This window comes from Methylobacterium sp. GC_Met_3 (genome assembly GCF_026540775.1).
Lineage (GTDB): Bacteria > Pseudomonadota > Alphaproteobacteria > Rhizobiales > Beijerinckiaceae > Methylobacterium.
This window is the reverse complement of sequence record NZ_JALNUL010000026.1, coordinates 1-57,671: the sequence shown is the minus strand read 5'-3', so window position 1 is coordinate 57,671 and position 57,671 is coordinate 1. Positions and strand designations below refer to the sequence as shown.

At 67.5% G+C, this 57,671-nt stretch carries 42 protein-coding genes and 5 pseudogenes; 22 read left to right on the top strand and 25 right to left on the bottom strand.

The window, feature by feature from the left end; translation table 11 throughout:
• Positions 1–47 precede the first annotated feature (47 nt).
• On the bottom strand, positions 48–2,732 hold the full coding sequence (locus tag OXS27_RS22840; RefSeq protein WP_267358807.1) for an excinuclease ABC subunit UvrA: 2,685 nt from the start codon (positions 2,730–2,732) through the stop codon (positions 48–50).
• Between the two features lie 607 nt (positions 2,733–3,339).
• Here OXS27_RS22840 and OXS27_RS22835 point away from each other — a divergent pair.
• The 3 genes from OXS27_RS22835 (at position 3,340) to OXS27_RS22825 (ending at position 6,241) form a co-directional block, all read left to right on the top strand.
• The gene (locus OXS27_RS22835) at positions 3,340–4,047 is read left to right on the top strand and encodes an SRPBCC family protein (RefSeq protein WP_267358805.1); all 708 of its coding nucleotides are present in this window, start codon (positions 3,340–3,342) and stop codon (positions 4,045–4,047) included.
• A gap of 12 nt (positions 4,048–4,059) precedes the next feature.
• On the top strand, positions 4,060–5,229 hold the full coding sequence (locus tag OXS27_RS22830; protein ID WP_243923520.1) for a zinc-dependent alcohol dehydrogenase: 1,170 nt from the start codon (positions 4,060–4,062) through the stop codon (positions 5,227–5,229).
• 172 nt (positions 5,230–5,401) lie between these two features.
• The gene (locus OXS27_RS22825; protein ID WP_267358803.1) at positions 5,402–6,241 is read left to right on the top strand and encodes an aldo/keto reductase; all 840 of its coding nucleotides are present in this window, start codon (positions 5,402–5,404) and stop codon (positions 6,239–6,241) included.
• Between the two features lie 1,225 nt (positions 6,242–7,466).
• On the opposite strand, the gene OXS27_RS22820 is transcribed toward OXS27_RS22825, so the two are convergent.
• The 3 genes from OXS27_RS22820 to OXS27_RS22810 all read right to left on the bottom strand — a co-directional run bounded on the left by OXS27_RS22820 (position 7,467) and on the right by OXS27_RS22810 (position 10,526).
• Positions 7,467–8,498: an aldo/keto reductase gene (locus OXS27_RS22820; protein ID WP_267358800.1), complete on the bottom strand. Its 1,032-nt coding sequence runs from the start codon at positions 8,496–8,498 to the stop codon at positions 7,467–7,469.
• A gap of 97 nt (positions 8,499–8,595) precedes the next feature.
• On the bottom strand, positions 8,596–9,630 hold the full coding sequence (locus OXS27_RS22815; protein ID WP_267358798.1) for an alpha/beta fold hydrolase: 1,035 nt from the start codon (positions 9,628–9,630) through the stop codon (positions 8,596–8,598).
• A complete protein-coding gene (locus OXS27_RS22810) occupies positions 9,627–10,526 on the bottom strand; it encodes a fatty acid desaturase (protein WP_267358796.1) in 900 nt (299 codons plus the stop codon). Before OXS27_RS22810 ends, OXS27_RS22815 begins: the two co-directional genes overlap by 4 nt.
• Positions 10,527–10,681: 155 nt before the next feature.
• On the opposite strand from OXS27_RS22810, the gene OXS27_RS22805 reads away from it, so the two are divergent.
• The 8 genes from OXS27_RS22805 (at position 10,682) to OXS27_RS22770 (ending at position 20,737) form a co-directional block, all read left to right on the top strand.
• Positions 10,682–12,241 carry an ABC transporter substrate-binding protein gene (locus OXS27_RS22805; RefSeq protein ID WP_243923530.1) on the top strand — a complete coding sequence of 520 codons (1,560 nt, stop codon included), beginning with the start codon at positions 10,682–10,684 and terminating at the stop codon, positions 12,239–12,241.
• Positions 12,238–13,821: a GMC family oxidoreductase gene (locus OXS27_RS22800; RefSeq protein ID WP_267358793.1), complete on the top strand. Its 1,584-nt coding sequence runs from the start codon at positions 12,238–12,240 to the stop codon at positions 13,819–13,821. The genes OXS27_RS22805 and OXS27_RS22800 overlap by 4 nt, the downstream gene beginning before the upstream one ends.
• A gap of 312 nt (positions 13,822–14,133) precedes the next feature.
• The gene (locus OXS27_RS22795; protein WP_267358791.1) at positions 14,134–15,753 is read left to right on the top strand and encodes an ABC transporter substrate-binding protein; all 1,620 of its coding nucleotides are present in this window, start codon (positions 14,134–14,136) and stop codon (positions 15,751–15,753) included.
• Positions 15,754–15,757: 4 nt separating this feature from the next.
• The gene (locus OXS27_RS22790) at positions 15,758–16,729 is read left to right on the top strand and encodes an ABC transporter permease (RefSeq protein ID WP_267358789.1); all 972 of its coding nucleotides are present in this window, start codon (positions 15,758–15,760) and stop codon (positions 16,727–16,729) included.
• A gap of 2 nt (positions 16,730–16,731) precedes the next feature.
• Positions 16,732–17,559, top strand: a complete 828-nt coding sequence (locus tag OXS27_RS22785) for an ABC transporter permease (RefSeq protein WP_243923538.1) — start codon at positions 16,732–16,734, stop codon at positions 17,557–17,559.
• Positions 17,556–19,172, top strand: coding sequence for an ABC transporter ATP-binding protein (locus OXS27_RS22780; RefSeq protein ID WP_267358787.1), 1,617 nt, complete (start codon positions 17,556–17,558; stop codon positions 19,170–19,172). The genes OXS27_RS22785 and OXS27_RS22780 overlap by 4 nt, the downstream gene beginning before the upstream one ends.
• Positions 19,169–20,350 carry an amidase gene (locus tag OXS27_RS22775; RefSeq protein ID WP_267358785.1) on the top strand — a complete coding sequence of 394 codons (1,182 nt, stop codon included), beginning with the start codon at positions 19,169–19,171 and terminating at the stop codon, positions 20,348–20,350. Before OXS27_RS22780 ends, OXS27_RS22775 begins: the two co-directional genes overlap by 4 nt.
• Positions 20,351–20,737, top strand: coding sequence for an AtzH-like domain-containing protein (locus OXS27_RS22770; protein ID WP_267358783.1), 387 nt, complete (start codon positions 20,351–20,353; stop codon positions 20,735–20,737). It abuts the gene before it with no gap.
• A 696-nt stretch (positions 20,738–21,433) separates the two neighbouring features.
• On the opposite strand, the pseudogene OXS27_RS22765 reads toward OXS27_RS22770, so the two are convergent.
• Positions 21,434–21,529: pseudogene (locus OXS27_RS22765) on the bottom strand (IS630 family transposase); the annotation flags it as partial.
• Positions 21,530–21,652: 123 nt separating this feature from the next.
• Between OXS27_RS22765 and OXS27_RS22760 the strand changes: the two are divergent.
• The gene (locus OXS27_RS22760) at positions 21,653–22,033 is read left to right on the top strand and encodes a response regulator (protein ID WP_267358781.1); all 381 of its coding nucleotides are present in this window, start codon (positions 21,653–21,655) and stop codon (positions 22,031–22,033) included.
• A gap of 53 nt (positions 22,034–22,086) precedes the next feature.
• Here the strand turns inward: OXS27_RS22760 and OXS27_RS22755 are convergent.
• A pseudogene (locus tag OXS27_RS22755) lies at positions 22,087–25,084 on the bottom strand (PAS domain S-box protein).
• Between the two features lie 195 nt (positions 25,085–25,279).
• A complete protein-coding gene (locus OXS27_RS22750; protein ID WP_267358780.1) occupies positions 25,280–26,284 on the bottom strand; it encodes an HWE histidine kinase domain-containing protein in 1,005 nt (334 codons plus the stop codon).
• A gap of 383 nt (positions 26,285–26,667) precedes the next feature.
• Here OXS27_RS22750 and OXS27_RS22745 point away from each other — a divergent pair, with 383 nt between their 5' ends.
• Positions 26,668–27,723, top strand: a complete 1,056-nt coding sequence (locus OXS27_RS22745; protein WP_346733086.1) for an SDR family oxidoreductase — start codon at positions 26,668–26,670, stop codon at positions 27,721–27,723.
• 218 nt (positions 27,724–27,941) lie between these two features.
• A complete protein-coding gene (locus OXS27_RS22740; RefSeq protein ID WP_267358779.1) occupies positions 27,942–28,148 on the top strand; it encodes a DUF4113 domain-containing protein in 207 nt (68 codons plus the stop codon).
• Positions 28,149–28,279: 131 nt separating this feature from the next.
• Here OXS27_RS22740 and OXS27_RS22735 read toward each other — a convergent pair.
• The 8 genes and pseudogenes from OXS27_RS22735 to OXS27_RS22700 form a co-directional block, all read right to left on the bottom strand.
• Positions 28,280–28,962 (bottom strand): annotated as a pseudogene (locus OXS27_RS22735) (glutaredoxin).
• Between the two features lie 36 nt (positions 28,963–28,998).
• Positions 28,999–32,172, bottom strand: coding sequence for a CusA/CzcA family heavy metal efflux RND transporter (locus OXS27_RS22730; RefSeq protein WP_267358778.1), 3,174 nt, complete (start codon positions 32,170–32,172; stop codon positions 28,999–29,001).
• On the bottom strand, positions 32,169–33,716 hold the full coding sequence (locus tag OXS27_RS22725) for an efflux RND transporter periplasmic adaptor subunit (RefSeq protein WP_267358777.1): 1,548 nt from the start codon (positions 33,714–33,716) through the stop codon (positions 32,169–32,171). The genes OXS27_RS22730 and OXS27_RS22725 overlap by 4 nt, the downstream gene beginning before the upstream one ends.
• Entirely contained in the window at positions 33,713–34,123 is a 411-nt protein-coding gene (locus OXS27_RS22720) for a FixH family protein (RefSeq protein ID WP_267358776.1), read from the bottom strand. Before OXS27_RS22720 ends, OXS27_RS22725 begins: the two co-directional genes overlap by 4 nt.
• Positions 34,124–34,204: 81 nt before the next feature.
• Positions 34,205–34,648, bottom strand: coding sequence for a hypothetical protein (locus OXS27_RS22715; protein WP_267358775.1), 444 nt, complete (start codon positions 34,646–34,648; stop codon positions 34,205–34,207).
• 89 nt (positions 34,649–34,737) lie between these two features.
• A pseudogene (locus OXS27_RS22710) lies at positions 34,738–34,937 on the bottom strand (heavy-metal-associated domain-containing protein).
• Between the two features lie 77 nt (positions 34,938–35,014).
• The gene (locus tag OXS27_RS22705) at positions 35,015–36,130 is read right to left on the bottom strand and encodes a nickel/cobalt efflux transporter (protein ID WP_267358774.1); all 1,116 of its coding nucleotides are present in this window, start codon (positions 36,128–36,130) and stop codon (positions 35,015–35,017) included.
• Between the two features lie 9 nt (positions 36,131–36,139).
• Positions 36,140–36,418, bottom strand: a complete 279-nt coding sequence (locus tag OXS27_RS22700) for a metal/formaldehyde-sensitive transcriptional repressor (RefSeq protein ID WP_053610357.1) — start codon at positions 36,416–36,418, stop codon at positions 36,140–36,142.
• A gap of 47 nt (positions 36,419–36,465) precedes the next feature.
• Between OXS27_RS22700 and OXS27_RS22695 the strand changes: the two genes are divergently transcribed.
• From OXS27_RS22695 to OXS27_RS22675, 5 genes are all read left to right on the top strand, one after another.
• Entirely contained in the window at positions 36,466–36,726 is a 261-nt protein-coding gene (locus OXS27_RS22695) for a DUF1289 domain-containing protein (protein ID WP_346733085.1), read from the top strand.
• A gap of 219 nt (positions 36,727–36,945) precedes the next feature.
• The gene (locus OXS27_RS22690) at positions 36,946–37,956 is read left to right on the top strand and encodes a transporter (RefSeq protein ID WP_267358773.1); all 1,011 of its coding nucleotides are present in this window, start codon (positions 36,946–36,948) and stop codon (positions 37,954–37,956) included.
• A gap of 517 nt (positions 37,957–38,473) precedes the next feature.
• Entirely contained in the window at positions 38,474–38,713 is a 240-nt protein-coding gene (locus OXS27_RS22685; protein ID WP_267358772.1) for a hypothetical protein, read from the top strand.
• Between the two features lie 44 nt (positions 38,714–38,757).
• Entirely contained in the window at positions 38,758–39,174 is a 417-nt protein-coding gene (locus tag OXS27_RS22680; protein WP_267358771.1) for a DUF1236 domain-containing protein, read from the top strand.
• Between the two features lie 284 nt (positions 39,175–39,458).
• On the top strand, positions 39,459–41,444 hold the full coding sequence (locus OXS27_RS22675) for an AI-2E family transporter (RefSeq protein ID WP_267358770.1): 1,986 nt from the start codon (positions 39,459–39,461) through the stop codon (positions 41,442–41,444).
• Positions 41,445–41,811: 367 nt separating this feature from the next.
• Here OXS27_RS22675 and OXS27_RS22670 read toward each other — a convergent pair whose 3' ends face one another.
• Positions 41,812–42,510 carry a sigma-70 family RNA polymerase sigma factor gene (locus OXS27_RS22670; protein ID WP_267358769.1) on the bottom strand — a complete coding sequence of 233 codons (699 nt, stop codon included), beginning with the start codon at positions 42,508–42,510 and terminating at the stop codon, positions 41,812–41,814.
• Between the two features lie 673 nt (positions 42,511–43,183).
• Positions 43,184–44,142 (bottom strand): annotated as a pseudogene (locus OXS27_RS22665) (IS481 family transposase); the annotation flags it as partial.
• A 481-nt stretch (positions 44,143–44,623) separates the two neighbouring features.
• Between OXS27_RS22665 and OXS27_RS22660 the strand changes: the two are divergent.
• Entirely contained in the window at positions 44,624–45,079 is a 456-nt protein-coding gene (locus OXS27_RS22660; RefSeq protein ID WP_267358768.1) for a helix-turn-helix transcriptional regulator, read from the top strand.
• 498 nt (positions 45,080–45,577) lie between these two features.
• Here the strand turns inward: OXS27_RS22660 and chrA are convergent, their stop codons facing one another.
• From chrA to OXS27_RS22620, 8 genes are all read right to left on the bottom strand, one after another.
• Positions 45,578–46,987, bottom strand: coding sequence for a chromate efflux transporter (gene chrA, locus OXS27_RS22655; protein ID WP_267358766.1), 1,410 nt, complete (start codon positions 46,985–46,987; stop codon positions 45,578–45,580).
• Between the two features lie 2 nt (positions 46,988–46,989).
• Positions 46,990–47,820 (bottom strand): sulfurtransferase/chromate resistance protein, encoded by an 831-nt coding sequence (locus tag OXS27_RS22650; protein WP_267358814.1) that lies wholly within the window; start codon positions 47,818–47,820, stop codon positions 46,990–46,992.
• Between the two features lie 581 nt (positions 47,821–48,401).
• On the bottom strand, positions 48,402–49,397 hold the full coding sequence (locus tag OXS27_RS22645; RefSeq protein ID WP_243922424.1) for an ABC transporter substrate-binding protein: 996 nt from the start codon (positions 49,395–49,397) through the stop codon (positions 48,402–48,404).
• 85 nt (positions 49,398–49,482) lie between these two features.
• The gene (locus OXS27_RS22640) at positions 49,483–50,745 is read right to left on the bottom strand and encodes an amidohydrolase/deacetylase family metallohydrolase (protein ID WP_267358765.1); all 1,263 of its coding nucleotides are present in this window, start codon (positions 50,743–50,745) and stop codon (positions 49,483–49,485) included.
• 730 nt (positions 50,746–51,475) lie between these two features.
• Positions 51,476–52,072, bottom strand: coding sequence for an SAM-dependent methyltransferase (locus tag OXS27_RS22635; protein ID WP_267358764.1), 597 nt, complete (start codon positions 52,070–52,072; stop codon positions 51,476–51,478).
• Positions 52,069–53,211: an acyl-CoA dehydrogenase family protein gene (locus OXS27_RS22630; RefSeq protein ID WP_243922417.1), complete on the bottom strand. Its 1,143-nt coding sequence runs from the start codon at positions 53,209–53,211 to the stop codon at positions 52,069–52,071. The genes OXS27_RS22635 and OXS27_RS22630 overlap by 4 nt, the downstream gene beginning before the upstream one ends.
• A gap of 14 nt (positions 53,212–53,225) precedes the next feature.
• Entirely contained in the window at positions 53,226–53,729 is a 504-nt protein-coding gene (locus OXS27_RS22625; RefSeq protein ID WP_346733007.1) for a DNA polymerase ligase N-terminal domain-containing protein, read from the bottom strand.
• Positions 53,722–54,930: a glycosyltransferase gene (locus OXS27_RS22620; protein WP_267358763.1), complete on the bottom strand. Its 1,209-nt coding sequence runs from the start codon at positions 54,928–54,930 to the stop codon at positions 53,722–53,724. Before OXS27_RS22620 ends, OXS27_RS22625 begins: the two co-directional genes overlap by 8 nt.
• Before the next feature lie 118 nt (positions 54,931–55,048).
• Here OXS27_RS22620 and OXS27_RS22615 point away from each other — a divergent pair, with 118 nt between their 5' ends.
• Complete coding sequence (locus OXS27_RS22615; protein ID WP_267358762.1) at positions 55,049–56,257, top strand: MFS transporter; 1,209 nt, start codon at positions 55,049–55,051, stop codon at positions 56,255–56,257.
• An 18-nt stretch (positions 56,258–56,275) separates the two neighbouring features.
• Positions 56,276–57,490, top strand: a complete 1,215-nt coding sequence (locus OXS27_RS22610; protein ID WP_267358761.1) for an MFS transporter — start codon at positions 56,276–56,278, stop codon at positions 57,488–57,490.
• Positions 57,491–57,671: the final 181 nt, after the last annotated feature.

The window sequence follows — 57,671 nt, the reverse complement described above, 5'->3', positions numbered from 1 at the left end:
CGCTGCTGATCGAGCGGAGAATCCGGGTCGATGGTCCATCAGCGATGTCAGGGTTGCCAGCCCCCATTGCCGTGGGCCTCAAGCTCCTCCCGCAGATAGGGTGCCGTGCGGCTCGCCCGCGCCCGGGCCACGAACTCGGGACGGCCGGCCGATACGACGGTGCCACCCAGGTTTCCGGCGCCGGGCCCCACATCAATGACGTGATCGGCCCCCGCGACGACGCGCATGTCGTGCTCGACCATCACGACCGTGTTGCCCGCATCGACCAAGCCGTTGAGCTGGAGCATGAGGCGATCCACGTCGGTTGGGTGCAACCCGGTCGTCGGCTCATCGAGGACGTAGAGCGTGCCCCCGCGCTGCCCCCTCTGCAATTCGGTCGCGAGCTTGATGCGCTGGGCTTCCCCGCCGGAGAGCTCGGTCGCCGGCTGGCCCAGGCGCAGGTAGCCGAGGCCGAGATCCCGTAGCACGAGGAGCGGTCGCAGCACGGAGGGCTCGTCCGCGAAGGCCTCGCAGGCGCGCTCGACGGTCAACCCGAGCACGTCCGCAATGGTCAGCCCGTTCCAGGCCACCGCCAACGTCTCTGGCGCGTAGCGAGATCCGTGGCAGGTCGGGCAGGGAGCGTAGACGCTCGGCATGAACAGGAGTTCGACACTGACGAAACCCTCGCCCTCGCAGGCCGGGCATCGGCCCTTCGCGACGTTGAAGGAAAAGCGGCCGGCGTCGTAGCGGCGTCGGCGTGCCTCGGGCGTGGCGGCGAACAGCTTGCGGACGCCGTCGAACAGGCCGGTATAGGTCGCGAGGTTCGAGCGGGGCGTGCGCCCGATCGGCTTCTGATCGACTTGGACCAGACGCCGGACCCCCTCCAGGCCGCCGACGATGCGCCCCTCCGTCCGACCAGGCGCCTCGTCGAGGGGATCCTCCGGCTCGTCGTCGGTTTCGATCGGCCTGCCGAGACGGTCGCCCACGAGGTCCAGCAGGGCCTGGCTGACGAGGCTCGACTTGCCGGAGCCCGAGATGCCCGTAACCGCGGTGAGACATCCGAGTGGAACCGAGACCGAGACGCCGCGCAGGTTGTTGCGGACGATCCCCTCCAGGCGCAGCCATACCGAGGGCTCGCGCCGCGGGCGCCGCGGCGGCTCGGCGAGTCCGAACAGGTGCAGGCGCGTGCGCGACGCCTCCACCGCGCGCAGCCCCTCCGGCGGGCCGCTGTACAGCACGGTGCCCCCGTGCTCGCCCGCCGCCGGGCCGACATCGACCAGCCAGTCGGCGCGGCGCATCGTGCCGATGTCGTGCTCGACGACGAACAGCGAATTGCCCGAGGCGAGCAGCCCGGCCAGCGCGTCGTGCAGGGCATCGCCGTCGGCGGGGTGCAAGCCCGCGGTGGGCTCATCGAGCACGTAGGCGACGCCGAAGAGCTGCGAGCGGAGCTGGGTGGCGAGGCGCAGGCGCTGCAACTCGCCCGACGACAGGGTCGTGGTCACCCGGTCCAGCGACAGGTAGCCGAGGCCCAGCTCCGTGAGCGTCCCGATCCGTTCGATGAGATCGGTGGCGAGGCGCTGGGCGGCGAGCCGCTTCTCGATCGAGAGGTTCGGCGTCGCGCGCACGTCCGGCGCACCGGCATGGGCCGATCCCCCGGAGGCGGCGCGCCGAGCCCGATCCCGCCGGCCGGCTTCGCGATCGAGCGTCCCGGGGTCGGCGGCGGTGTCGTCATCGCGCAGCCGGTCCTCGGCGACCGGCCGCATCACCGCGGCGAGGTCGGCGAGCGGCATGCGGGACAGGTCCCCGATATCGAGCCCGGCGAAGGTGACCGAGAGCGCCTCGGGCTTCAGGCGCTTGCCCTGGCAGGCGGGGCAGTCCTCGCTGACGAGGTAGCGCGCCGCCCGTCGGCGCATGAGCGCGCTCTGCGACTTGGTGAAGGTCCCCAGCACGTGGCGGCGGGCGCTCGTGAAGGTGCCCCTATAGCTCGGCTCCAAGCGGCGCTGGCGGGCGCGCCGCGTCTGCTCCGGGGAGAGGCCGGCATAGACCGGCTCCTGCGGCTGGTCGTCCGTGAACAGGATCCAGTCCCGGAGCGCCCGCGGCAGGTCCTTCCAGGGCGTATCGACATCAACCCCCCGGCTCACCAGGATATCCCGCAGGTTCTGTCCGCCCCAGGCTTGCGGCCAGGCCGCGACGGCGCGCTCGCGGATCGTCAGCGAAGGGTCTGGCACCATGGAGGCTTCCGTGGCCCGGTAGATCCGCCCGAGCCCACCGCAGGACGGGCAGGCGCCCTGGGGTGTGTTGGGCGAGAAGTCCTCGGCGTAGAGCATCGGCTGGCCCAGCGGATAGCTGCCGGCGCGCGAGTACATCATCCGCACCAGGCTCGACAGGGTGGTGACGCTGCCGACCGAGGACCGGGCGCTCGGTGTGCCGCGCTGCTGCTGGAGGGCGACCGCAGGGGGAAGTCCCTCGATGGCGTCGACGTCCGGCACGCCGACTTGGTCGATCAAGCGCCGCGCGTAGGGGGCGACCGACTCGAAGTAACGACGCTGGGCCTCCGCATAGAGCGTACCAAAGGCCAGCGAGGACTTGCCGGAGCCGGAGACGCCCGTGAACACCACGAGGGCATCGCGGGGCAACTCCACGTCGACGTCGCGCAGGTTGTGCTCCCGGGCACCCTTCACCGTGACGAAGCCCGGCCGTCCCGCGCCGGATCGGGCGATCCTGACCGGTTCTTTGGGCGTCGGTTGGTCCATCACATCGCCCTCTCGGTGAGTGCTCTCCCGTACGACAGCAAACGCCGCTGCGCCGAGGGGAAATCAAGCGGCGCAGGAACTACCCTCCGCGCGCTCGTCCGTGGATCGCTTCCCTGGACAAAACCCGATGAGGCGCGGCGTGAGCGGGAGGGCCCAGATCCGCGCCACCCGCCAAGCCTCTTGCTCGGGCGCGTGGCAAACCCGGCAGATGGTGTCGGTCAGCAAGCGTGGCACCTGGATGCATCCTAAGGGAGATGCCGGCCGGGCCACCGCTCGAAGCTTTGCCTCAAGAACACGCCTGATCGTTGCCGGCGGTGCAACAGCCATTCCTGAAGAGCACGATTCCCACGCGATCGGCGCACGACGCATGGGGGCTTGGCAGAACAACCTCGGTGGATCGCCGAAGCTTGCCGGCTCGCGCAACCAACGAGATCATCCTTAGGGAAATCCCGTATCAAACCAGGGCGCCGCAGCCGACGTTTGTCTTCCAAGAGCAGGGGTCGAGACATGGTGGGACCGGTTCGGAGCCGCTCGCTCCGCGTCCCCTACGCCACCGGACCCTGACACGAGTCCGCCCGTCGCAGCACTCTGACCAAGGGAGTGACCCATGGCTGATCGATCCGGCAACGGCAGACTAGGCGACCACAGGGAGACTTTTCGCGCTTCGGCCGGCTCGCGCGAGTATTCCGGGCCCGGCTTCGGCAGCGTCGGATGGGCACTCGCCGGTGCAGCGGGAGTAGCCGCTCTCGCCGTCCTCGGCGCGCAACGGCTTGATTCGCCGAAACGAAGGCCCGCGCGCGAGACCGACCCTGCGAACGGCTTGAGCGATGAGCCCGAGGTCGAATACTCCATCACCATCGAGCGCCCTGCGGATGTACTCTATCGGATCTGGCGGGATCCAGAGACCCTCCCGCGCATAGTGGCATTTCTGGCTGAGATCCGCCCGAGCGGAGAGGGGCGAAGCGAGTGGCGCGCCGACGGACCACTCGGCCAAAGCCATACCTGGATCATGCAGATCACCGAAGAGCGGCCCGGCGAACTCATCCGTGCGAACGCTGACGGCGACGGCGGCCTCGTTACCGAGTGTGAAATTCGCTTCCGCTCAGCGTCGGGCGATCGCGGCACGGTCGCCACGCTGCGCATCCGCTTCGATCCGCCCGGGGGCATGCTCGGCGACGTGGCGGCGCGCTTCTTCAAGGGCGTCGTACCGAAAGAGATGGCGTCGAAAGCGCTGCACGCCTTCAAGAGCCTCGTCCTGACTGGCGAGATCCCCACCACCGATCGTCAGCCGGCAGCCCGGCGCGATCCCCGCTGAGGAGCTTAGGCCATGCGCGCGTTGTATTGGAATGGCGTCAACGACTTGCGTGTCGGAACCGTCAAGGATCCCGAGATCGTCAACCCTCACGATGCCATCTTGAAGGTCAAGTTATCGACCACCTGCGGTTCCGACCTGCACTTCATCGACGGCTACATCCCGACCATGAAGGCCGGTGACGTCATCGGCCACGAGTTTATGGGCGAAGTCGTCGAGGTCGGGCCGAAGGTGCGGCGGGTGAAGAAGGGCGATCGGGTTGTCGTCCCCTCGTTCATCGCCTGCGGCGAATGCTGGTATTGCCAAGAAAAACTTTTCTCGCTCTGCGACTGCACGCACCCGAAGCCGGAATTGCAGGAGCCTCTCCTCGGATACCCGACCGCCGGCATCTACGGGTATACGCACGCCTTCGGGGGTTATGCGGGATCCCACGCCGAGTACATCCGCGTGCCTCATGCCGACGTGGACTGCTTCAAGGTGCCCGAGGGCGTCGCGGACGAGACGGCTTTGTTCCTCTCCGATGCCGCGCCGACAGGCTACATGGGCGCCGATTTCTGCGGCATCAGGCCGGGCGACACGGTTGCGGTCTGGGGCTGCGGTGGTGTGGGCCTGATGGCCCAGCAGAGCGCGCGGCTGATGGGTGCTGAGCGGGTGATCGCCATCGACCGCTTTCCCGAGCGGCTCAAGATGGCACGGGAACACGCCGGCTCCGAGACGCTCGACTACACGCAGGTCCACAGCGTCCTGGAAGCCTTGAAGGAGATGACGGGCGGGCGCGGGCCGGATGCCTGCATCGACGCCGTCGGCATGGAGGCGCACGGCACCGGGTCCCAATACGCTTACGACCGCGTAAAGCAGGCGCTGCGCCTGGAGACCGACCGCGGCCAGGCGCTCCGCGAGGCCATCATGGCCTGCCGCAAGGGCGGCACGCTGTCGGTCCTCGGCGTCTACGGGATGATCGACAAGTTCCCGATGGGCGTCATCATGAACAAGGGGATGACCGTGCGCACCGCCCAGCAGCATGGCCAGGCCTACATGGACCGGCTGCTCGCGCATGCCGCGAAGGGCGAGCTCAACCCGGCCTACCTCGCCACCCACCGCTTCAGCCTCGAGGACGGACCGCGCGGCTACGACATGTTCAAGCATAAGACGGATGGCTGCGTGCGCGCAGTATTCGCACCGTAGACGTGGCCCCCGCGGAGGTGCTTCGCTCCAGCGGCGCATCCCGGCCTTCGCGTCGGCGGTGATCAGCGGTCCGCCGGCACTCGGTGGCGATCGTCCTACGGCGGCCGAGCATGATCTGCGGACCCAACCGGCGCTGCCGGGGGCATGGGCTCTTCACAGGGAGAATTCGCCAATGGAGCAGCGCCCGTTTGGGCCGGTGCCGCGCGAGGTTGCCGCGATCGGCCAGGGAACTTGGTACATCGACGACGCGCACCGGCCCACCGCTGTCGCTGCCCTGCGCCGTGGTCTCGATCTCGGTATGACCCATGTCGACACCGCCGAGATGTACGGCGACGCCGAGGCCGTGGTCGGTGAGGCGATCACCGGACGGCGCGACGAAGTCTTCCTCGTCTCCAAGGTCCTGCCGAGCAACGCCTCGCTTGCCGGGACCGTAGCGGCCTGCGAGCGCTCGCTCGCGCGCCTCCGCACCGACCGGCTGGACTGCTACCTCCTGCATTGGCCTGGCGCGCACCCGCTCGTAGACACCTTCGCCGCCTTCGAGCGGCTTCGCGAGCAGGGCAAGATCCTGTCCTGGGGTGTGAGCAACTTCGACGTGCCCGATCTCGATGCCGCCTGGAAAGCCGGGGGCGAGGGCCGGATGGCCTGCAACCAAGTGCTCTACCATCTGGAGGAGCGCGCGATCGAGCACGCCGTGCAGCCCTGGTGCGAGGCGCACGGCGTCGCCGTCGTCGCCTACAGCCCCTTCGGTCATGACAGCTTTCCCAGCCCGCTCACACCGGGTGGCCACCTATTGGAGGAGATCGCAGCGAACCACGACGCGACCGCACGCCAAGTCGCGCTCAGGTTCCTGGTGCGGCGGCCGTCCACTTTCGCGATCCCCAAAGCGTCCAGCCCCGAGCACGCCGCTGACAACGCGGGCGCGGGCGCGCTTTCGCTGACGGATGCCGAACTCGCCCGACTCGATACGGCGTTCCCGCTCGGGCCGCGGCCGCGTCGGCTGCCCATGCTGTAGGCCCGTGATGCCCGCGTGCCCGGACCAGGCGTTGGTGCGTGGCTCGTCTTGGTCGTTGGGCTGGACGCTTTCGTCGAGAGGGAGGGAATCCGTCAGAAAATCACAATTCTTGCGAATTCCGTGCAGCTGCAAGGGGCAAATTGTAATCGTTTCTCAAAAAATGTCTTCGGGTCGCCGCTCTTCCTGAATTCAACGGAGCAACGTGACGGTACTGTGTCGCGCTACGCGTCTGCTTTTCTACCTTTAAATACAGAAAGCGGAACGGCAGTTTTCGGCCAGACTACGCCACTCGGGATTTCCGCCGCGTGCAAGACCGGACATTCAGCTTCGCGTCCAATGCGGTCATCACGCTGACCGTGACAACGCCTCGTAAGCGGACGCTTCAGAAACGCATGTCGTCAATCCCCGCAGTCATGGATTTTCGGCATCGCCAAATCAGTGATGTCGCGGCACGGCTGGCTATGTAGCGGCGCCAGCCGCCGCACCGCGTGATGTCGACCACCGCGGCGACGGCCGCCGCCCCTACCAGGAAACCCTTCGGTGCAGTTCCGTCGGCGAGTCGCAGAATGCCAATCGCAGGCGGTTCTGGGATGGCGGCCACGAAGGACCCGAAGGCAGCCGGCGCCAGGGCCCAGACCTCCCTCTTGATCGCGCCCTGTCGTCACCGGCCATCCGGAGCAGTCCGGGACGCTGCGTCAGGCCTCGCGGCAGGGCGTAGAGGAAGTCTTGTGGTCGAGTCGGCGGGGATTGCCGGTGGCTGTGCCCAACAGGCGGCCGCCCGCGATGCGTGGTGACCGTGGAGTTGGGCCGGTAGCATCTGGCGCAAGTCGCTAAAGGTCGAGCTCGCCACGTCGCGTCGCCGTGGCAGGTCGACCGGATGGATCGCCTCGATCCGGCCGTGGCCGGGCGAGATCATCACGTTGCGGCCGGCCAGGAAGATCGCCTCATCGATAGCTGAAGGTGACGAACAGGATCGTCAGCCCGGTGCGGGACCAGAGATGGAGCAGTTCGTCTTGCAGGCGCTCGCGCGTCATGGCGTCGAGAGCCCGACGGTCTCTCGTCCATCAGTACCACTTCAGCCTCGTTGGCGAGCATCCGGGTGATGGCGACGCGCTGCTTTATCCCCCCGTACCGCCCGAGGGCGGCTGACAGCGCCATCTGCCGGCACGCCCCGCTGGAGTGGACCCCGATCGATGCGACGCGCGCGGACGCTGTCAGCGCACCCCTACCAAGTCGTCGGCTTCGGGTTGCGCTCGTCGAAACCCTTCTGGTGCCAGTAAGGATAGATTGGTGTCTCCTGGCTCGCCGCGTCGAGGCGCGCAACCTGCTCGGGCGCCAGCGTCCAGCCGAGGGCACCGAGGTTCTGCTTCAGCTGCTCCTCCGTGCGTGCGCCGACCACGATATTGCAGACGGTCGGACGGGTCAGGAGCCAGTTGAGCGCCACCTGCGCCACGGTCTTGCCGGTCTCGCCCGCCACGGCGTCGAGGGCATCCACGACACCAAAGAGATACTCATCGGAGACCGGCGGCCCGCCCTCGGCGCCACCGGCCGCGATGCGGCCGCTCTGGTTCGGCTGACCGCGGCGGATCTTGCCGGTGAGACGGCCCCATCCAAGCGGGCTCCAAACCATCAGACCGACGCCCTGATCGATCCCGAGCGGCATCAGCTCCCACTCGTAGTGCCGGCCGATGAGAGAATAGTAGCCCTGATAGGCGACGTAGCGGGCGAGCCCGTAGCGCTCCGAGGTCGCGAGCGCCTTCATGAGCTGCCAGCCCGAGAAGTTCGAGGCGCCGATATAGCCGATCTTGCCCGAGCGGGTGAGATCGTCGAGGGCCTGCAGCGTCTCCTCGACAGGCGTGAGCGCGTCGAAGCCGTGCATGAAGTAGACGTCGATATGGTCGGTGCCGAGCCGCTTCAGGCTGGCCTCGCAGGCGCGGGTCAGGTGATAGCGCGAGGACCCGACCTTGTTCAGCTCGTCGTTGAAGCGGAACGTCGCTTTGGTCGAGATCAGAGCCCGCTGGCGCTTCCCCTTGAGGGCCTGACCCAGGATCTCCTCCGAGGCGCCCGCCGAATAGATATCGGCCGTGTCGAAGATGCTGACGCCGGAATCGAGACACAGATCGACCATGTGGGTCGCCTCGGATACGTCCGTCTGCCCCCAGCGCTGGAAGAACTCGTTCGTCCCCCCGAACGTACCGGTGCCGAAGCTCAGCACCGGCACGGTGAGGCCGGAGCGTCCGAATTGCCTGTAGTCCATGAGATCCTCTGTACGATCGCGCGACGCGCGGTGCGCTCGACCGTCTAACACGCGCACCCAGGTCCGCTTTCCCCGCGATGGAGGATGGGCCCGGTGGTCAAGCCGCGCTCGCCTCGGCTGAGGCCAGAAAAGCCCGCACGGTGTCGCGGAGGTAGGCGGCATCGGCCGGGTTGGTTGACGGATTGCCGGCGCGGTGGCCCCAGATGCTCGGGATCGGCTGCAGGACGGCATCGCGCAGGTGCGGCAGTTCGGCGGCGTTGTCGGCGACGCGGAAGTAGAGATCCGTCTCGCCCGGCATCAGCAGCAGCCGGGCCGCGATCGCGTTGAGCGCTTGGGCGAGGTCGCCGCCGTAGCGCGGATCACGGCTGATGTCGCCCGCCTCCCAGGTGCGGAGCTGCGCGTAGAGATCGGCCGCAGGGCGTTTGGCGAAGCGCTCCTCCCAGTCGGTGCGCAGGAAGGAGTCGAGGTCCGGCGCGCCGAGCGCGGTGCGGTGGAGGTCGGCCCGATAGAAGTCCTGGCTGAGCGCCCAGCCCGCATAGATGCGCCCGAAGGCCCGGAGGGCGGCGTCCGGCTCGGCCGAGAAGCGGCCCCCGCCGCAATGCTCCGGCGCCGCCTCCAGCACCGCCATGAGACCCTTCAGGAACACGCGGTTGTGGGTGGCGGTGCGGGCGCTGCCGCAGTTGATCACCGCGCGGGCGACGTGGTCGGGGAACAGGGCTGCCCAATGATAGGCCTGCTGCGCCGCCATGGACCAACCGTAGACGGCATGTAGGCGCTCGATCCCCCACACCTCGGCGAGCAGACGGCGCTGGGCGTGCACGTTGTCCCAGGCGGTGACGAGGCCGGGCCAGTCGGATGTGTTCGACGGGCTCGACGACAGCCCGTTGCCGAACATGTCGGGGATGACAATGAACCAGCGGCCGGGATCCAGCACCCCGTCGGGGCCGATCAACCATTCGAGGTCCGGATGCTGGGCCCCGTAGCTCGTCGGGTAGAGCACGACATTGTCGCGCCCGGGTGACAGGGTGCCGTGAGTCTTCCAGCGCAACTGCGCGCCCGGTAGCACCGCCCCCGACTGAAGCGTCAGGTCGCCGAGTTCGAAGGTTCCGGTGGCCGTCGTCCAGCCGCTCACGGGCGCAGCGTCCGCACGAACCCGACATGCCAGCGGGCGTAGCCCCGCTGCAGCACGCCGAGCCGCGCGCGCAACGCGGTATGGGCGTCCGGAAGGCGATGGAACGGGATCGACGGGTAAAGATGGTGCTCGGTGTGGAAGGGCATGTTCCAAATCAGGAGCCGCATGAGGCCGTTGGTCAAGGTCGCGCGCGTATTGGTCAGGCCGTTGTCGTCCATCGTGCAGAGCGTGTGCTTCGTGAGGAGGTAGAGCCGAAGGAACGGCTGCCCGAGGAGCTGCGGCCCGATCCACAAGATCAGGGGCGCCCACCAGCCGACCAGAACCACGGCGAGCGCTGCCCCGGCGAGCAGGAACGCACACATCGACCGGATCGAGCGGATGATGCGGGGCGCGGCGCGATCGGTGACGAACGGGTAGGCGGATAGATCGCCGCGCAGGCCGGCTGAGGCCACCTGTAGGCGGGTTCGCCAGTAGGGCGGCGCCAGCACGCGCCAGACATAGGCGTCCAGGGTGGAGGGCGGCATCAGTGCGAGTTCCGGATCCCGCTCGGGATCCTGGGTGTGGCCATGGTGGGCGAGATGGAAGGCCGTATAGAAGTGCCAATTCAGCAGCGACGGACAGGCCACCAGCCAGCCGACGATTGCATTGGCCCTACGCGAGCGGAAAGCGGTCAGATGGACGGTCTCGGGGATGGGCGCGAACAGGGCCGATTGCGCGATGCCCAGCAACAGCATGGCGGGCAGCAGCGTCCAGGGCCCCGATTGCCAGACCAGCCAGCCGGCCCCGGCCAGCATCAGGAGATGCGCGCCGAGGCGGATGGCACCGCGCCGATCCGAACGCTGCGACAGCACCTTCACCTCGGCACCTGTGAGAACCCGTCCACTTGCGGAGGCCATTCGTTTCCCTGGACCGTTTGAGCGCCTCGGAGACGCATGGGCTTTGCAGCATCCATGCCGGTGTCTCGGCTCTAGCCCCAGGCGCGTGCGATCGGCTTGGTGTCCCGTTTGGTATCCCGTTTGCCTAACGGGGCCGGGCAAAGGGTGAATGCGAAATGAGACGATTCTGGTTTTCCGGACTGCTCGCGGCCGCGGCGCTGCTTGCGCCGATCTCCGGCCGCGCGGAAACGACGGTGAAGGCGGTGCTGGAGGCCGAGATCGTCACCCTCGACCCCTACTTCACCACGGCCTACATCACGCGGACCTTCGGCTATATGGTCTACGACACGCTGTTCGCGCCGGACGCGACGGGCGTGTTCCGGCCGCAGATGGTCGACACGTGGTCGGTGTCGGATGACCGTCTAACCTGGCGCTTCACCCTGCGCGACGGGTTGCGCTTCCACGACGGCGCGCCGGTCCGGGCCGCCGACTGCGTCGCCGCGCTGCGGCGCTGGGCAGCCCGCAGCGCGCTGGGCGGCCGGCTCATGGACGTGACCGCCGGCCTCGAGGCCGTGGACGACGGGACCTTCGTGCTCACACTCCGGGAGCCCTACGGCCTTGTCCTCGACACGCTCGGCACGACGTCGAGCCCCGCGCCCTTCATCATGCCGGCGCGGCTCGCCGCGACGCCCCCGACGACGCAGCTCGCTGAGGTCGTGGGATCCGGTCCGTTCGTGTACGACCGCGCCGCGCACATCCCCGGCGACCACATGCTGCTGCGCCGGAACCCCGATTATCGGCCGCGTCCCGAGCCAGCCGACTTCCTGGCCGGCGGCAAGGTCGTGAAGGTCGACGCCCTCGATATCCGCGTCATCCCCGACGGGGCGACGGCGACGGGCGCCCTCGGCGCGGGCGAGATCGACTACATGCAATACGCGCCCTTCGATCTGATCGGTCAGATCGAGGCCAACAAAAACTTGGCGGTGATGAACTTCACCGGGCCGCACAGGTTCACGGGCCACTATCGCATCAACACGGCGTCCAAGCCCTTTGACGATCCGGCGATCCGGCGTGTCCTGCTGCGGCTCGTCGATCAGCGCGAGGTTCTGGACGGGTTCGGCCTTGATCCGCGCTTCTCGCAGACCTGCGACGCCTTCTTCATCTGCGGCTCGCCCTATGAGACCCATGTGGGGACGGCGCTCCTGCACGACCCCTCGGTGGCGGCGGCCGGGGCTGCCCTGAAGGCGACCGCCTACAAGGGCGAGCCGGTGACCGTGATGGTGGCCAACGATCTCGAGGCGGCGCGCGTGTCCTCGACCATCCTGGCCGACCGGCTGAAGCAGGCCGGCTTCACCGTGGATCTGCAGGTCATGGATTGGGCTGCTCTGCTCGCCCGGCGCACCAAGAAGGTCGGCTGGAGCGTTTTCGGCATCCATGCACTCGGGCTCGATCTCAGCTCGCCGCTGACGAACTCCGCGATCAACTTCAACTGCAAGGACGCTGCGAGTTCCGGGTTCATGTGCGACCCGCGCATGGTCGCCCTGTTCGATCGTTTCGCCCGCGAGCCTGATCTGGACACGCGGCGCACCATCGCGGGCGAGATCCAGGCGATCGTCTACGGCGAGGGGCTGGTCGTCCCGTTCGGCCAGTTCGCGCAGCCCGCGGCCTACCGGACCTCACTCACCGGTCTGATCCCCTCCGCCATCCCGCTCTTCTGGAACGTCGCGAAGCCATGAGCACAGCCCCGTACGATGTCGTCGTGGTCGGTGCCGGCTCCGCCGGAGCGGCTCTGGCGGCCCGCCTCTCGGAGGATCCGCGCCGCCGGGTGCTCCTGCTGGAAGCCGGTCGCGAGTGGCGCTCCGCCGATGCGCCGCCGGCGCTGCGCTCGGCCAACATCATCCCGTTCATGTATGACCCGGGCCATCAAGCGGACTGGCAGTGGCCGGGACTGATGAGCCGGCGGACCCGTGTGCAGGAGCCCCGCTTCTATTGGCGCGGTCGCGCGCTTGGCGGCAGTTCGACGGTCAACGCGCAGATCGCGATCCGCGGCGTGCCCGCGGCCTTCGACGCCTGGGCGGAGCAGGGCTGCACCGGCTGGTCGGCCGCGGCTGTGCTGCCCCTCTTCGACCGGATCGAGGACGATGCCGATTTCGGCGTGGAGGATGGCTGCCGGCGCGGCGGTCCGCTCCCGGTCTACCGCGCGAAGCCAGAGGCCTGGGGCGCGGTGGATCTGGGGCTCCGCACAGCTGCGCTCGCGGCTGGCCATCCCTGGAAAGCGGACCTCAATGCGCCGACGGGCGAGGGCGTCTCATGCAACCCGATCAACAGCCGCGACGGTCACCGCGTCACCACCAATGACGGCTATCTGGAACCGGCGCGCGACCGGCCAAATCTCGAGATCCGCTGCGAGGCCCTGGTCGACCGCGTCCTGTTCGAGGGACGACGGGCGGTCGGCCTGCGCGTGCGCTTCGGTGCGGAGCCCTGGACCGACATCCAGGGCCGTGAGATCGTTCTGTGCGCCGGCGCCATCCACTCCCCGGCCATCCTGATGCGTTCCGGGATCGGACCGGCCGAGCCGCTCCGCACCCTTGGCATCCCCGTCCGACAAGCGCACGACGCGGTCGGCCGCAACTTCATGGACCACCCGATCCTGCGGGCGACCATCGATCTCAAGCCGGAACACCGGGCCCTCGGTCCGGATGCGCGCCACACCAATTGCTGCGTCACCTATTCGAGCGGCCTCGCGGGCGGCGGGGAGCGCGACATGATCTTCGTCGCCTACAACCACCGGACGTTGACCGGGCCGGCACCGACGCCGCAGGGCGCGATCGGCGTCGGCCTCTACGACGTGTTCTCGCGCGGGACGCTGCACCTCACCGCGGCCGATCCAGAAGCCAACCCGATCATCGACGAGAACATGCTCGATGACCCGCGCGATCGCCTGCGGATGCGCGACGCGGTGCGCCGCCTTGCGGGCCTGTCGGAGAACCCGGCCCTGGCCGGTCTCGCAACGGCGATCCGGTTCGGCGAGAGCCCGCTCGCGATCGGCGACGCCGCATGCCTCCCGGACGACGAACTCGATGCGCTGATGCTCGCCGAGGCCGGGGACATCCAGCACGCGGCCGGCACATGCCGCATGACCGGCTGGCAGGACGCATCCGGTGTCGTCGATCCCGATCTCAAGGTCCGAGGACTCGACGGGCTGCGGGTTTGCGATGCCTCGATCATGCCGAGCGATTGCCGGGCCAACCTGCACTTTACCTGCGTGATGATCGGCGAGAACCTTGCGCGGCGGATGCGTGAGGAGAGGACTTGATCGTCGTGAAGGCGTGGCGATGGCGTTTCCCCGGTTCCTAGGCATGCGCCCGTCTCGCATTCCGATGCGCACCGCCTGATCGTCGTGAAGCTGTCGTGATGGCGCTGTGCCGGCCTGCCACTGATCGGTCGAGCTGGCCATCAAGACGCCCGTATCGGGCAAAGTCGGCACGATTATGTGCCTGATCTTTCAGCGCAAGCGACTGTTGCGCGAAATAATACTCTCACTCTTGCGGCGTAATCGATCCATCTACGTCGCATCTGCATGGCACGGGTGTTGCGAAAGGGCTGGACGCTTCAGGAGTCTTCCGGCTTGTCTCGCACGTCCGACGTGACCAATCTTTCCCGCCGCACGGTTCTGGCGCTTCCTCTCGGCCTCGCGGCCGCCGCGAGCGGCGCGCGCGCCGCCGAGCCGAAGCGCGGGGGCACGATGGTCATGATCGTCCATCCCGAGCCCTCGACCCTGGCCCATTACGCGGTATCGGCGGGCAACATCCCGCCGATCGCCACGCAGGTCTACGAGGGGCTGTGCACCTACGACTGGGACCAGAACCCACAGCCGAACCTCGCGAAGTCGTGGGAGGTCGAACCCGACGGCAAGACGATCACGTTCAAGCTTCAGGACGGCGTGACCTTTCACAACGGCAAGCCGTTCACCAGCGCCGACGTGCAGTATTCCTTCATGGAGATCTTGAAGAAGTACAATCCGATCGCGCCGGTCATGCTTGCGGAGCTGGTCGCTGTCGATACGCCGGACCCGATGACCGCAATCCTGCGGCTCGCCAATCCGGCGCCCTACCTCATGAAGGCGCTCTCCGGGCGCGACCTGCCGATCCTGTCCCGCTCGGTCTTCGAGGGCACGGACGTCCTCCAGAACCCGAGCGCCAACAAGCCGATCGGGACCGGCCCGTTCAAGTTCACGAGCTGGGAGCGCGGTCAGTTCGTCCGCCTCGATCGCAACGAGACGTACTGGAAGCCCGGCCTGCCGTATCTCAACCGGATCGTCGCCCGATTCATTCCGGACGCCGCTACCCGCTCGGCCGCCATGGAGGCAGGGGAGGCGCATTTCGCCGGGTACAGCGCGGTGAACTACGCTGACCTGGCGCGGATGAAGACCAACCCGATCCTCGATCTGACGACCAAAGGCTACGAGATGACGCCGGCCCAGAGCGTCCTTGAGCTGAACGGCCGTCACCCGCAGCTCCAGAAGAAAGAAGTGCGCCAGGCGATCGCCTACGCCATCGACCGCAAGGTCATCCTCAAGGACGTGATGTTCGGCTACGGCCTGCCCGCCACCGGACCGCTCAGCCGCAAGTTCAAGACCGCCGGCCTCTACACCGACGATGTGCGCCAGTACGACGTGCCGGACCGGCTGGACATCGCCAACAAGCTGCTAGACGAGGCCGGCGCCCCGCGCGGCGCGGACGGGACCCGCTTCGCCCTGCATCTGGAGGTCAATTCCTTCGGTGAGCAGTGGCTGCGGCAGGCCGAGTACCTGAAGCAGGCGCTGGCCGGCGTGGGCATCGCCGTGACGCTGCGCTCGGAGGACACCGCGACCTGGCTGAGGCGCGTCTACACCAACTACGATTACGACCTGAACGAGCCGTTCCTCAGCCAAGGCGTCGACCCGGTCTATGGGCTGAACAAGCAGTTCCTCACCAGCCAGATCCGCAAGGGCGTGACCTTCGTCAACGACACCTTCTATTCGAATCCCGAGGTCGACCGCATGCTGCGCGAGGGCGCGCGCGAGCTGGACGCGGAGAAGCGCGCCGCGCTCTACAAGAAGGTCCAGCAGGTCCTGGCGGAGGACAGCCCGATGATCTGGCTCATCGACGTGCAGTACGTCAGCGTCTCCAACCGACGCCTCAAGGACCACACGACCGGCCCCCTCGGAACCCAGCAAGCCTTCGAACGGGCCTGGATGGACACGTAGTCCCGTGCGACTCACGCGTTTCCTCGGTTACCGGCTGCTGCTGGCAATCCCGGTGGTGCTCGGCATCGTCGTGCTCAACTTCTTCCTGATCCACCTCGCCCCCGGCGACGCGGCCTCAGTGCTGGCGGGCGAGAGCGGCGCGGCGAGCCCTGAATACATGGAGCAGCTGCGCCACAAGTTCGGCCTCGACCAGCCGCTTGCCACGCAGTTCGGCGTCTACCTGCTGAACATGCTCCACCTCGATCTCGGCTACTCGTTCCGCAATGACAGCCCGGTGGGAAGCCTGATCGTCGACCGGCTCTGGCCGACCGGGCTGCTGATGCTGACTGCATTCGCGGCCGCGTTGCTGATCGGCACGCTGCTGGGCCTCGTGGCGGCGACCGGGCGCAATTCATGGCGCGACGCGGTCATCTCCCTGGTCAGCCTCGTGGCCTACGCGACTCCGGGCTTCTGGCTCGGGCTGATGATGATCGTCGTCTTCGCGATCCGCCTCGGCTGGCTGCCCACCAGCGGCTACGACACGGTCGGCGCCGACAACGAGGGCTGGGACGAGGTCTGGGATGTCGGCCGCCACCTCGTCATGCCAGCCGTCGCGCTCGCGCTGTTCTACCTCGCGGTCTACGCGCGGGTGATGCGCGCCTCCGTGCTGGAGCAGGTTGGCATGGACTACGTCACCACCGCCCGCGCCAAGGGCCAGACTGAGGCGCGGGTGATGACGGGGCACGTCCTGCGCAACGCGCTGCTCCCGGTGGTCACCATGGCGGGCGTTCAGGCCGGCAACCTGATCGGCGGCTCCATCGTGGTCGAGACGGTCTTCGGCTGGCCCGGGGTCGGCACGCTGGCCTTCAACGCGCTCCAGTCGCGCGACCTCAACCTGCTCCTCGGCATCTTCTTCGTCTCGGCCTGCCTCGTGGTCGTGATCAATCTCGCGGTCGACCTCGTCTATGTCTGCCTCGATCCGCGGTTGGAGCTCTAGCGATGCGCACGGGCTTGGCGCGGTTCGCGCGCAACCGCCTCGCGCTGGCGGGCGCGGCGGTGCTCCTCGGGCTGGTCGCCCTCGTGGCGCTCACGCCGCTGCTCTATCCGGGCGATCCGTTCCGGCTCGTGGGCCCCGCCCTCCAGCCGCCGGGCGGCCCGTTTCTGCTCGGCACCGACACGCTGGGCCGGGACGTGGGCGCCGAGATCGCGTACGGCGCCCGCACCTCTCTGATCATCGGCCTCAGCGCGACCGGGGCGGCGATCCTGTTCGGGACGCTGATCGGCGGGCTGGCCGGCTACTACCGGGGCAGCGTCGAGGTCGCGCTGATGCGGATCACGGAGTTCTTCCAGACGATCCCCGCCTTCGTGCTGGCAATCCTGATCGTGGCGATCCTGTCTCCGTCGCTGTTCAGCGAGGTCGTGGCCATCGTGGCCGTCTCCTGGCCCGGCATTGCCCGGCTCGTCCGGGGCGAGTTCGTGGCGCTCGGCAGCCGCGAGTTCGTGCTGGCCTGCGACGGCCTGGGGGCGGGTGACGCTCGCATCGTCTTCCGCCACATGCTGCCGAACTGCACCGCGGCTATCATCGCGGTCGGGACACTCCTGATCGGCACGGCGATCCTCATTGAGGCGGGGCTCGCCTTCCTCGGCCTCGGCGATCCCAACGTCATGAGCTGGGGCCTGATCATCAGCTCGGGCCGCGCGGTCCTCCGGTCGGCCTGGTGGATCTGCACGTTCCCCGGGCTGGCGATCCTGCTGACCGTCCTCGCCATCAATCTCGTTGGGGACGGCCTGAACGAGGTCCTAAACCCGAGGCTCCGTGAGCGATGAGCGACGCCGTCCTCGAGATCGAGAAGCTGACGATCACGCTGCCGCTTGGCGCGGACCGGCCGAATGCCGTCTCCGACCTCGACCTCGTCCTGCGGCCCGGCGCGGTCACCTGCCTGATCGGCGAGAGCGGATCGGGCAAGTCGATGGTGGCGCGCGCGATCCTCGGGCTGCTCCCGGGGCCGCGTGTGCGCGTGTCGGGCGGGCGCATCCTATTCGAGGGCGCGGATCTCGCCGCGATCACCCCGCGTCAGATGCGGCGCGTCCGGGGGGCGCGCATCGCGATGATCTTCCAGGAGCCCATGACGGCTCTGAACCCGCTCCACACGATCGGACGGCAGATCGACGAGATCCTGCGGATCCACACGACGCTCGGACACGCAGACCGCCGGACGCGCATCCTCGCGCTCCTCCAGAGCGTCCACCTCCCGGACCCGGCGCAGCTTCTGCGCTCGTACCCGCATCAGCTCTCGGGCGGTCAGCGGCAGCGAGCAATGATCGCCATGGCGCTGGCGCTGAATCCGCGGCTGCTTATCGCCGACGAGCCGACCACGGCGCTCGACGTCACCACGCAGGCGCAGATCCTCCACCTGATCCGCGACCTGCAGCGCGAGCACGGCACCAGCGTCCTGTTCATCACGCACGATTTCGGCGTCGTGGCCGACATCGCCGACACAGTCGCGGTGCTGCAGAAGGGCGTTTTGGTCGAGCAGGGGCCCGCGGCTTCGGTGCTCCGGGCGCCAAAGCATGCCTACACGCGCGCGCTCATCGCCGCCGTGCCGAAGCTCGCGCCGCCGCCGCGCCGTGCCGTCAGCACCGCACCCCTGGTGGTGGGGGCCAAGCGGGTCGAGAAGACCTACGGCGCCCGCGGCCTGTTCGGCGGCCGCGTCACCCGGGCCCTCGACGGCGTGGACGTCACGCTGCGGCGGGGCGAGACCCTAGGCGTCGTCGGCGAGAGCGGCTCGGGCAAGAGCACGCTGGCGCGGGCGATCACCCGGCTGATGCCCGTCGATGGCGGCGAGATCCTCCTCGCCGGGCACAGCGTCGCCGACCTGAGCCGCCGCCAGATGCGTCCGCACCGCCGGCGCGTGCAGATGGTGTTCCAGGACCCCTATGGCTCCCTCGACCCGCGCCAGCGCGTGGTCGACATCGTCGCCGAGGGTCCGATCATCCACGGCACCGAACCCGGAATTGCGCGTGTCCAGGCGTGTGAGATGCTGGCGCTGGTCGGCCTCGACCCCGCGGCGACGCAGCGCTTCCCGCACGAGTTCAGCGGCGGCCAGCGTCAGCGGATCGGCATCGCCCGGGCCCTCGCCATGAAGCCCGAGATCCTCGTGGCCGACGAGCCGGTCTCGGCCCTGGATGTCTCGGTGCAGGCGCAGGTCCTGGCGCTGCTCGCCGACATCAAGGCGCGGCTGCATCTCAGCATGCTGTTCGTGACCCACGATCTCCGGGTCGCGCTGCAGGTCTGCGACCGGATCGCGGTGATGCGCGCTGGTCAGGTGGTCGAGGTCGCGCCGACGTCCGAGATCTTCTACGCGCCGAAGCACCCCTACACGAAGGCGCTGTTCGCCGCCGTGCCCGGCGCCCAATGGCAGGAACCGATCCCCGCATGACGACCGCGCAGCCTCTCTCGACGGACCCGTTCCTGCCTGGGCCGCGCATGCGCGTCGCCGGATCCGCTACGGGGCCGCTCGCCGGCCTCACCTTCGCCGTCAAGGATCTGATCGACGTCGCCGACGCCCCCACGGGGGGTGGCAACCCGGACTGGCCGCGGGTCTACCCGACGCCGACCCGCCATGCCGGGGTGGTGCAGACGCTGCTCGATGCGGGCGCCTCAATCGTCGGCAAGACGGTCACCGACGAGGTCTCGCTGGGGATCCTCGGCGAGAACGCCCACGACGGCACGCCGCTCAATCCCGCGATGCCGGACCGGGTGCCGGGCGGCTCGTCCAGCGGCTCGGCCTCCGCGGTGGCCTCAGGGGCCTGCGATTTCGCCCTGGGCACCGATACCGGCGGCTCCGTGCGTGTGCCGGCGAGCTTCTGCAACCTCTACGGCATCCGGCCGACGCACGGCCGCATCGACTTTTCCGGGATCTGCGTGCAGGCGCCGAGTTCGGATACCTGTGGCTGGTTCGCCCGGGACGCGCGCACCTTCGCGCGGGTCGGCGCGGTGCTGCTCGGCCAAGGGATGCCGGACCGCCTGCCGCACACGCTGCTCGTGGCCGCCGACGCACTCGGCTTCGCCGACGCCGCCGTGCAGGAGGCGCTGGCTCCGCAGATCGACCGCTTGGCCGCCCTGATCGGCAACCGGCGCGACGTGACGCTTGCGCCGCAGGGCCTGTCCGTCTGGCAGCGGGCGCAGCGGGTACTGCAGAGCAGCGAGGCGTGGCAGACCTTCGAGCCCTGGCTCGATGCCTGCAATCCACGCATGGCCTTCTCGGTTGCTCGCTCGCTGATCCAGGGCTCGATGATGACCGATGCCGAGCGCAGCGCCGCGAGCCTGATGCGGATCGAGGCAAGGGCCCGCCTCGCGCGGCTCCTGCCCCCGGGCACGATCCTGTGCCTCCCGACCACGCCGTTCCCGGCGCCCCTGCGCGGGCTGCCGCTCGGCGCGCTGCATCCGCTGCGCGAGCGCATCGCCTGCCTGACGAGCCACGGCGGGCTCACCGGCGTCCCGCAGGTCAATCTGCCGGGCGCCGACGTTGATGGCGCGCCGGTTGGCCTGTCGATCATCGGTGCGCGCGGCACCGATCTCGACCTGATTCGCCTGGCGGTCGCTCTGGAGGGTTGAATGGACGTGACGGTGAACCGCCCGGAGATCGCAGCTCTGTTCGAGCGCTACGAGCAGGCGCTCGTCGAGAAGGATGTCGCCGTCCTAGACGCAACCTTCTGGGACAGTCCACACACGATCCGCTATGCGCTGGCCGAGAACTGCTACGGATTCGACGAAATCCACGCTGCCCGCGTGGCGGCTGATCCGCCGCCGGGCGGCGCCAAGGAAGCACGGATCCGGCTGGAAATCCTGACGCTCGGGAGCGACTTCGCCACCGTCAATCTCGAGTTCAAGCCGCGCGGTAAGCCCGGCATCGGGCGTCAGAGCCAGACCTGGATGCGCTTGCCCGGTCTCGGATGGAAGGTAGTGTCCGCACACGTATCCATTCTGCCGATCGGGTCGTGACGCATGATCGCCGGGCGCGGAGGACCGGCCACATCTAAGTTCGGTCAACCCCACAGCTTGTCTCCGCCGCCAGGCAGGCACCGAAACGAGCCAACGCAGTGAACCAGCTGGCGCGCCTGACGACACCCAGAGGACACCTGAACTGAAGCAGCGGCTGGGCTACGGGTACGAGCCTACTTATTTCGAATTGGTCGGTCTGACATCAATAGCATCGCAGGCCATGGACGCGCCGTGTTGCCCCCTTCAACTGGAAGCAGTCGCCGCGGCACCACATGGGACCATAAACGACGATCCCCAGGTCTTGGGCCTTACTTCGGCCTTCGAAGGGCGCGTTACCCGTGCCCACGTGCATCCGAGTTTGCTCATGGACGGGCACTAGAACCGAGATCGTACCGTCTCGCCTAGCAGCGATCGAGGAGAAGTTTTTCTGCATGCCCGATGTAGATCGGGCTCGCGGAGATACGATCCGAACCTCGGCTTGATCATCTGAACAAGCATCCTCCGTCCTTCTCTCAGCCGAGGATGCTGTATAACTTGGTGCGCTCCATCGATGGCTTGTCTATTCACGAATGGGACTGAGTTTCGCTTTCGCAGCGAACATGCTTGGAAGCCGCTGTTCCGCCTTCGGCCAAACCCGGTCAGCGGCTTGGCGCCCATTCCAGTCATTTGACCCGTCATTGGTCATCCCCAAAAGCGCACACCGAACCGGGCCGCTGCTCGGTGAAGGGAAGCGGCCTCGGCCAAAGCCGCCACGACGCGCTCGCGCAGATCTGCAGACAAGCGTGAGGGCAACGCTGGCTCCTCCACCACTCAACGCCGCAACCGCCACTCCGTCGCAACGTCCACGGGAACGGCTCTAAACCCGTCGATTGCTCTCTGACGCATCCGCCTGGGAGCCGCCCAACACTCTTCGTAGTGGACGAAGGCGCCGGGGTCTGCGAGGTCACCGCGACCAAACTCGCGGAAGCCGCGTACGATGGACGCGAGGCATCCTCAGGCCTGCAGGGGCTGGCCGCTCTTGAGGCTGACCCATGCGTCGACCACGTCGTGCTCGACTTCGCCATTCCCCGCATGAACGGCGTCGAGGCGGCGGAAATCCGCAAGCGCTGGCGGGCCATGCCAGTCCTGTTCGTGACCGGCTTCGCGGACCCTGCCGCGCTGGCCTGGGCCGGAGCGGACGGGGCCGACGCCCTCGTGCTGAAGCCGTTGCGGGACGGCGAGTTGGAACGCACGGTCGCCGCGACCCCCGCCGGGCAATCAGCGCCCGGACTACAGCTCGGGTCCGACAGCGGTTGAACCGCCCGAGCCTGCCATGGCGGCCCCGGGGACCGGGACAGCCCACACGGCCTTTACGCCGCTGCCTCGTCTCCTGAAGACTCCTGCATCGCGGCGAGCGAGGCCTCCAGGCGGCACGTCAGCCCGGTCGGCGCGTAGGTCAGTCCCACGTCGCCACCGACCTCGGCCGCGAAGCTGCGCTCGATCAAGCGCGAGCCGAACCCGCGCCGGGTCGGCTGCGCCAGGATCGGCGGGCCGCCCTGCTCCGACCAGGTCAGGACGAACCGAGGCAGTTCATCCTCGAGTACGACGGGCCAGCGCAGGTCGACCGTCCCGACATCGTTCGAGAGCGCCCCGTACTTGGCTGCGTTGGTGGCGAGCTCGTGCAGGGCGAGCGCCAGTGCGAGGGCCGGCTTCGCCGCCACGGGCACGTTCGGGCCGCTGGCGCGGATACGGGAGGCCGCCTCGCCGCGGTGGACCGAGAGCGCTCCGTCGACGACCTCGGCGATGGGGGCCTCCGTCCAACTGGATTGGGTCAGAACATCATGCGCCCGCCCGAGCGAGATCAGGCGCGCGGTGAATGCCTCCCGCGCAGCCTCCGCGCCGGTGACGTTCCGGAACGTCTGGGCCGCAATGGCCTGGACCATCGCCAGAGTGTTCTTCACCCGGTGCTGCAACTCGCCCGCGAGCAGTCGCTGGTGTTCCTCGGCCCGCCTGCGCGCGCTGATGTCGAGCATGGCACCGATCATCCTGAGGGCCTTGCCGGCCGCGTCGCGCAGCACGTAGCCGCGGTCCAGGATGTCCGCATAGGTGCCGTCCGCCCGACGGAAGCGGTACTCGTCGCTCCAGGCCGTCCCGGTCCCGTCGATGACCGCGTGGATCGAACGGTTGACGCGGGCGCGGTCGTCGGGATGGATCTGGGCGATCCACCAATCGCCGGCCGGATCGACCACCTCCGGCGGATGTCCGTGCGCCGTGTGGAGCGCCTCGTTCCAGCGGATATGATTCGTGGCGAAATCCCAATCCCAGATCGCGTCGTTGGTGGCCTGGGCGGCCAGCCTGTAGCGTTCCTCGGCCTCACGCAGGGCCTGCTCGGCGCGTCGACTCTCGGTGACGTCGCGCGTGGTGCCGATGAACCGAACCGTGCGGCCATCCTCGACGAAGGCCCGGCCCTTGGCCGCCACCCAGCGCTCGACGCCATCCTGAAGGCCGACAACGCGAAAGGCGATGTCGTAGGTGCCTTGGCCGGTGGGGTCGATGGCGGTCCGAACCTCCCCATCGACCCATTCGCGGTCGTGCGGATGCACGGCGGCCAGGAAGGTTTCGTAACTCACCAGTGCGTCGGGCGTCAGCCCGAACAGTGCCCGGGTACGCCCGTCCCAGACGAGACTGTCGGCGACGAGGTCGTAGTCGAAGATGCCGGTCCCGGTCGACTCGACCGCCAAGCGCAGTTGCTCGCGCGCCTCGCGCAGGTCGACCTCGGCCCGGCGCCGGTCGTGGATGTCGCTGCCGAGCCAGCCGACGACCCGCCCAGCCGCGTCGCGCATCGGCTCGGCACGGATCAGGAACCAGCGATACTCGCCGTCATGGCGGCGCAGGCGGGCTTCGGTGTCGTACAGGGTTCCGTGGGTTCGGGCGTGCTCCCAGGCGTGCATCAGTCCGCGCAAGTCGTCGCGATGAACGACGTCGATCCAACCGAGGGGGAGCGCCTGCTCCGGGGTCTGCCCCGTGTAGGCGTACCAACGGTCATTCAGGTAGCTCAGGCTCCCGCCCGGGTCGCCGAACCAGATGACGGCCGGCGCCAACTCGGTCAGCGTCTGGAAACGCTCCTCGGCGACCTTGCGCTCATGGATGTCGAGGCTGGTACCCACCCAGCTCGTCAGGATGCCGGCCTCGTCCTGCACGGGACGTGCCCGCGACAGGAACCAGCGGTACTGTCCATCGGCGCGGCGCAAGGGAAACTCGATTTCGTAGGCTTGCCCGAAGCGCGCTGCCGCGATCCACGCGGCCCTCGTCGGCCCCCGGTACTCTGGATGGATCGCCCCCATCCAACTCGCCTCGCCGACTTCGCCCGGTGGCAGGCCGGTGTAGTCGTACCAATAGGCGTTGCAGTACGTGACATTGCCGTCCGCGTCGCCGAACCAGACCACCTGCGGGCTGACCTCGACCAGCGACCGGTAACGCCTCTCGCTGGCTTGCAGGGCTGCGCTGCCCGGTGCGGTCCCGTAGGATCTTGAGGAATCCAATGGTCTCGCCGTCGTCGGTCCGCAGGGGCGTCTTTTCGCCCGATGCCCAGAACCGGGTGCCGTCCTTCCGTTGGTGCCAGCGCTAGTCCGGCGCGCTGCCGCATTCGATGGCGAGCCGCATCTCGGTTTGGAGCCGTCCGTCAGCCCGGTCCTCCGGGGTGAAGAATGCCTCGGCACTCCGGCCGAGCATCTCAGCCTCGGTCCAGCCCAAGAAGCGTTCGGCACCTGCATTCCAGCGGGTGACGTGACCCTGCGGGTCCGTGGCGACGATGGCGTAATCGGTGGCGCTGTCGAGGATGCGCTCGTGGAGCAGGCGCTGGCTCGCGTGCTCGCGGAGGGAGCGGCGCAACTCCATCTGGGCCATCGTCTGCCGGGCAAGCCGCATCAGACCCTTGCGCTGGCGTTCGGTGAGCGCGTGCGGCCGGGTGTCGAGCACGCAGACGGTGCCGACCGGGTGCCCCTCGGGGGTCCTCAGCAGGGCGCCAGCGTAGAAGCGCAGCCCGGACCCGCCATGAACCAGGGGATTGCCGTCCAACCGCGGGTCTAGAATTGCATCCGGCACGCAGAGGAAATCATCCTGCAGTAGGGCCTGCCGGCAGAACGCGTTCTCCAGGGGCGTCTCCCGGACGCCGAGGCCGAGCTCGGCCTTGAAGAACTGGCGCCCGTCCCCGACGAGGTTCACCACCGCGATCGGCATCTCGCACAGTTCGGCGGCGGCCTCCGCGATCTCGTCGAAATCCTGCTCGCGCGGGGTGTCGAGCAGGCGATACCGGTCCAGGGCCCGGAGGCGTTCGGCTTCCTCGGTGATCTTGTGGCTACGGTCCATCAAACGGGCAAGCGTCTGAGTGCGATGAAGTTTCGCGTGGCGGGACGATCTTCCGGACCCAACTCCGGGACGTCCGTCCGCCTGGTCGAGCATGAACGTTCCGGGCGCACGATCCAAGCGGGCCTGAGAACCCTGCCGTGACACCGGCGCGGGCATGCGGTCTGCCGCCAGATGTGAACCGTGCCGGCGCGGGATCTACCGCCGGCCCAGTGGCAGCCTGACGTGTATCCGCAGGCCATCGTCATCGAAGGCGACGTCGACCTCGGCCGCGACCTGGGCCGTCAGGATCTTGTTCAGGAGACGCGTCCCGAACCCTTCGCGGGTGGGCAGCGTCGGGGGCGGCCCGTCGTGCTCGTTCCAGGTCCAGGCGAGCCACGGACCGGCAGGGCTGTCCTCGACCGTCCAGGTCACCACGACCCGTCCGCCCGGATGGGCGAGCGCCCCGTGACGCAGCGCATTGGTCGTCAGCTCGTGCAGGGCCATGCTGACCGGCACGGCGACCTCCGACGGCAGCATGAGGGGCGGCCCTTCGAGGCTGATCCGGTCTCCCTCACGGTAGGGATCAAGCTCGGCCCGGAGCAGGCCGTCGAACCGGGCTACCTGCGCCTCGTCCTCGGTGATCAGCGCGTGGGTCCGCGCCAGCGACACGATGCGTCCGCTGAAGGCCTTGGAGAACTCGGCCATCGTGACCGACGAGCGCATCGTCGCGTTGAGCACCGCCTGGACCGTGGCCAGAGTATTCTTCACCCGGTGGTGGAGCTCGCGCACCATCAGCGCCTGGCGGTCCTCGAACGCGCTGCGCTCGGTGATGTCCCGCTGCGCCGAGACCCAGTTGGTGATGCGCCCATCCGCGTCGCGGACGGGGGTGATCAGCCATTCCACCCGGTAGCTCGCGCCGTCCTTCCGGTAGTTCAGCGCCTCGCCCTGGAAGGCCTCGCCGGCCTCCAGCGAGGCGCGGGCCCTGTCCAGCGCCGTCCGGTCGGTGCCCTCGCCCTGCAGGAAGCGCGGGCTGCGACCGACGACCTCCGCCGCGTCGTAGCCGGACAGCCTGGTGAAGGCCGGGTTGGCGTAGAGGATGACCGGCCCGGGCTCATCGAGGTCGGCGGTGGTGATGAGGATGGCCTCTCCGGTGGCCTCGACGGCGGCCCGAAGCAGCCTGAGGTCGATCTCGATCGGACCGTCATCCCCTGTACGCGACACTCGCAACGACTCCTGGACGCATTTCCGACCCAGGCCTTATCCCCAAGGCGCAGAGTGTTCGGACTGCCGGCACGGGATACAATCCATGCGGGCGGCCTCGGTTTCCGCCGACGTCCCGGCTACTCAAAGTGTCGCGGATGCCGGCCATCGTTCGGGGATGCAGGTGCTTGAGGCGGCGATTATCTCCGCCGCCCCCGGTCGGTATCGAGCTTACACGGCAGGCTCTCGAAGCGATGGCTGTGCCGCTGCCGGCGGTGTGCGGTGCGCAGGAGCGTGAGGCGCCGAACGGATCCGGCTCCGGTGGGTTTCCCGCATGTCGGCCACGAAGCACCCAGACCAAGTGGCGCGATCGAGCGCTGTAATCCTCCTGACACCTGCAGGCGATGATGGCAGAAACCCGAACAGCCCTGATCGCGGGTGCGAATGGCATCATCGGCAAAGGACTGATGCAGGAGTTCGCGGCCGCAGGCGGTTGGCGCATGCGAGCTCTGTCACGCCGGCCGCACCCGTCGCACGAGGCCATCGCGACGGACCTTACAGATCGTGAAGCGACCCGAGCCGCCCTCGTCCAGGCTCGCGATACCACGCACCTGTTCTACGCAGCCCTCGCGCCACAGCCGAGCCTCGCAGACGAGGACCGCGTGAATGGCGGGATGCTGCGCAACCTGCTCGATGGGCTGGAGGCTGTCGGCGCGCCGCTGAAGCGGGTGGTGCTGTATCAGGGCGCGAAGGTCTACGGTGTTCATCTCGGACCGGTTCCGGCGCCCTTCTACGAGGACGATAACCCGCGCCACATCGGGCCGAACTTTTACTTCACTCAGGAGGGCGAGCTGCGGGCCCGGGCCGATCGCGGCGGCGCGGCTTGGTCGATTCTGCGACCGGACGTGGTGGTTGGCGACGCCGCCGGAAACGCCATGAACATCGCCATGGTGATCGGCGCCTACGCCGCCCTTTGCAGGGTTGAAGGAGCGGCGTTCCGCTTTCCGGGGCCGGCGCACGTCTACGAGGGCGTGTTTGCCCAGGTGACCGACTCCCGCGCCCTTGGCCGTGCGAGCCTCTGGGCCGCGACGTCCGACGCCGCGCGCGGTGAGGCGTTCAACTACGTGCACGAGCCGTTCCGGTGGCGACGCGTCTGGGAGAAGCTCGCCGTCGCGTTCGAGCTGCCGCTCGGACCACCGGTTCCGATGCGTCTGGCCATGCACATGGCCGACAAGAAACCGGTCTGGGAGCGGCTGGTTGTCGAGCAGGGCTTGAGCGACCTTCCTTACGAGAGCGCAGTCGGATGGAGCTTCGGCGACTTCGTGTTCCATAGCGACTTCGATCTTGTCTCCGACATGGGCAAGATCCGACGCGCCGGGTTTGGAGAGAGCGTTGATAGCGTCGCCGCTCTGGTGAGTGCCATTCGCAGCCTGCAAGAGGCGAAGGTGCTGCCGCGTTAGCCGCGCCGACCGCTCATCAACAGAACCGGACATAGCCGCGAACGCCAAGCAGGACCGCAAGGATTTGCTCGGGCTGGCTGAGGCCAGCAATGGCACTCAGGTGCTAGTGAAGGCCGCCCTACATAATCTCCGCAAGATCGGGCGGGACGGCTACCGCTATTCGGACGTCGGCTTGGTCACGACCGACCTCCTGCCGCGCCCCGCATCGCAGCGGACGATTGCCCAGGCTCCGCCAGATCGATCGCGAGCAGGAGGGCTCCGCGCTGATTGCGGAGCTGGATGCCTGCAACCGGCGCTTCGGGCGCGGGGCGGTCGTCCCGGCTGCCAGAGGGCTCGCGTCGAAGCGCGAATGGTCGACCAAGTTCGAAATGCGCTCGCCGCGTCACACGAGCCGGCGGGACGAGATCCCGGGGGCGGCAGCCTGAAGCTTTGAGCGATGCGAGAGCGCATCCGGGTGGCGTCCAACGGGAAGGACGCGCTTCCAACTGCGGCGCATCGAAAAGGTATGGCCAGGACAGAGCGGCGAAAATCACGCTCAATGGTGCGCCGCCAGCATTCAAACGGCGATGGCGACCATCATCACGTTCTCGGCGAACGAGACGAAGCCGAGCGGCACCTTCCTCGACTCGCCGACGCAGGCGCCCTTGATCTTGCGCGCGTCGACGTAGACTGCCTTGAACACCAAGACCGCCCCAATTCCATCGATGAACGGAGCCACCGGGATGGACAGCCAATCCAGGGCACCCGCTACCATAAGGACGCCGGCGCCGACTTCCAGATAGGCGTAGCGCACCCCGCACGCAGCCAGGAGGTCGTAGCCGAGGAACATTGACGAGAAGGTCTCGACGTCCTGGAGCTTGAGGAGGGCGAGCACGCACATGCTGAAGGCGATGAACCATTCGGCGGTGCGCATCGTAAGCGGCGTAGCTCGCTGCCAAGGCCATCAGCGCGGTCATCGAGAACACCGCGGGCACGGGCCTGTACGTCATGGCGTTTGGACCGTTTGCCGCCTTGCCGAAATGGCGCTGGAGGTCGTCGGGCCGCCGACGCGCTCGCCGTCGACGAAGGTCTGCGGCGTCGACTTGACGTGATGCTCGGATTTGAAGCGGTCGGTCATCCGGTGATCCTCGACCTCGCAGCACCGGCGTTCGAGGAGATCCTTGGCCTTCAGTCCGTAAGGACAGGTGTGTTCGGAATGACCATCCAATGGAGGACGGCCTTTCGGGCTGGTGACGACATGGACAGCTCCTTCAATGCAGGTCGGGGACGGTGTCGCTACTCGGCAGAAGCCCGGTGGCGTGTCGCCTCCTCGTTGGGTTCGGCGCGGGATCGGTGGCCAGGCGGCAGCGTCCACCCCTTCACGAGCGCATAGACGGCGGGGATCACAACGAGGGTCAGCGCGGTGGAGGAGACCATGCCGCCGATCATCGGCACGGCGATGCGCTGCATGACCTCCGAGCCTGACCCGGTGCTCCAGAGGATCGGGACGAGCCCAGCCATGATGGCGACGACCGTCATCATCTTGGGTCGCACCCGCTCGACCGCGCCGACCATGATGGCGCGTCGCAGGTCCGCCCGCGTCGGAGGCCGCCCCTCGCGTACGCCCCGGGCCTGCTCCTCGTCCCAAGCGTGGTCGAGGTAGACCAGCATGATCACGCCGGTCTCGGCGGCAACGCCGGCGAGCGCAATGAAGCCCACCGCCACCGCCACCGACATGTTGAAGCCCATGAACCAGAGGAGCCACACCCCGCCGACCAGGGCGAAGGGCAGCGACAGCATCACGATAAGCGTCTCGGTCAGGCGCCGGAAGTTCAGGTAGAGAAGCAGGAACACGACGAGCAGCGTCAGCGGCACCACGATTCGCAGTCGCGCCTCGGCGCGTTCCAGATATTCGTACTGCCCGCTCCATTGCAGGGTCGTACCCTGCGGCAGCTTGACCTCGTCGGCCACGGCCTTTCGCGCCTCGGTCACGTAGCCGCCGAGGTCGCGGCCGGCGATGTCGACGAAGATGAAGACCGCGAGTTGCCCGTTCTCGGTGCGGATCGAGGTAGGCCCTCGGGTCAGCTCGACCTTGGCCACCTCGCGCAGGGGCACCGTCCCACCGACCGGCAGCGGCACCTGCACCTCGTCGGCAATGGCCCGCGGGTCCGATCGGAAGGCGCGCGGGTAGCGCACGTTCACCGTGTAGCGCTCGCGGCCCTCGACGGTATTCGTCACGGCCTGTCCGCCGAGCGCCGTCGCCACGACGTCCTGCACGTCTCCGACCATCAGGCCGTAGCGCCCGAGCGCCTCGCGGTCGGGGGTGATGTCGAGGAAGTAGCCGCCGATCACCCGCTCGGCATAGGCGCTCGACGTGCCCGGCACGGCCCGGACGACCGCCTCGACCTGCCGGGCGACGGCTTCCATCTGCTTGAGCTCGGTCCCGAGCACCTTGATGCCGACCGGCGTGCGGATGCCTGTCGAGAGCATGTCGATGCGTGCGCGGATCGGCTGCGTCCAGGCGTTCGAGACGCCCGGGAACTGGAGGGCCGCGTCCATCTCCCCCTTGAGGCTGGCGAGGGTCACGCCTGGGCGCCACTCCGCCTTCGGTTTCAGGGCGATGACGGTCTCGAACATTTCCATCGGCGCGGGGTCGGTCGCCGTGTTGGCACGGCCCGCCTTGCCGTAGACCGAGGCGACCTCCGTGAAGCTCTTGATGATCCGGTCCTGGGTCGCGAGGAGTTCGCCCGCCTTCGTCACCGAGATCCCCGGCAGGGTCGTCGGCATGTAGAGCAGGCTGCCCTCGTCGAGGTCGGGCATGAACTCGGAACCGAGTTGCTGGGCCGGCCAGACGGTCGCCGCCAGCACTCCGACGGCGAGCAGGATGGTGACAACCCGCGCCCGCAACACGCCCGCGATGAGCGGTCTGTACAGCCAGATGAGCAGGCGATTGAGCGGGTTGCGATGCTCCGGGATGATCCGCCCGCGCACGAACAGCACCATCAGCGCCGGAACGAGCGTCACCGACAGGAGCGCGGCGGACGCCATGGCGAAGGTCTTAGTGTAGGCGAGCGGACCGAACAACCGGCCTTCCTGGCTCTCCAGGGTAAAGATCGGCAGGAAGCTCACCGTGATGACGAGGAGCGAGAAGAACAGCGACGGCCCGACTTCGGACGCCGCCTCGACCAGGATCTCGACCCGCGGTGTCCCCGGCGGCGCCCGCTCCAAGTGCTTGTGCGCGTTCTCGATCATCACGATGGCGGCGTCGATCATGGCGCCGACCGCGATGGCGATGCCACCCAGGCTCATCATGTTGGCGCCGATCCCGAGCGCCTTCATGCCGGCAAAAGCCATCAGGATGCCGACCGGCAGCATCAGGATGGCGACCAGGGCGCTACGCACATGCAGCAGGAAGACGATGCAGACGAGGGAGACCACGATGCTCTCCTCGACCAGCGTGTGACGCAGGGTATCGATCGCCGCGTCGATGAGCTGGGAGCGGTCGTAGACCGGCAGGATCTCGGTGCCGGCCGGCAGGCTCCTGGCCACCTCGGCGAGCTTCACCTTGACCCCTTCGATGACGCTGAGGGCGTTCGCGCCGAAGCGCTGCAGGACGATGCCGCCGGCGACCTCGCCCTCGCCGTTCATCTCGGTGATGCCGCGGCGCTCATCCGGCCCGAGCTCGACCCGGGCGACGTCCCGCACCCGCAGAGGCGTGCCCCCCGCGGTCTTCAGGACGATGTTCTCGATGTCGGAGACGCCCCGCAGGTAGCCGCGGCCCCGCACCATGAACTCGAACTCGGAGAGCTCGACCGTGCGGCCGCCGACATCGGCGTTGCTCGACCGAATCGCGTCGCGAAGCTTGTTGAGGCTGATGCCCTGGGCGCGCAGGCGGTTCGGGTCAACCACCACGTTGTACTGCTTCACGAAGCCGCCGACGCCGGCCACCTCGGCCACGCCTTCGGCGCGCGAGGCGCCGAAGCGGATCACCCAATCCTGGATCGAGCGCAGCTCGGCGAGCGTCCGCTCCTTGGCCACCACGACGTATTGGTAGACCCAGCCCACGCCGGTCGCGTCGGGTCCGAGCGTCGGCGTTACGCCGACAGGCAGGCGGCTCGCCGCCGCGTTCAGGTACTCCAGAACCCGGGAGCGGCCCCAGTACGGGTCGGTGCCGTCCTCGAAGATCACGTAGACGAAGGACACGCCGAAGAACGAGAAGCCGCGGACCACCTTCGCCTTCGGCACCGTCAGCATGGCGGTGGTGAGCGGGTAGGTAACCTGGTCCTCGACGACCTGGGGCGCCTGCCCGGGATACTCGGTGTACACGATGGCCTGCACGTCCGAGAGGTCGGGAATGGCATCGAGCGGCAGCGTTCGGAGCGCCAGCATGCCGGCCGCGACGGCGAACACCGTCCCGACCAATACGAGGACGAGGTTGCGGGCGGACCAGTCGATGAGGCGCGCGATCACGGCGTACCTCCCGCGTTCGCCACCTGTCGGTCGTCCATCGGAGCGGCCAGGGACTGAAGCGCTGCTCTCAGATTGCTCTCGGCGTCGATCAGAAAGTTCGCCGCTGTCACCACCCGATCGCCGGCCGCGACGCCGTCGCGAATCTCGGTGAAGCCCCTGCCGCGGACGCCGACCTTCACGGCCCTCGGCTCGAAGCGGCCCTCGCCGCGATCGAGCAGCACGACCTGCCGCTCGCCCGTATCGATGACCGCGTCGTCCGGAACCGCCACCACGGGCTTCGCGTCGCCGATGGCGATCTCGACATCGGCGTACATGTCGGGCAGCAGCAGGCCGTCCGAATTCGCCAGCTTGATCCGCACCCGGGTTGCCCGGGTATCGGGGTTCACCTGAGGGTAGACCACCGCAATCTTGCCGGTGAACGCCCGGCCCGGGGCCGAGCGCAGGCGCACGGTCACAGGCTGCCCCACGCGCACCCCGGCGAGGTCGCGCTCAGGCACGTCGGCCAGCACCCACATCGTCGAGATGTCGCCAATCCGGAACAGGGTGTCGCCGGCTGCGGCCTTCATGCCCTCGACGGCGGTCCGCTGCAGGATGAGGCCGTCCCGCGGCGCAGCCCACGTGATGGCCATCGGCACCTTCCGGGTGCGCTCCATCTCGTCGATGACGGCCTCGGAGACGTTCAGGTTCTGCAGCCGGCGGCGCGCCCCGTCGAAGCCCGGGTTGGCGATCAGCTGGGCGGCCGCCGCGTTGATCTCGGGCGAGTAGACGTGGACCAAGGGCTGGCCCTTGCGGACCCGGTCGCCGGTGGTGACGTTTTCGACGTGGTCGACGTAGGCGTCCGAGCGGGTCGCCACGACGGTGACGCGGCGCTCGTCGAGGGTGACGGTGCCCGGCACACGCACCGGCTGGGCCACCACCCGCTGTTCCGCCACCTCGGTCCGGACGCCGGTGCGCTGGATCTTGCCGGGCGAGACGGTCACGACGTTCCCGCTCTCATCCTCGCCCGCGTAGACGGGGATGTAGTCCATCCCCATCGAGTCCTTCTTCGGCAGCGGCGAGGTGTCCGGCAAGCCCATCGGGTTGCGGTAGTAGAGAACGCGCCGGTCGCCGCCTGCGGGCTTGGCGCCCTCGTCCTGCGCCATGCCGTGCCTGGACATGTCGTGGACGGCCACGTCGGCGGGCATGGCCTCGCCCTCGTCGGGGTCGTCGAAGCGGACATCCTCGCTCGCCCGGACAGTCCGGAACTCGCGCCCGTCCTCGGTGACCATCTGGGATGCCGAGTAGACCGGCTTCCCGTCTGGATCCTGATAGTAGACCACCGGCCCAGTCGCCTTTGCCGCAGTAGGCGCGACCGCCTGGCCCGTGCTGGCGGTCAGCCAGTCGGCCAACCGCGACCGAGCGCGCTCGGCCAGCGACGGGACGACTTCGGAACGGGCCCGTTCCACGAGGGCCGTTATGGGGTTCTCCCCATGCCCCGCGACGTAGCCGACGCCCCCCGCCGCGAGCGCGACGAGGGTTCCGGCGAGCCATGCGGACCGGCTCATTTGACGGCCTGGAAGACCAGCTTGCCCTCGACCGTGCCGGTCTCGCCTTGGACCTTGGCCCCGAGCGACAGGCGCCAGCCACCGGCCATCGAGAGCTTGGCCTTGAAGCGGTACACGCCGGGCTCCGTCGAGGGCACCTGCTCCACCTTGGTGATCATCTCGTCCATGCTGTCGGGGGCCATGTCGAGACGCGTGGCGAAGATCACGGCGTCCGGCACAGGCTTGCCGCTGCGCTTGTCGACGAGGCGCACGGCGACGACGGCCTCGCCGACCTTCGCCTCCTGGTGGACGAGCTGGAACTGGTAGTCCTTGATGCCTGCCAGGGCGGGCACGGTCAGCACCGATGCCGACAGGCAGGCGCCAAGCAGCGCGGCCGACACGGCGCGCGCGAAGGGGTTCTTGGTCACGGGTAATCTCTCCTGAACGCGATGGATGGCGGCGCGCGGGCGCGCGTCACCGTGCCGGCGCGAGCGCCGGCGGCATCGGGTTCAGGCTCGGGGAGGCTCGGGTAACGGGGTCCCGTGCACGCTGGCGAAGGCCTCAAGGTTCGGCCAGCTCACGCTCATGCGGCTCGCGACAGGCACTGGGACCGGCAATGGGGTCGGCAGCAGCGAGGCCACGCTTGCCAGGCACAAGGCCATCAGCGGGCAGCCCTTGGGGCAGTCCGGCTTGGTGGCCTCCGATTTGGGGCAGCACGGCATGTCGTCCATGCCCATGTCAGCCATGCCGACGGACGTGGTCTCGTCGCGGTCCACGGCGGCGTGGTGCATGTGCCCTTGGGTCATGCCGTGGCTGGCCATGATCACCGTGTGATGGCCCGCCATCGACCCATGCATGCGCGCGGTGGCCGCCGGGGCGGTCACCGGCGTCAGGGCAAGGCTGAAGACCGCCAGAAGCGGCAACAGTCGCCGGAGGGCGAGCCAGAACATCACGGAATTCAGGATGCCAAATTTCGGGCCGATACGGAAGTCCGTCCGGCGGTTCGAGGAACGGCACGGACGCGGTTTGATTGCGCCGGGCCTCAGGCGGGCTCGGCAGAGTAGCCAGCCTCGGCGATGGCCCGGGCTATCCGGTCGGCCGGTCCCGTGACATCGGACACGCTCACCAGCTTCGCGCCAGGATCGACCTCGACGCCGGTGGTGGGCTCCACACCCTGGACCGCACGGGCGACGAACTTGGCGCAGCTGCCGCACCCATCTTCTCGACCTTGAAGCGGACCATGGCGCTCACCTCTCGATGGCGTCCCAATGAGATGGGGCTTCCCAGGGTTAGAAGGTCATCTGGGGGAGGTCGCCCGTTTAGGTCGGGTAGGCCGCGGTCGATGCGGCGTTACGGTCTTGATGGCCCTGTCGGATGCCCTCCAAGCCGAGCCAGCCGGTATAGAGGCCAACGAGGACGATCAGCGCGGCGGAGGCGTACGGCGCCCTCCGGGCGAAGGCGCCGAACCCAGACCAGCGCGAGGCGACGTGCTTGACGCTGAGTGCTGCCAGGACGCCAGCCGAGACCATCGTCAGCGCAAGGCCGATGCTGAAGCAGACCACCAGCGCGAAGCCGAGGCTGAACTGCTTGAGCTGGATGCACAGCAGCAGGACCGTGATGGCCGCCGGGCACGGGATCAGGCCTCCCGTCAGGCCGAACAGGACGATCTGACCGGTCGTCACCTGCCGGCCCGCGAAGCGGCGGCGGATGTCCTCGGCATGGGCCCGGGCGTGGGCGTCATCCTCGTCGCCCAGGTTCATGTGCCCGTGGTCGTGCTCGTCGAACGCGATCTCGTGGATTTCGCCCCCGGACGGTCCCTTCAGGACCAGCCGCGCCGTGAAGGCGTGCGGCTCGGGAATCGTCTCCAGGCTCTCGAGGAAGTCGCCTCCGTTCGCGAAGGCGAATGTCTGCCGGCCGCCATCGGGACGGACCGTCTCGACGAGGAGATCGCCGGTCGGCGGCAACTCGCCCCCCTCGGCCCGCACCCGCCAGCGCGGCGGCGCACCGTTCTCGAACACCTCCAGGGTTAGCAGCCCGTCGGAGGTCGCGACGTGCTTCGCCTCTTCGTGATGGTGATGATGGCCTTCGTGCTGCTCCCGCCAGGTGCGCCACGCCATCCAGACCGCGATGCCGACGATGAGGACCGCGGAGGCGAGCTGGAGGTACGGCTCGGGGTCCTCGCCACCCCATTCCCGTCCGAGGTACTGTCCGCCCAGCGCGATGATCCAAACGACCGCCGTGTGGGAGAGCGTGGCCGCCAGACCGAGCAGGACTGCCTGCGTGACCGTCCCGCGCACGGCGATGATGAAGGCCGCCATCATCGTCTTCGAATGACCAGGTTCCAGGCCGTGCAGGGCGCCGAGGAGGATCGCGCTCGGCACGAACAGCCAGGCGTGCGCGGTCCCTTGCCGCAGCAGGTCAGACAAGGAGGTCATGAGGTCTCGTCACTTCAGGTAGGTCCGCACCACTTCGATCAGCTCGGCGGCGCCCCTGGCGCGCTCCGCGTCCGGCTCGGCGTCCGGGTTCACGACGTGATGGCGAATGTGGTCTTCCATCAGCTCGGCGGTCAGGCCGTTGATGGCCCCGCGCATCGAGGCGACCAGCATCAGGACGTCGCTGCAGCCGAGCTCGGCTTCCAGGGCCCGCTCGACGGCTTCCGCCTGTCCCTTGATCCGGCGCACCCGCGCCAGCAGCTTGGTCTTGTCCTTGATCGTGTGAGCCATGGGTCGGCTTTGCGTCCTTAGTGATATATAGGGGGGTACCCTATGTGATGTCGAGCGGAATGTGCTCGACGGCGTGCCAAGGCCGTACCATGAAGAAGGACGACCCCTGCATCTCGGTCTGCCAATTCGACGGCCGGACGGGGTGGTGCCTGGGCTGCGGGCGCACGATCCCCGAGGCTCGCGCGTGGCGGAAAATGACGCCCTTCCGGCGGACGTCCCTCATGCGCGAGCTGCCGCGCCGGGTCGGACAGGTCGCCGGTACGACAGACCAAGCAGACGGCAGGCAGAGGGGTAAACGCAGCCGTTAGGATCCGAGGCATCGAAACGCCTGGCCGGTGAGGGACCACCCCGTGCGACACGGGACACGTCGCCAACTGTCCGGCAACGGAAGCGTGGCAGCGGGCGTTGATCCGGTTGAAGCCCCACGGAAGTCGCCGTTGGCCCGTCCCTCCCACCAGTTGGCTGGCAGTCCGGCCGTCGTGGCCGGGTCGACCGACTGAACCGGCCCGTCCCTCCCGAGTCGGACCATGACCACCGTGCCCCCCAATCCCCCGCTTCCCGGCTTGCTCTGGGCGATGAGCTTCGACGCGAGGGGGTGCGGCCACCCCATCGTGCCAGGCGAGCCACTCCCGGACCTCGACGCCTTCGGCGAAGGATTCGTATGGCTGCACTTCGACCTGAAGGCCGCCAACCTCACGCCCTTGCTCGACGCTGGGCACGTCGGCCCGCCCGCGCTCTTCGAGGCCGTCTTCCGGCCTGACGAACACCAACGCGTCACCGTCGAGGGCGGCCATATCGGCGGCGTGGTAGCCGACCTCGCCCGTCCCGGAGCCAAGCCGGACGCCGCCGGACGCCTGCACTTCATCTTGGGGCCCCGCTCCCTGGTGAGTGGACGGACGGGGCTAGTCGAAAGCCCGGGCGCCGCACGGGAGAGCGCCGAGAAGGGTCGTCCGATACCGTCCCCCGTGCTGCTGCTGGAGACGATGGTGGGCTACGTGGTCGCGTCCATGTCCGAGACCGGCCAGCGGCTCGCCGATGAACTCGACGGCATCGAGGACCACGTCATCGATGGGCGCGTGCGCGATGAGCGTCGGCGCCTCGGGCCGATCCGGAGAGCCGCGGTGCGGCTCCATCGGCAGTTGCTCGGCCTCTCCGCGGTGTTCCATCGGTTGGAGGACGATGACGCGGCCCGGCACCTGCACGGACCGGCCGTCGACGCCGCGGCACGCCTTGCCCAGCGGCTTGACGCCCTGGACCGTGACGTGAGCGCGATGGGCGAGCGTGCCCGGCTGCTGCAGGACGAGGTCGGCGCGCGCGTGGCGGAGGAGAGCAACCGGCAGCTGTACGTCCTCTCGGTCCTCTCAGCCTTGTTCCTGCCGCCGACCTTCATCACCGGAATGTTCGGCATGAACGTGAAAGGGCTTCCCTTCGCGGACGATCCACACGGATTTGCCTTCGTCGCCGGGCTGTCGCTGGCTTCGGCGGCGGTGACCTACGGCATCATCCGCGCGCTCGGCATTCGTCCGCCGCGTGGCTGACTTGCCGTCCTGGCCGTGACACCCCCTGACCGCGAGCGTCATGGCCGGACTTCTCTGGGACGTCTTCGGCGAAATTCAGTGCAAGCGGGGACTTCGGCGGCTTGGCCTCGGTGGAGCCGGTGACCGAGCGGGATGCCCCGATGGAAAGCCTGAAAACGAACGTTCCCAGGAAACCGATCCGGACCTGAAATTCATGCGGCTCGCGCGATCAAGGTGGACGCAAACAGGCGTACCGATCCGGTCCACTGCCCATGAATGGGAACGCCCTTGGGTGCGGGATGCGGACTACAGTGGAACGGACGACGGTGCATACCGCAAACGGCAGGAGGCAAATCCGCTCAAATCTCGGTCGCAAACTTTGAGTTTATGTATCGACGTCAATTTAATCGCGGACTACCCGTCGAAGTAAATGATTTCTAGGGCACGATACTGCGCAAAATTGGCATGGAACCGTAATTCGCCGTGAGCCGTTGCTGCGGTCATTCGATCCGACCACCCGAAGCGAACGGAGATCTTCATGCGCCAGGCAGTCATCATCGGCTTCTTCGCCGCCGCGTTCGTGGGCCTTGCCGCCCCCGCGATGGCCGAGGAGACCACCGTCATCCGCCGCGACGGCCCCGCCGTCGTCGACCACCGCGACACCGTCGTCGAGAAGCGTGAGGTCACCACCGGCACCGTCGATTGCGGCTCGAAGACCGTCCACAAGGAGGACGGCATGGGCAACTCCAAGACGATCCACAAGGAAGGATGCAACTGAGACGCCGCCTCGCTCCTTCGTCTGACACTTCAGGAGACATCCTCATGACGAACAAACTGCTTCTTGCCCTTGCCACGGCCGGCGTTCTGGCCTTGCCCGTGGCCGCACAGGCGCAGGGCACCCTACGCGGCGCGGCCGAGGGCGCTGCGGTCGGCGCCGATGCAGCGGGCCCGGTCGGCGGCATTGTCGGCGGCGCGGTCGGCGCGGCCACCGGTACGGTGGGCGGCATCCTCGGTGTCGACGACCGTCCCCGCTTCCGTAGCTACGTCCGCGAGCGCGGCGTGAGCTCGTCCAGCTGGGGCGGGCCTGTCCAGGTCGGCACCGTGCTGCCGGACGACGGCGTCACCTACTACGACATGCCCGCCGAGTACCGGGCGCGGCCCGGCTACCGCTACACCGTCGTGAACAAGCAGCCGGTGCTGGTGGACCGCAGCCGCCGCATCGTCGAGGTCATCGACTGATCGGCCCGTCGGCCTAAACCGCCGACACGTGCCTGACCCCGCCCGGCCGCAGCCGGGCGGGGTTTCTTTATCTGGTCTTATGCGTTGTCCGTGGACGTCGCTAGCCGCGTGCTCCAACCGGTCCAACGCCGCTTCGGAACGGTGACGACGCGCCCCGGCGCCCGGCGCATCGACCGGGAATCGGAGCGTGAAGACCTGAACTCCCGCGCGCGACGCCCGTCGCGTTCCCTGGACGAAGCCGAATGCCGCCGGATGACGGCGACGCGCCGAGGAGCCCACGCCGCATGCCAGCCAACGATGCCGTCGCCCCGCGTCAGCCGGCCCAGGTGCCGCCGCCCCTCGTCCCGGGCCTGCGCGGCCTCCTGACCCTCGCGGTCGGCGTCGTCCTCGTCGCGGCGCTCTATTTCGGGCGAGAGGTGTTCATCCCCCTCGTGCTGGCGGTGCTTCTCAGCTTCGTCCTCGGGCCGGTCGTCAACCTGCTGCGGAAGGCGAAGCTCGGGCGGGTGCCCTCCGTCATCGTCGCGGTCCTGCTCGCCCTCGGTGTCCTCGGCGGCATCGGTGCGCTCATCGGCACCCAGGTCGCGGGGCTCGCCGGCAACCTGCCCCAGTACCAAGCCACCGTGCAGAGGAAGGTATCGGGCCTGCAGCAGGGCTGGCTCGGCGAGGCCAACCGCGTCCTGCAGAAGTTCAACCATCAGGTCCACGACGTCACCCAGAAGGCTGACGCCGCGGGCACCACCGCCGCGACCGGACCGGCAGGCGAGACGCCCAAGGCGCAACTCGTGCGGGTCGAGGAGCCCGAGCCCTCGCCCCTGGCGCTGGCCCAGAAGGTGCTCGGCCCCATCGTGTCGCCGCTGACCGACGTCGGCATCGTCCTCGTCGTGGTCGTGTTCCTGCTCCTGCAGCGCGAGGACCTGCGCAACCGCATGATCCGCCTGTTCGGATCGAGCGACCTGCACCGCACCACCGTGGCCATGGACGACGCGGCCGGTCGGCTCGGCACCTACTTCCTCGCCCAGCTCGGCATGAACGCCGCCTTCGGGGTCATCGTCGGGGTCGGCCTCTGGCTTATCGGCGTGCCCAACCCGCTCCTGTGGGGCGTGTTCTCGGCCATCATGCGCTTCGTCCCCTACATCGGCGCCGTCGCCTCCGGCATCCTGCCCGTGGCCTTGGCGGCAGCGGTCGACCCCGGCTGGTCGATGGTCATCGCGACCGCGGCGTTGTTCCTGATCGCCGAGCCGATCTTTGGACAGGTGATCGAGCCGCTGCTCTACGGCCACTCCACTGGACTCTCACCCTTCGCGGTGATCGTCTCGACCCTGTTCTGGGGCTTCCTGTGGGGGCCCATCGGCCTGATCCTGGCGACCCCGTTCACCGTCTGCCTCGTCGTGCTCGGCCGCCATGTCGACAGCCTGGAGTTCTTCGACGTCTTGCTGGGTGACCGGCCGCCCCTCACGCCGGTGGAGAACTTCTACCAGCGCATGCTAGCCGGTGACCCGGACGAGGTCCGCGACGTCGCGGAGGCGATGCTGAAGGAACGCTCGCTATCCTCGTACTACGACGAGGTGGCGCTCAAGGGCCTGCAACTCGCTGCCAACGATTTCGCGCGGGGCGTCGTCACGCCGGCGCAACTGGACAACATCCGCGCCTCGGCCCGCTCGCTCGTGGAGGACTTCGAGGACCATCCGGACGCGGAGCCGGAACGCGACGACAAGGCGGTCAACCCGAGCGAGACGCCGACGCTGGCCGAGCGGACCCATACCAGGACCGAGGCCGTACCGGGGCAGGCGTCACCCCGCGATGCCCTTCCGGAGGCCTGGCGCGGAGAGGCGCCCGTCCTGTGCGTCGCCGGCCGCGGCCCCCTCGACGAGGCATCCTCGGCGATGCTGGCCCAACTGCTGCGCAAGCACGGGCTCGGCGCGCGCGTTACCCCCTATCAGGCCGTCTCCCGCGAGGGCATCCGCGACCTCGACCTCACCGGCGTCGCGATGGTCTGCATCTCCTATCTCGACATCACCGGGAACCCGGCGCACCTGCGCTACCTGCTCGAACGGATGAGGCGCCGGGCGCCTGGGGTGCCGGTGCTGGTCGGCCTCTGGCCGGTGGGCGAGCGTGTGCTCACCGACGCTGCGCTCGGCCGCGAGGTCGGTGCGGACGCCTACGTCTCCTCGCTCCGGGACGCCGTCGAGGCATGTCTGAGGGAAGCGGACGGCTCGAATCACGATCCGGCCGTCCCCTCTCCTCGGCCTGCCCTTGCGGTCGTCGCTTGACGGGCCAGCCCGCGTTGGCTCGCAAGCGTCTTCCCAGTTCTACCCCACCGGATCCATCGCAATGGGGTTGCCGACACACGGCGGTTTCGACCCGGGGGCAACAGGTCGAGATCGTCGAATCGATGGTCCAGCGCGCACGCGAGGTGCGAGAGGAGATCGCTGACCACGGACAGCGAGAGGAGGAGGCTCACACCGTCGCCGCCTGCCGATTGGAGGCTGGCGGCGACTGTGTCACCGCCGTCGATGACCTCGACCGACCGCAAGCCTGCGACCGCCAGGACCTGGGGCTGGACCAGGGGAATGGGCGTATCCGACAAGGCGGACTTCCTTCGACGCGTGGTCGTGTCCCGAGCCGATGGCCGGACGTTCAGGCGACGGCATCCACCGTAGGCATCTCGCCCAGGCCCAACGCCTCCGACAGGCAAGCACGCGCCCGGCTGACCCGGCTCTTCACCGTGCCGACCCTGCAGCGGAGCAACTCGGCTGCTTCCTCGTAGGTGTAGCCTTCGGCCCCAACCATCAGCAGCGCCATGCGCTGGGCCTCGGGAATACGGTCGAGGCGCTCCCGCAGCCGTTGCAACTCCACGACGCCCTCCTGTGCCGGCAGCGCGGTCATCGTCGCCGCGTGGACGCCGTCGGCGTCCTCGACCTCGCGCTTGGCCTTGCGCATGTCGCTGTAGAACTGGTTCCGCAGGATCGTGAACAGCCACGCGTTCATGCTGGTCCCCAATGTGAAGCGATGGCGGTTCGCCCACGCCCTCACCAGGGTCTCCTGCACGAGGTCATCGGCCCGGGCCGTGTCCCCCGCGAGGGAGAAGGCGAAACCCCGCAGGGCGGGAAGCGCGCGGATCAGGTCCTCGCGAAACGCGTCGTCGGGCTCGGAGCGCTCCGGGGAAACGACCTCGTCGAACCGGGCGACGAGATAGGCGAGCCGAGGCGGCAACCCCGTCGCGGCAGGCAGGGTGTAGTAGTCGCGCAGCTCCACCCCGAGCTGGTGCCTGACATGAGCGGCGACATCGACCGTAGCGTCAGGCGCCGCCCCGGCGGTCGGTAGCTTTCCGTTCATGCGCCTCGCCTCCGTCGCGTTCGAGTGGCTTCTAAGAGTCCCTCAAAACTGAACGACGGCGAAACTGGATACTAAATTCGCGTTCATCCAGGTCAGGGACCGACCGGCACTGCGCCGGGTCAGGGATGACGCGAAGGGCCCGCGGAACGGTTTGGCGCGGCCCGCCATCTCTGGTCCGTGGTCGGCAATATTCCGACCTGAGGGAGGCATTCGATGGTCCGCAAACCGATGCTGGTCATGCTCGGCGTTTTGACCCTGGCGGGTGGCGCCATCGCAACCTCGTCCGCTGCCATGGCGGATCCGCCTTGGACCCGCGGCGAACGTGGTTTCCGTCACGGTGGCCCGCCGCCCTGGGCTCCGGCGCATGGATATCGCCGCCACCGCGAGTTCAGCGGCTACGGTCGCAGGGACGCTCGCATCTACGAAGGGCGTCGCTACGGCGGCTACCGGGGCTACGACGGTTACGGTCGCTACTGACCCCTCGGCCTCGGCGGAAAGACCGTGGCACCAGCTTCCCTGGCGGGGCCCTGGTCCTGGAATTTGCCTTCGGCAGCACCAACGGAGGCGATGTGGACTGGTCCACGCCGGGTGACCGACACTCGGTCATGGGCCAACCCGACAGGGGGCCAACGGGCGAAAAAAGCCGCCCGGCGGGTTGGTCCCGACCGCCGGTGTATGGTCCCGGGATGAGGTGTGACGGATCGATCCTGAAGCGTTCTGGCTCTTTGGTCCAGACCTGAAGGACATGCTCATAGGGCGTGAGGCCGCGCAGGGTCTTCAGCCGACGGGCATAGTTGTAGGCGTCGACGAACAGCTGCAGATGCGCCCGGAGCTGTTCGTGGGTCTCGTAGTGGTAGCGCTTGACCGTGGCGTCCTCGATGGTGCGGTTCATCCGCTCGACCTGACCGTTGGTCCACGGATGGTTGGGTTTGGTCACGCGATGCTCGATGCCGTGCTCGTGGCAAACGCGATCGAACATGTGCCGGCTGTAGAGGGCTGTCGGGCCTGAGCGGTTGCGCGGGGCATGGCAGAATTGCGCCCCGTTGTCGGTCAACACCGTGTGGATCTTGTATGGCACGAACGCGACCAGCGCCCGGAGGAAGTCCGATGCTGTGTAGCGGTTGGCTTCCGCTTCCAGATTGACGAAGGCCAACTTCGAGGTTCGGTCGATGACCACAAACAGGTAGAGCTTGCCCTGTTCTGTCCTGACCTCAGCGATGTCGACGTGGACGTAGCCGATGGGGCAATCGGCAAAGCGCTTCTTCTTGGGCTTGTCACCTTCCATGTCCGGCAGGCGGCTGATGCCGTGCTGCTCCAGGCAGCGGTGAAGCGACGAGCGGGTCAGGTGCGGGATCGTCGGCTGTAGGCCGTAGAGGCGGTCGTCCAGCGGCAGCAGCGTATGCCGGCGGAAGGCGACGATATCGCCTCGTCCTCAGGTGTCAGGACCGTCGACCGAGGTTCTTTCGGCCCCATGGCGGCATCGACCGTCGACTGGCGTCCGCGCCATTTCTGGATCGTCGTCGGGCTGACGCCGTAGCGCTTGGCCGCCGCTCTCACACTCTCTTTACGGAGCTGTATTGCGCGACGGACCGCCTCCGTCGTGCGGGCGCTGCCGTGAAGAATTTGGCCCATAGCGCATCTCTTGCCGCATGGTGGTCAACCGTACCACCACACCGTGGGATCAAACACCTAGCAGTAGAAATGTAATGTGAAATCGAAAATCACTAGACGGTGTCGCGTGCTTCGAGCGCATTGCTGCATCAGGTCGGCTATCCGATCGTTTTTCAGGCATATAAGCCTGTCGGATTTGTATGTCGGTTAAACAAAGTGCGGGTGGTCAATAAGCTTGCTAATCAGCCTTCACAGAGGGGCCGGTTACGAAACGACGCGACATGCCCCGATCACCCGTGCCCGTACACGCAACCTGAGAAGCTCCGCTTCCGAGGAGGACAAGGCAGAGACCTACGACTGAGTTGGGTGATTTCTGCCGGAAGGCTTCTGACCTCAGAATGTGGATGAGATAGCGAATCGCTTGAATATCATTAGCAGTTAACTATCACAGCTCATGTTACGGATCAGCTACAGCAAGGACTCAGGTCGGACCCTGAGCAGGATGCTGTCCAACACCGCCACGCTGATCCGCAGCAAAGTCGAGCAGGACGCCGCCGACCCAGCCTTGCTCGGCAACAACGTCAACGCGTTGAAGGGCAGCACAACACCCACCGGCGAGCGGCTCGTCGTGCTGGCCGAGGCCGATTACCTCGCCTTGGTCGAGGCCCATGAGGACGCGGCGGACATCCGGGCTGTGGAGACGTTCCGCACGCGCTTGGGCGCTGGCGAGGAGGAGTTGATACCGTCCGAGGTGGTCGACCGGTTGCTGTCGGGCGAGAGCCGCGTGCGAGTTTGGCGCGAACACCGCGACCTGCGGATGGGCGAGCTGGCCGAACGCGCCGGGATCGCCTCGGCGTACCTTTCGCAGATTGAGACTGGCAAGCGCGAGGGGACAGTGAAGATCTATCGCAAACTCGCGGCCGCCCTCGATCTGGGGATCGAAGATCTGGTCAATTGACGAGCGGGACGGCGCGTACCGGATGCGTGGGCTTTGCCGAGAATCCTTCGCTGGGTTGGCGGCGAAGGTCGCCGAGCAGTGTGAGGCAGGCATCCGCACGCTGCCGGACTGCGAAGCAGTCGTAAGCCCTGTCGTGGAGGGTCCGATAGACGCTCGTACGCGTGATGCCGAACGCGTGGACGATGGCAGCTGGCAAGTGTGGGTCGTAGACGGAACGTCGGCTTCTGACTGCAGCGCCGCAGTCGGATTGCGATTCCCAGTAAGGATCGTTCGCATAAGGGCAGGTTACGGAGCGACACGGCGTTCCGCGATCGTGCGTGACCCAGAGTGCCCTGGGTAGGTCTGCTTCAAGGTCGTCCAGGCAGGCGGCTATGACTGGGATGGGTGGTTTTCTGCCGGTCTGCTTACGGGCGACAAGGCAAGGAAGCGGACTTCGCTGTTCCAGCTATTTCCTAACCCACGCAGGAGAATGAAGGGGCAAGGTCTGATTGCCGGCGGTCATGTCAGTCCAAGAAAGTGAAGGATGATGCCGGCGGCAGCGCAGGCATTGAGCGTCTGGATCATGCCGATCTTGATCCGGAACACCGCCAGCACCGCCGCGGCCGCCAGGGCGAGCGCCCAAGGGTTCAGGCTCGACGGGACCGGCACGTCGAAGCGGACCGGACCGGCTGTGAACGGTCGCGTCTCTGCGAAGATGACGTGCAGGGCGAACCAAACCGCGAGGTTCAGGATGACGCCGACCACGGCCGCCGTGATCGCCGAGAGCGCACCAGTCAACGCCCGGTTGCCGCGCAGGCGCTCGACGTAAGGGGCGCCGACGAAGATCCAGAGGAAGCAGGGCGCGAAGGTTACCCAGGTGGTAAGCAGCCCGCCCAGCGTCCCAGCCAGCAGCGGCGATAACGAGCCCGGGGACCGGTAGGCCGCCAGGAACCCGACGAACTGGGTGACCATGATGAGCGGGCCGGGCGTAGTCTCGGCCATGCCGAGGCCGTCCAGCATCTCGCCGGGCTTGAGCCAGCCGTAATGCTCCACCGCCTGCTGCGCGACGTAGGAGAGCACCGCGTAGGCGCCTCCGAAGGTCACCATCGCCATCTTGGAGAAGAACACCGCGACCTGGGCGAAGACGTCGTCGGGTCCAACCGTGAGCAGGACGGCAGCGACCGGCACCAGCCAGATCGCCCCCCAGACGAGTAGCATTCGCAGGGTGTGCCCGGCCGCCGCCCGCTCGCGGGGGAGCTCGTGGTCGTCGAGCAGGAACGGACCCTCGACGGCCTTGCCGCTGCCCCCGTGCCCGCCAGCCTTGAACTGCGGTAGGCCGGCCCGACCGCCGAGATACCCGATCACGCCTGCCGCCAACACGATCAGCGGGAACGGCACGTCGAGGAAGAAGATGGCCACGAATGCCGCCCCCGCGAGCCCGACCATCACCGGCCCCTTGAGCGCCCGCTTGCCGATGCGGATGACGGCCTGCAGCACGATGGCGAGCACAGCCGCCTTCAGCCCGAAGAACAGGCCTGCGACCAGCCCGACGTTACCGTAGAGCGCGTAAACCCAGCTCAGGGCCATGATCGCGAGGACGCCCGGTAGGACGAACAGGCCGCCGGCGACGAGGCCACCGCGGGTGCCGTGCATCAGCCAGCCGACGTATGTGGCGAGTTGCTGCGCCTCCGGTCCCGGCAGCAGGGTGCAGAAGTTCAGGGCATGCAGGAAGCGGTTCTCGGAGATCCAGCGCCTCTCCTCGACGAGGACGCGGTGCATGACTGCGATCTGCCCGGCCGGGCCGCCGAAAGAGAGCGCGGCGATGCGTGCCCAGACCGGCACCGCCTGCGCCAGGGTCACGGGTAGCGGGGCTCCGATGCTAACCTCGACCAATTCCGGCCCGGATCGGACGGATACGGCTTCTGCCATGGTCAGGCCCTCTCCCGGGGCTTGTTGGACGGCCAGTTATGGGTCTCCTCGGTCGCATCCCGGCACCAGCGGTAGAAGGCGTCGTACAGGAGCATTCCAGCATCGAGCTGCTGCATGTCGTCGGCGTAAATCCGCGACAGGCCGAGCGAGGCTGCGAGCAGTCCGGCGGCCTCGGGCGCGAGATCCGGCCGGCCGGTGTCGGCCCCGCGCACCAGGGTCGCGAGGCGCAGGAGCGGCGGCGTCGCGAGGCCGAGCTCCTCGATCATGACGTCGAAGGTGCAGAGCTCACCTCGGTGGCTCCAGTAGGCACCCGGATCATCGATGTCGAAGGAAACACCGCCGAACCGCTCGGCCACCGAATTCACCTCGGACGGCGGCACGAACAGAAAGATTGCCCCGGGGTCGACGAAGCGGCGGATCAGCCAGGGGCAGGCGATGCGGTCAACCTTGGGTCGGGCGCGCGTGACCCAGACGGTGTGACCGCGCGCGTCGCGCGGCGGCAGCTTGTCCTCGGGCACCAACGGCAGGCCGGCGGCGCCCCATGCTGCAAAGCCGCCGTCCAGGGTCTCGGCCGAGGATCCCGCGTGGCGCAGGTAGGCGGCGGCCCCGTGGCTGAGATCGTGCCCTTGCCTGCACACCACAACCGCGTCGCGATCGGCGAGTTCAGCGGACCAGTGCTCGATGTCCGCGACATGCCGTCGAAGGCTGCCTGGGATCAGACGCGGGTCGTTTCGGAAGGCGTCGTCCGTACGGACGTCGACCACAACGGGGCAGCCGGCGGTGCCGACCAGGCGAGCAAGTTTATCGACGGAGATGGAGTTCGGCACGGGCATGACGCGTCCTTGCAGCGAGTGCAGGTGGGACGCGATCTTCAGCCGAAGCCTCATCGGGGGATCGCTCCCCGATGTCGCCATACACTGCCCCGGGATGGGCGCTGTCAAGACGGAAGGTAGAGCGAAAGCCCGACGCCGCGGTCGACGATGCTCAAGGTTGTCTACGCTTCCTACTGACCGATGGACGTCTGCTTCTGGGATAGGGCGAAAGGAGGCTGCTTGTCTGAACCGGGTCGCAAGCTGAATGGCTTCTTAGGGTGGGAAGCAGAGGTCAGCCACTCGCCTCGACGCGGACGTTCCGCATCCGACCCAACCCAGCCGCTCGGACCGCCATCGGCGCATCCCTTAAGCGGCCGTTCGTGAACGGTCCGGCAACTTCAGCGCGGATGGCAAGCGGTCCGTGGCACCTTACGCCGGAGTGGAAATATCGACCTCGCGCCCTTTCAAGCCAATCAAAGCTAGCTTTTCCATTTTGGCGGCCCAACTCGATTCGGGCAAGGAAGCCGCTGCACGGTGATATCGAAGCGGCAAATAGACTTCGAGGGAGGATTGCACCCCTACTACGCCTCATCCCAGAATATCTACTCAATAACCTCGTCGGCCCTTGCAAGCAAACTTGCGGGCACCTTGATGCCGGACGCTGTCGCTGACGCAAGATTTATCAGAAGTTTTAGGCGTAAAGGTTGGTAAAACGGGATTGATCCGACATCTTCACCCTTCAGGACTTGAGATACCTGCTGTCCGACGTGCGCATTCAGATCGACCAGATTTATATCGTGACCGATCAGGCCACCTTTTTCAACGTATTCGCGAAACGGATAAAAGGCAACGATACAAAATTGATTCATAAGTCTTATTATGAGATCCATGTTGTTGAAATTTTCGACAGCGGTCGTGACCAGTGCCGTTCTTGTTTGCTGCGCTGCCGCGGCGAAAGCTGTCCTGTACTGAAGTTCACGATGTGGACTTTCCACAGGAGGTCCTACAAGCTGCAGGCCGTCCCGCTCCACTGCAGCGCGCACGCTTGCTCCGAGCGGACTCTCCCAGAGCGTGCGTGAGGTTAGCTGAAATACGCCCCGGGTGTCTGGGGCAATCTCTCGCAAATATTCAATGCGTTTTTCAAATATTTCCGGACTGGAATTGACCATAATCCCAGTGACGTTGCCTCCAGGATGTGACAGCGATCCAGCCAATCCATACGCAACCGGATCGCTGGTCATGGCGACGATCGGAATGGTCGCAGTGCTATCTTTGAGTAGTTTTGTCATCCGGTCGGAGACGGACATGATGACATCGGGCTGCCAAGTGACTGCGTCTGCCGCGGTCTTTGAATAATTCGTCGAAACACCGCCACCGTCAAAACGCTGTACAACCAAGTTTCGACCTTCTACGAAGCCGGATTTTGAAAGTTCTTCGAAAAATGCCTTGAAGTTTGGGCTTTTTTCTTTCGTCATGAGTTCGACTGAACGATCGGGATGCACGATCGCGAGCTTGTAGGAGCGTGTAGGCTGGGCTCGTGCGGCATAAGGCCAAGCGAGAAACGCTGCACCCGTCGCTATGAACCGGCGTCGCGTCATCCCTCCCTCCTTGCATCTGTTTGATGAGTATTGGGTTCGGGGCGGCTCGCCGGGGGTCGGCGTACGGCCCTCATCGCTCCACGAATCAGCGGACCGAGAAGGGCGACTGGTAGGGGCGGCCGAACGGCACGCCGTTGTTGACCGTCTGCACCGGCGCCAGAAAGCCCTTGCCGTCGCGTCGATTGTTGCGGGTGTCCACCATCGAGAGCGGGCGCTCGACCCATTCCATCACCGAGACATCTCCGGGCGCGCCGACTTGCAGGGTTCCGAGCTTCGCGACGCGATCGATGATACCGGCCGGCTTGTGCGTCGCCATCGCGATCACCTGCTCCAGGCTGAAGCCAAGCGGCAGAAACTTGCTCATCACCACCGGAAGGAAAGGCATGCCGGGGGTGTTGCCGGAGAAAACGTGCAGGTCCGACGAGATCGTGTCTGGCGGGGCGCCCTGCGCGATCGCCGCCTCGGCGACGGTGAAGTCGAACGAGCCGCCGCCATGGCCGATGTCGAACACGACGCCCCGCCGCTTGGCCTCCAGTGCTGCCGGCAGCAGCTTCCCGTCCTGAACGATGTTCGTAAACTGACCGCCGCTGTTAGGCGCTCCCGAGTAGCAATGCGTGAGGATATCGCCTGGTCGCAGCAGATCGAGGATCTGACTCATCAGCGCCGATGTCTCGACGCCGCCGATATGGACCATGACCTTCGCCGGCCGCCCCGACATCTCGCAGGCCTGGATGGCCCGCTTCAGCGGTTCGGCCCCGTGCTTGAAGATGACATTCTCGGACATCCGGACCTTGGCTCCGATGGCGAAGTCCGGGTTCTCGGCGATAGCCAGAGCGCAGGTCTCCACCTGCGCGTTGTCGAGGTTGTACAGCTCTGCCACCGGGAAGGCGGACAGGCCGTTGTTGGCGATATGGATGAAGGCGAACATCCGCGTCCGCGTCTGGGCGGCGATGTGGCGCCGGAGCGCCGCGATGTTGTTGGCTCCCGCATCGCCCGCCGAGACGACCGTGGTCACGCCCGAGAACGGGACGGTTTCGTCCGCCGGGATGCCGATCGCCGAGCCGTAGGGATAGGTGTGGGCGTGGAGATCGACGAGCCCCGGCAGCACAAGCTTGCCGGAGGCGTCGATCGTCTGCTTGGCGCGCTCGGCGGGGATATCTGGCTCGAGGGCGGCCACCACGCCGAAGCGGATGCCGACGTCGCGCTTGGCCCGCAGCGACTGGCTCGGGTCGATGACCTCCCCACCCTTGATCACCAGGTCGAAGCGGTCGGGCACGGCGTCGGCCGGCCCCACGGCCGCCATAGCGCCAGCGAGGCCGAGCCAAGTACGACGCGACAAATCGGACATGGTCCAACCTCCCTCGGAGCGCCGCGCGCCGTTGGTCGGCGCGTCGGCCTGCAAGTCCCGTTGCACGGCGCGCGTTCTTCGACGGCGCCGCGCCGGAGCATAGCTTTCGCAATGTTCGAGCTGCAAGGTTTCGGGCAAATCGCGCCTTGACGATCGCCGGAGACTATATCGATTCCTGGAGGACCGCCCCGGCCGGCGTCCCCACTTGCTCCCGGTCACGGTAGACGAGCCACAAAGCGTCGGGCGCCGAGAAGTTGGCGTCGAACAGGTCGATGAGCGCAGCACGCGGAAACCCGAGATCCGGCCAGCTGCAGAAGCTACCGAAAGCCCGACGAAGAAAGGTTTTCAGGTTGCGCCAGTAGCGATCCGCACTACCGAGTTGGGTCGTGAGCGGGCGGGACGGCAAGGCAAGGCAAGGTCCGCTTCGGTGCCATTGCCGCTCGAGAGTGGACCGGCAGAAATCCACCCATCTTAGACGTCCACGCGGCCTCTCCGCGGCGGCCAATGTTGACCGAAAGCAGCTTGTCCGCTTCTGAGTTATCGCGGTGGTAAAAATAGGTGCGCGGTTTGCTATCTCCACGCTCACGACTTCGCAATGAAATACTGCCGCCGCCACATCGGTCCGCATTCCAGCCGACTGTTGGGACGCGTCCCGCACCTCGCAATGAGCAACTGGCTGGCGGCTCCTTGGCACGCGGCTAGCCAAGCCAACGTATCCCGTCGGCCGTGGTCACGGTTGCGCTTTGTGCCAAGCCAGCACGTCCAGGCGGTACTTATCCCTCCTCGTCTGGTTGCTGACGTGCAGGAATGCGCGCGCGCCATCTATGAAGCGCTCGGCCGCCTCGTCGCCGGTCAGCGGGTAGTGCGTCTCGCCCGTCCAATGGACCAACACCACGTCACCGTCCGGCTGCAGGCAGCCTCGGACCCGGTCCACCAAGCGCCCCAGATCGTCAGCATCGAGGTAGTAAACGACCTCCGACAGTAGGATCAGGTCGAACTGTCCTTTCGGCCACTGATCGGGCACTTGGGCGAGTTCGAAACGGACGTGGGGCAAGTTCTTGCATCGATCCCGCGCCTGTGACAGTGCGCGCTCGGCAAGATCAAGGCTGACGAGCGCGTCGCAGCGCTGAGCGAGGGACTCGGTCAGCACTCCGATGGAGCAGCCGACCTCCAAGACAGAAGAATACCGGGCCCGCGGCAAGGCATCGAGGGTGGCCGCATACTTCGCCCGCTCGTATTCGCTGGTTTCGAACTCCCAGGGGTCCGGGTTTTTGGCGTAGCGCTCGTCGAAGTAGCTCGGCGGCAGGGAATGGGCGTACCGCGTCATCGCAACTCGCCCCCGTCAAACAGATCGCCTGCGATGCCGCGGGCTTCCAAGATCTCCGCGGCCGCAGTGGTCAAGGCACGGTCCGGCGCGGGCTGGCGAAGGTAGGTGGCTAGGTCGCGTGAGAGCCGCTCCAGCGGATGCTCGCGCAGGAAGCCCTGCAAACCGACGGAGCGGTGGGCGAGTTGCAGAACTTCCAGGCCCGCTCGTTCGACGGCCAACCTGGCCAAGTTGACAAAGGCGACGATGCGCTCGGGGGCGAGTTCGCTACCAACAACGACTCGGGCGGCGCGCTCGACCCAGCCTCGTGCACCCTCGACGGCGATGGCACCCTCGCCGAGGCGGGCGAGTTGGTGCGGGTCGTTACCTCGGCCGGTCTCGGCGAGATGCCCCCGCCACGCGTCGAAGACAGCCTCGATGCCGCCGAGCTGCACCGCCGCGAAGCGCCAAGCTCCACCAGAGAACGTCGGCTGACGGTGGTAATCGTCCCACGCGCCCAAGATCTCCTCGTCGATAACCGCGATGTCCTCGAAGTCGACGGTTCCGGTTGCGGATGCGCGCATACCATGGGCTCGCCATCCGGTGAGGTCGGCACGTGTGCCTCGCTGCAGCGGCACAACCAACATCAACGGCGACGCGCCCGGCTCCCGCTTGACCGTCACCAAAGCTCGGGTGACGAAACCGGCGCCCGACGCGAACGTCTTCACGCCGCGAAGGCGGCGATCATCTCCAAGCCGTAGGCAGTCGCTGGGCGCGTCGGTGTTCCATACCCCGAACAGGTGTCCCGCGCGTGCGTCCGCAAACAGGCGTGCCTCCTGTGCGAGGGTGCCGTAGCGCGCGATGAGCTGAAGCGCGTTGACGTGGCCTTCGTAAATGCGACCGAGCGCGAGGCTGCCATAGCCTACGAGCCGCAGGACCCTCGCGAGGTCGTGCGCGTCCGGCTCCTCGCCGAGGCCAACACCGCCTTCGTCGGAAGGGATCGGCGCCGTGAGCAGGCCCACGCGGGCGAGATCAGCGACATCCTCGGCCGGGAAGCCGTCGTCGCGGTCCTGGTCCTTCGCGCGGGCAGCGGCGGCAATAGCCACCTGCCGAGCGGCCGCGACGGCATCGTATGCCAGGTTAGGCGGAGTTCTCTGGTCCATGCGCCTCCCTCCTATCAGGCCGCCGCAGCGCTGATGTCTTCTACCGTGCGGCCGGTCGCGACCGAGAACGGCTTCTTTTTCAGGATGTCAGGCTCGCTGAGTTGCCGCGCCACGGCGTCGTGGGACTTAATGAGCAGCCAGGAAACATGCCGTTCGCGAGGCCTCGGTTTCATCCGCGTCAGGTGCCACCGGCCAGATAGCTTCTCGCCGTGCAGCGTGAATGCGAGCGAGCCCGCGGCTAGCGCCGTCCCAGGATCGCCGTCCGGCTCCCAGGTGCCGCGATCCCAAAGCAGCACCACGCCCGCCCCGTAGCTGCCCGGTGCGATCACGCCTTCGTAGTCGGCATAGTCCAGGCTATGGTCCTCAACCTCCACGGCCAGGCGACGTTCGCCCGCGATGAGGCTCGGGCCACGCGTGACCGCCCAACTCTTGAGGACGCCACGGAGCTCCAGCCGGAAGTCGTAGTGTAGACGACGCGCGGCGTGCTTCTGCACGCGGTAGGCCAAGGGCTCAGGCATGGCCGGTACGCTCCGCCGACGTTTGCGAGGCATCCTCCACCGCAACGACCTTCGACCTACGGGAGCGGCCGAGGACTGTGCTCGTTGACCGGAGCAGGCCCAACACGGCGCGGGCGTGTAGGATCTGTCGGGGAAGTTCGGCGGGCCGCAGTGGGCGATACCTGAGCATGGGGCTGGCCGCCTCCGTCGCGGCGAGCACGGCGCCAAGTGTAGGGAGGTGAGCTATCGTTCGGGCTGTGTCCGTCCGGATGCCGAGCCACGGAGCCCAGAGCGCCTTGCGAGCTAGGCGTCCCGAGGCATGTAAATCGATTATCCTCCGTCGCCAGGCGAACCGGAACAGAGCCCGCGGCAGCGGCTCCAGACGCGGGTCGCACGGGCTCTCGGGCACTTGGCAGCGCAGCTTCATCGTGTCCGCGGCCCCGCCGGGTGCGCGCCCGTCGAGCCGCCCCGAGGTGACCACGACGATGTCGGGGTCGTGGCGAACCCGCGCGTCGCTCGACAGCAGCGACGACACGAAGGCCTTGTCCTCGCCAACCGCGAGCGGCGGCATGCCGCCGACCTGTCGGTAGGTGCCGAGCCGAACCGCGAGCGTCGCGCCAGAGGTGGTCCAGTGCCGCGGCCAGGGATCGTGCACCACCGGGTTGATTCGCGCTTCGAGCTCCGTGAGCAGCGCTTCGTAGGCGCCCTCCAGCGCGCCGCGCGCGTGCAAGGACGCGGGAAGCCGAGCGGCATCTGCCTCGTCGAGGGCGATCCGGCCTGCCACGGCATCGACGCCATCGGTGATCACAGCAAGGTTGCGCGCGACCCAATCCTCAGGAACCCGGCTATCCGCGTCGGTCGTGAGGATAACGCCATCCTGCGTACCGCTCTCCTCCAACCACGCGGCCGCGGCCTCCATGGCCTCTCGCCGTGCCCATCCCGCGTTCGCCTCGGCATACGCCCGCTCGATCACCCGAACCGGGCGACGCAGGGACGTCTGAAGGGCTGCGACTACATGGGCCGTGCCATCCGTGCAGTTGTTCAGGAACAGCAGTACGCCGAGCCCGCTTCCCCCGAGACCTTCCTGCCCGTCCAGAGCGTGCAAGCAATACGCGATGCGTTCGGCTTCGTTGAAGACCGGGACGGCGACCACCGCTCGCAGCGCTTGGTTCGGCATCCCTTGATCGACAGATGACGCCACAACTTCAGTCTCGGTCAGCACGAATATCTCCGGCGAGCCGGGTTATGCGCCGGCATCACGCAAACTTGCCGCGCGGCACCCTGTTCTGTGGCCAAGCCAGTTTTAATCCGGCGCCGTTGCCGCACCTGACACGGACAACATGCAACCAGCTTTCAGCCTCGGCGCTCTGAACTTCGCCCTGGCCGGCGCGCGCGAGGGCTTCGGCCCGTTCCTCGGCGTGTACCTGCAGAAGCAGGGCTTCGACCCAGCCGCCACCGGGTTGGCTATGGGCCTAGCCGGCTTCGCGGGCCTACTTGCGACGACGCCGGTAGGCGCGCTGATCGACCGGACCACGTACAAGCGCGCGGCCCTGGCAGCCGCCGTCCTGGCCATTGCCCTGGGCGCCGTCGCCCTGATCGCCACCGACAACCTGTGGCTGATCGGCCTGTCGCAGCTCGTCATCGGCGTCGCCGACACAAGCATCGCGCCCCTCGTCGCGGCGGTCACGCTCGGCATCGTCGGGCAGAAAGCCTACGGCCACCGGGTTTCGCGCAACGAGGCGTACAATCATGCCGGCAACGCCGCCAATGCCGCCCTGTCCGGCGTGCTCGGCTACACGCTCGGGCTCGGCTACGTCTCCATCGCCATCGTGGTCATGGCGGTCGCCTCATGCGGCGTGCTGCTCGCCATCGACAAGGGCAGCATCGACCACGGAACGGCGCGGGGCGGCGAGCAGGACGAGCGCTCGACCCTTCGCGTGTTGATCGAGACCAAGCCGTTGCTGATCCTGGCAGGCACTGTGTTCGCCTACCAAACCGCGAACGGCGCCATGCTGCCGTTCCTGGCGCAGGCGCGAACGGCGGCCGGCGCCAACCCGAGCCTGACCACCGGCGTGATGACCGTCGTCTCGCAGGCCACGATGGTCGGGGCCGCACTCCTGGCCGCCCGTGTCGCGCGGGGACGGGGGCACGCCGGCGTTCTCTCTATTGCCCTCGGGTTGGTTGTGGCCCGCGGCATCCTCGCGGCGTTCGCGACCTCGTGGTTGCTGATAATTCCGGTGCAGGTGCTCGAAGGGTTGGCGATGGGTCTCGGCGGAGTCGCCATACCGGCGCTCGTGGCCGAGATGATGGAGGGTACCGGCCACGCGACGGCTGGGCTCGGCGGCGTCATGACCGCCTACGGCGCGGGAGCCACAGCGAGTCCGCTGCTCGCCGGCCTCGTCGCGCAGTACCTCGGCTTCCCAGCGTCGTTCTTCGCCCTGGCCGGCGTCGCGGGCATTGGCCTGGCCGTGTGGATGGTAGGCCATCGCCTTCTGGGCACGAGTGTCCCCCCAGGGCACACTGGCGAGGCGTCTGCCAAGCCGGCGTGACGGCTTGGAGCATGCGACATGGATACGCGAACGGGAGCGAAAGCCTGGTCCAACCTCCTGACGGGCTCCTTCCCTGCCTTCGTTCTCCTCCAGGGCTCGCTATACGCCGCCTACGGGACGGAATCGCCATTCCTTCCCAGTTTTCTCGGCGAGCGCGGCTTGAGCGCGGGCGAGATCGGCGTCGTGCTGGCGGCGGGCACGTTGATGCGCCTCGCCGCGGGCCCCATCGCTGGCCACCTCGCCGACCGATACGACGCGACCCGAGCCGTCCTCAGTTGCGCCGCCTTTGCGGCTGGAGTGATCTCGTTCGCCTACCTCTTGGGGTACGGCTTCTGGCCGTTGCTGGCGGCGAGCGTCTTGCACGCGAGCGCCATCGCGGCCCTCGCGCCCCTGGCCGACGCACTCGCGCTTACGGCTGCTGAGCAGGAGGGCACCTTCTCGTACGGCTGGGTTCGGGGTGCCGGCTCGGCGGCGTTCGTGCTCGGGACACTGGCCTCCGGACTGCTCGTCGCCCAGGCCGGCGTTGCGAGCGTCATCGTGTCGAGTGGTGTCCTGTTCCTCGTCATGGCGCTCGCGACGAGCCGCGTACCGGCTGCCAGTCCGCGGGAGCCGCAGGACAGCCTCGGCTTTGATGGCGTACGCGAGCTCCTCGCGATGGCACTGTTCCGCCGGATGCTCATCGTGGCAGCTCTTGTCATCGGCAGCCATGCGCTCAACGATAGCTTCGCGGTGATCCTTTGGCGTGAGGCCGGCATCGGGCCGAGCACGATCAGCCTGCTGTGGTCCGAGAGCGTCGCCTCGGAAGTCTTCGTCTTCGTGCTCGCCGGTCCGTGGTTGCTGTCGCGCGCGAGCACCGCCCAGGCCGCGATGCTGGCTGCCGTAGTGGGCGTGCTGCGCTGGTCGGTTCTGGCCTCGACGGCGTCGGTCCCAGTGCTGGCGGTCATCCAACTGTCGCACGGACTCACCTTCGCACTGCTGCACCTCGCCAACATGCGCCTGATCGTCCGGACCGTGCCGCCGCACGTCGCCGCGACGGCGCAGACGCTCTATGGAACGCTGGGACTGGGCGTGGCCTCCGCTGTCCTGACCAGTGTCGGGGGCTTGCTCTACGGCCGCCTCGGCGCAGGCGCATTTTGGTTCATGGCAGCGCTTTGTGCGCTGGCGCTTCCGCTCACAGTCGGGCTGGGTCGGAATGCAGGGAAATCCGGTGCAACCCCGGTCTCTTTAACGTAAGGCCGCACAAGTTAGGCTGATCTATTCTCTCTCCGCAGCGGCGAGACGCCCTACATCGCGTACATAGCCGTCAGAGTCGAACTTCTTCAGCATCGCCGCACCCAGCGAGCGTACATCACTGTAGACCGCGCGCGGGCCCCACGGCCGGTTGTCAAGTGCGGCGTGCTCGTGGCCTGACCGG

Excerpts from the sequence above, each read along its gene's own strand:
- OXS27_RS22840 (WP_267358807.1), bottom strand. The coding sequence starts at position 2,732 with ATGGACCAACCGACGCCCAAAGAACCGGTCAGGATCGCCCGATCCGGC.
- OXS27_RS22835 (WP_267358805.1), top strand. The coding sequence starts at position 3,340 with ATGGCTGATCGATCCGGCAACGGCAGACTAGGCGACCACAGGGAGACT.
- OXS27_RS22830 (WP_243923520.1), top strand. The coding sequence starts at position 4,060 with ATGCGCGCGTTGTATTGGAATGGCGTCAACGACTTGCGTGTCGGAACC.
- OXS27_RS22825 (WP_267358803.1), top strand. The coding sequence starts at position 5,402 with ATGGAGCAGCGCCCGTTTGGGCCGGTGCCGCGCGAGGTTGCCGCGATC.
- OXS27_RS22820 (WP_267358800.1), bottom strand. The coding sequence starts at position 8,498 with ATGGACTACAGGCAATTCGGACGCTCCGGCCTCACCGTGCCGGTGCTG.
- OXS27_RS22810 (WP_267358796.1), bottom strand. The coding sequence starts at position 10,526 with ATGGCCTCCGCAAGTGGACGGGTTCTCACAGGTGCCGAGGTGAAGGTG.
- OXS27_RS22805 (WP_243923530.1), top strand. The coding sequence starts at position 10,682 with ATGAGACGATTCTGGTTTTCCGGACTGCTCGCGGCCGCGGCGCTGCTT.
- OXS27_RS22800 (WP_267358793.1), top strand. The coding sequence starts at position 12,238 with ATGAGCACAGCCCCGTACGATGTCGTCGTGGTCGGTGCCGGCTCCGCC.
- OXS27_RS22785 (WP_243923538.1), top strand. The coding sequence starts at position 16,732 with ATGCGCACGGGCTTGGCGCGGTTCGCGCGCAACCGCCTCGCGCTGGCG.
- OXS27_RS22780 (WP_267358787.1), top strand. The coding sequence starts at position 17,556 with ATGAGCGACGCCGTCCTCGAGATCGAGAAGCTGACGATCACGCTGCCG.
- OXS27_RS22775 (WP_267358785.1), top strand. The coding sequence starts at position 19,169 with ATGACGACCGCGCAGCCTCTCTCGACGGACCCGTTCCTGCCTGGGCCG.
- OXS27_RS22770 (WP_267358783.1), top strand. The coding sequence starts at position 20,351 with ATGGACGTGACGGTGAACCGCCCGGAGATCGCAGCTCTGTTCGAGCGC.
- OXS27_RS22745 (WP_346733086.1), top strand. The coding sequence starts at position 26,668 with ATGATGGCAGAAACCCGAACAGCCCTGATCGCGGGTGCGAATGGCATC.
- OXS27_RS22725 (WP_267358777.1), bottom strand. The coding sequence starts at position 33,716 with ATGAGCCGGTCCGCATGGCTCGCCGGAACCCTCGTCGCGCTCGCGGCG.
- OXS27_RS22705 (WP_267358774.1), bottom strand. The coding sequence starts at position 36,130 with ATGACCTCCTTGTCTGACCTGCTGCGGCAAGGGACCGCGCACGCCTGG.
- OXS27_RS22700 (WP_053610357.1), bottom strand. The coding sequence starts at position 36,418 with ATGGCTCACACGATCAAGGACAAGACCAAGCTGCTGGCGCGGGTGCGC.
- OXS27_RS22695 (WP_346733085.1), top strand. The coding sequence starts at position 36,466 with ATGTCGAGCGGAATGTGCTCGACGGCGTGCCAAGGCCGTACCATGAAG.
- OXS27_RS22690 (WP_267358773.1), top strand. The coding sequence starts at position 36,946 with ATGACCACCGTGCCCCCCAATCCCCCGCTTCCCGGCTTGCTCTGGGCG.
- OXS27_RS22685 (WP_267358772.1), top strand. The coding sequence starts at position 38,474 with ATGCGCCAGGCAGTCATCATCGGCTTCTTCGCCGCCGCGTTCGTGGGC.
- OXS27_RS22680 (WP_267358771.1), top strand. The coding sequence starts at position 38,758 with ATGACGAACAAACTGCTTCTTGCCCTTGCCACGGCCGGCGTTCTGGCC.
- OXS27_RS22675 (WP_267358770.1), top strand. The coding sequence starts at position 39,459 with ATGCCAGCCAACGATGCCGTCGCCCCGCGTCAGCCGGCCCAGGTGCCG.
- OXS27_RS22670 (WP_267358769.1), bottom strand. The coding sequence starts at position 42,510 with ATGAACGGAAAGCTACCGACCGCCGGGGCGGCGCCTGACGCTACGGTC.
- OXS27_RS22660 (WP_267358768.1), top strand. The coding sequence starts at position 44,624 with ATGCTGTCCAACACCGCCACGCTGATCCGCAGCAAAGTCGAGCAGGAC.
- chrA (WP_267358766.1), bottom strand. The coding sequence starts at position 46,987 with ATGGCAGAAGCCGTATCCGTCCGATCCGGGCCGGAATTGGTCGAGGTT.
- OXS27_RS22650 (WP_267358814.1), bottom strand. The coding sequence starts at position 47,820 with ATGCCCGTGCCGAACTCCATCTCCGTCGATAAACTTGCTCGCCTGGTC.
- OXS27_RS22645 (WP_243922424.1), bottom strand. The coding sequence starts at position 49,397 with ATGACGCGACGCCGGTTCATAGCGACGGGTGCAGCGTTTCTCGCTTGG.
- OXS27_RS22640 (WP_267358765.1), bottom strand. The coding sequence starts at position 50,745 with ATGTCCGATTTGTCGCGTCGTACTTGGCTCGGCCTCGCTGGCGCTATG.
- OXS27_RS22635 (WP_267358764.1), bottom strand. The coding sequence starts at position 52,072 with ATGACGCGGTACGCCCATTCCCTGCCGCCGAGCTACTTCGACGAGCGC.
- OXS27_RS22630 (WP_243922417.1), bottom strand. The coding sequence starts at position 53,211 with ATGGACCAGAGAACTCCGCCTAACCTGGCATACGATGCCGTCGCGGCC.
- OXS27_RS22625 (WP_346733007.1), bottom strand. The coding sequence starts at position 53,729 with ATGCCTGAGCCCTTGGCCTACCGCGTGCAGAAGCACGCCGCGCGTCGT.
- OXS27_RS22615 (WP_267358762.1), top strand. The coding sequence starts at position 55,049 with ATGCAACCAGCTTTCAGCCTCGGCGCTCTGAACTTCGCCCTGGCCGGC.
- OXS27_RS22610 (WP_267358761.1), top strand. The coding sequence starts at position 56,276 with ATGGATACGCGAACGGGAGCGAAAGCCTGGTCCAACCTCCTGACGGGC.